Below are 57,671 nucleotides of genomic sequence, written 5' to 3' on the forward strand. Positions count from 1 at the left end.
CCGAATCAGAGACCTTATGGACTCACGATAATCGACGCGCCGGAAGCCATCCCTCCATCACTTTCGATTCAACTCAGTCGCCGGATGCTCTAGAATTCACGAAGTGAGGGCGATGAGGATTGAGTGCTGCGGGGAGGGCAGTTGCTGCAGCTCTTCAGAATATCTCCTGCTCGGCGTTGCGAGTGCAGCGAAGCACCCAAAATCGTCCTACATAAAGGTCGCTTCGGGAGCACTCCTGAGTTCTTGGAATAGCAGCGCGCGGTCAGCTTAGGGTCCAAAAACGGACCTCAAGCGCGAGTTCCGCAATCGCGTTGAGCTAGTCCAATTGGCTGACGTAAGCTGCCACTGCCCTGATCTGGACTTCCGTGAGGTCATGGGCAATCGGCTGCATGATCGTCGAACTGTCAGGGTTTGCTTTGTCTTGCCCTCGCTCCTTGTCCCAGTTCGTCAACTTCCTGATCACGTAGTCATTGAGCTGTCCCGCGAGGCGGGGGAACTGGCCATCTCCCTTGGCCTCGGGCCCGTGGCAGGACGCGCAGGGCGGCACGTTAGCACTGGCAATACCGTCCTCGTAGATCTTCTTGCCTTCGATAAGGTTCGCTTTCGTCGCACTGCCGAGTGGCTTTGGATCGAGGTTCTTGAATTCCGAGGTCAACGCGACCAGCATCGCGGGGGTGAGCACATGCGCGACGTTGAACATCACCGGGTTGTTACGGCGGTGTTCGATGAACGCCTTTAATTGGTTTTCGATATATTCGGGTTGCTGGCCCGCCAATCGCGGCATCGGATACGATCCGCGAAAACCTTGGCCGTCGATGCCGTGGCAAGTTTTGCAATAGTCGGTCTTCGCCTTGAGCTCCTGCGCCGACACATGTGCAGTCTCGTCGTGTGCAGCTTTGTCTTGGGCGAGCGCAAACGTCGACACCGACGCGACGACGACAATGACCGCGGTCCGCATTGACGATTGCAGAATCATGACCGTCCCCGCTTTCACCCGCGCAAGCTACGCGGAGCGGCAAGCTTCGGTCCAGACGATTCTCGTCGAGCTTCGGTAGTCCCTCGCGAAAAATCACGAGGCGGTAATTTAATGCCGCGCTCGACGGTAGGTTGTTGCCTCATGCAATCGCTTCCTATTCGCGCTTGCATTTAACGTTGCGAAAATATCTCGGAGGATTTGAAAACGGATCGCGCGACGTGAATCTCACTTGGCGAAACGTTCGCGTGCTGCCCTACTTCGAAATGAAAGCGGTTTGCAATATCCCAAGTTAATGCAGCGCGACGGGACAGGCGCGATGTGGGACTATCGCTACAGTGTTATTGCGAGGAATGGCAGGCGGCTTATCGCCGCACTAACCTTGGTGGTGATCTCGGCTGCTTCTGTGACGATCGGCCTGACCGTGCCGGCGCAAGCGTTGCCCAGCTTCGCGCGTCAGACAGGACAGCCGTGCGGAACCTGCCATACCGACTTTCCTGCACTCACGCCCTACGGACGCCGGTTCAAGCTGCTCGGCTATACCGCCGGTGGCGGCCAGTTCAAGACGACACCGTTCTCATCGGAAGGTGGGCGCGCGGCTCGCGCCGAACTGGACAAGCTGCGCGGTTACGTCAAGGCGTTGCCCCAGGAGTCTCAGGCCGAGGCCGACCGCAAGGAGTGGGTGCCGCCGATCTCGTTCATGGCGGTCGAAGGGTTCACGCATACCCAGGGACCGACCATTCCGGAGCCGTCAGATCCGTTCAAGACAAACGACAATTTCGTCGCCTCGCCGGTCAGTGTGTTCTGGGGCGGCGCAATAACGGATAATATCGGCGCGTTTGCTCAATATACGTATGCCGGCGCGACACCACTGTCGTCGTTTTCGGGCACTCCGGCGGATCAGTTCATCCACAGCTGGGGCTGGGACAATACCGACGTTCGCTATGCCAATACCGCGAGCGCCGGTCTATTCGATCTCGTCTACGGCATCACGGCCAACAACAATCCATCCGTTCAGGACTTGTGGAATACCACACCGGCCTGGGGTTTCCCCTACGCATCGTCGACGCTGGCGGCCGGCCCTCCCGGCACGATGCTGGAAGGGACCTTTGCGGCGCATGTCGGCGGCGTCGGTCTCTACACGATGATCAATGACCTGCTTTACCTCGAAATCACCGGATACAAGTCGATCGGCTTCCACGCGCTGAATGCGCTCGGAGCGAATCCGTTCGATACTCCGGGGCAGCTCGGGAACGTGGCACCCTATTGGCGCGCGGCGATCGAGCCGCATTGGGGCCGGCATTCGCTGATGGTCGGCACGTTCGGGATGCTCTTCGACGTGCATCCGTGGTTCGACACGACGTTCGCCTCGGGATCGACCGCGGTGCTGCCGGTATCGGACAAATTCACCGACCTCGGCTTCGACGCGCAATATCAGTATCAGGGCGACAATTATTGGTTGACCTTGCGTGGCAGCTACATCCGCGAGTTCCAGCGCCTGGATGCGAGCTTCGCCGCCCTTGCCGTCGCGTCCAATCCGACCAATCAGCTCAACAGCATGAAGCTGCAGGCCTCGCTGGCGCTGGGTGCCGACAATCGCGTTGTTCTAACCGGGCAGTATTTCAACGTCTGGGGTACATCCGACGCCGGTCTTTTCGGCACCGACCCGCTCACCGGCATGGCATTGACCCCCGACACCAACGGCTGGACGGCCGAGATCGCCTACATCCCGTTTGGCGCCGGCAAGATGATCGGCTGGCCGTGGTTCAACGCGCGTATCGGCCTGCAATACACCTATTACAACAAGTTCAACGGCACCACTGTCGGCGCTCACGACAACAACACCCTGTTCCTGCACGCCTGGGTCGCCATGTAGGCCGACCGCATAAGGAGATCGTCAGATGAAAAAGCTGCTTGCCGCGCATCTCGCAGCCTTCGCAGTGACCCTGGCGGGACCGGCGGCTGCCGCCGATCTGGCTGTCAAAGCTCCGGTCCCGGTCGCGCCCTTCAACTGGACGGGCTGCTATATCGGCGTCCATGTGGGTGCGGGGTTCGCCAAGAAAGACATCACGGATCCCGTGCAACTCGTGCAGGATTCCTTCCTTGGTCCAGGCTCTACCGTTGGCGCAACCACCGTAAGCGCGTCACCGAGTGGTGCCGTCATCGGGGGGCAAGGCGGCTGTGATTATCAGTTTGCTTCCTCTTCGATCGTTGTCGGCATCCAGGGCGATGTCGCCGGCTTGACCCTGAGGAACAACAAGACTGTTGCTCTCCCCCTCGGCAATCCCGGCGAGACTGCGATCGTGGATGCCAAGACCGAATTTCTGACCAGTGTGACCGGTCGCATCGGTTACGCCTTCGACGACGTCATGCTCTACGCCAAGGCCGGCGCCGCGATGGCCGGCGACAAATACGAAGTCAGCGGCACGTTCACTGGTCTGCCCTTCGATTTCAGGGGGCTGGAGGATCGCTGGGGCTGGACGGCCGGTGCGGGCGTCGACTGGGCCTTCACACGTCATTGGTCCGCCAATCTCGAATATGACTATTACGGATTCGGCACCCGGACCTCGACCTTTGCCGATCAAGACAACGCCTTCCTGGGTCTGGTCAATGTCAGGCAGTCGATCCAGGTCGTGAAGGTCGGGGTGAACTTCCACATGTGGGCGGGTCAGTAGATGCGCGCGCCTTCCGGACCAGGGCGCTCATCATCGCGGCGCGCGAATAGCCCGCGTGCGGTCCTGTACGCCTTAGTGCTGACCGTGGCTTGCTCAGTGACGTCTCACGCGCAGGACAGGGGCGGCTTCGAAGCGAAGATCGAATATTGCAAGACCTGCCACGGCTTGTCGGCGCAAGGCTATCGCGGATGGTTTCCCATGCCACGACTTGCGGGACAGCAGCCGCAATATCTCGAGAACCAGCTTCGCGCCTTCATCGAGCGCCGACGCACCAATCCGGTGATGGCGAATGTCGCTCACGTGCTGAGCCCGGCGATGATCGCCTCGCTTGCGGCACACCTAAGGTCTCTCGATCCGAAGCCGATCGGCGGCGCGCCACGAGCGTCGTTGGGCCTCGGCAAGCGCATCTACGAGGAAGGCCTTCCCGAATCCAACGTGCCGGCCTGCGCCGCCTGCCACGGCAGCGAGGGCAAGGGTCAAAATGAAATTCCGCGACTTGCCGGCCAACTCTACGAGTACACGGTCGGGCAGCTCACCGGTTGGGCGAAGGTGCGCGGCCAGGGATCGGCGGTCGATACCTCCGCGATCATGGCGCCGACCGCGCATAATCTGACGCGATCACAGGTCGAAGCGGTGGCTGCCTATGTGAGCTATCTGCAATGAGAGGTGTGGCCGACATGCGATGCGGGTCAGCCAGATTGCGCGGGGGTGGGATGTCATGAAGCGCATCGGGTTCAGGATCGTGCTGCTGGCGATGGTGGCCTGCATCGGCCCGGCCATGGCATGGGACGGCGCCAATGTCCGCAACTGCACCTGGTGCCACGGGACATCGGCGCAGGGATACATGGTCGCGCCGCGACTGGCCGGGCAGCGGCCAACCTATCTTGAAGGCCAGATGCGCAGCTTCCGCGACCACACGCGGGACAATCCGTTCTCGAAGCAGTACATGTGGGGAGCGGTGGCGGCGCTCGATCCCAGCGCCGCGCGTGATCTCGCGGCGTATTTCGCCGCCATCCCTCCCAGGCCCGCGAACGATGGCGATGCCAATCTGATCGCGAAGGGTAAGGCGATTTACATGGAGGGCATCCCAGAGGCCAATGTCGCATCGTGCTACGCCTGCCACGGCCCGAACGCCGAAGGCATACGGGAAATTCCGCGCGTTGGCGGCCTTGCCTATTTCTACGTCAAGGCTCGCCTCGAACAGTGGGGAGAGGGCTATCATTCAGGCATAGGCACGCCGATGCCGGTTGTTGCCCGCTCCTTGGGACCGGCTGAGATTGAAGCGTTGGCTTCTTATCTCAGCTTTGTGAAGTAGTTACCGCTCTCAGCGTACTTCGCGCGAAGCTGCCGAATGAAAATTGAATCTAAATTGATCTCGATCAAGGCGTTGTCGTCTGGATTGTAGTCATAAACTGATAGTTTTCTACATGGTCGATCGCTAAGCACCGGCTTCGCGATCAAGAGCGATCCGCGAGGTCCAGGTTCGATGCGCATCGATGCGCAGAGACAAGGGAGATCTCGTCATGATCAGCACGCGTGCCCCCCCCAAAACAGGCAGTCTCCTCGGTACATTTGTTTGCCGTTCGCCGTTTGCATCGAGCGGACGCTCTCGGGTCATCTGGCTGGCGGCCTTCGCAGCTGTAGCACCGGCTTTGGCTGCAGCTCAAACCGAATCACCAGCGCCACCACCATACTCACAACAGGGTGAAAAGCTGGTCGGCAGTCTCGTGGTTGGACCGGCCGAGCAAGGTTGGTCCGTCGCGCTATCTGCTGATGGCAACACCGCAATCGTCGGAGGACTCGTCGACAACAAGCTCAACGGAGCGGCGTGGATCTATACGCGCAATCGTGACGTCTGGACCCAGCAAGGCCATAAGCTGGTTGGCAGCGGTGTGGCGGGACAATCTGGACAAGGCATATCTGTCGCGCTGTCCGCTGATGGCCAGACCGCCGTGGTGGGCGGCCCATACGACAACAGAACAACGGGGGCCGTGTGGATCTACATGCGCGCTGAGGGCGACTGGACTCAAGTGGGCAGTAAACTGGTCGGCACCGGGGCGATCGGACGCTCCGCTCAGGGATCCGCGGTTGCGCTATCTGCCGACGGCAACACCGCAATTGTTGGAGGGCCTTATGACAATGGGAGCGTCGGCGCGACATGGATCTATGTTCGCGGCCGCGATGCGTGGACCCAGCAGGGCAACAAGCTGATCGGCACAGGTGCAGTTGGATCTGCCAGACAGGGCGTGTCGGTAGCGTTGTCAGCCGATGGCAATACCGCGATCGTTGGCGGCGTTGCGGATAACCATCTCGTCGGAGCGGCGTGGGTCTATACCCGCCGCGGCGGCGTATGGAGCCAACAGGGCACCAAGCTGGTCGGCACAGGAGCTCTCGGAAATGCCGCACAAGGTGTCTCCGTCGCACTCTCGGCCGATGGCAACACCGCCATCGTCGGTGGGGTGGCCGATAACAACGATGCGGGAGCCGCATGGATCTACGCGCGCAACAACGGCGTGTGGACGCAGCAAGGCGCCAAGCTTGTTGCCAGCGATGCGATTGGAAAGGCTGCGCAAGGCCACTCCGTCGCGCTATCGGCGGACGGCAATACTGCGTTCGTGAGCGGGCCTCACGAGAACGATGGTACCGGCGCGGCCTGGATCTATGCCCGCAGCGGGACCGGATGGATTCAACAAGGCACCAAGCTGGTCGGTACTGGTGCAACTGGGAGCGCAAGACAAGGGTCCTCGGTCGCACTCTCCGCAGATGGCAACACCGCCATCATGGGCGGGATTGCCGATAACAGGCTCACTGGCGCGGCTTGGGTTCATGTTCGTCGCGGCGGCGCTTGGAGCGAACCAGCCGCACATCTCGGATATTAGATCTACCGGTTGGCAGCGCCTCCACGGAGGTGCTGCCGCTTTGCTTGTCAATATTCTGGTCCGACATGCTGTCCAACCAACCTGCAAGAGTCCCCGGACCGCAATCGATAAAGATGCCATACGCGCGGCTTCCGGATTGTCGGATGGACGACGGTTGGTGATGGCACTCTTTGCTCGGACACGAAAAACCCGCGACGGATGGCTCCGCGCGGGTTCCTAAGAATTTTCGATGATACCATTCTGCCAGTGTTTTGCCCGACGAGTCAAAGCGGAAAAATGGGGCTGGCAGGGGATGCGTCGACCCTGCAAGCGCCCGCTTTGGCGCGAGGTCGAAATTGCCAATCGCGTCAACACCTCCGCTACTGTGCATGGGGTTGTTTTCGCGGGCTTGGCTTTGAGGCCATCTCAACGCCCGTGCGTCAGCGCCGGCCGCGCGGCGCCTCGGCCTTGGCCGGTCCTTCGGTCTGCGGCGCACAGGTCGCGGCGGCGAGCGAGCCTTGCGCCTGCGGCATCAGGCCGGGCTCGGCGGCGAGCGCCTTCATCAGGATCAGGCCGGTCGTGCTGGGGGAATCGATGATCAGGCGGTCGGCCGCGGTGATCTCTTCGTCCTCGGGCAGGGCGTCGTGCTGCGCTTCCGTCATCAGGTCGAGCTCGATCACCTTCTTGCCGGCCGAGCGGTCGTTGATGGCGTAATAGGCGATCTCGTTGCGGGTGTAGAACGACACCGACGTATAGGCCTGGCTGACCGGTACGGTGAGCTTGATCGGGCCGCCCGTGAGGTCATAGCGGCAGATCGCGAGCGCGAAGGCCGGGTCCATGAAAGGCATCGGCGACGTGTTGGGATCGGCCAGAGGCAGCGGCGTCACGGCGTTGAGCTTGGTCATCGGGGTCAGCCGCGAATAGGCGTCTTGCGTTGCAATGCGCGGCAGGGCCAGCACGCTGACGAGATGGACCACGAGGCCCAGCGCCACGCCGGCAAGGATGGTGAATGCCAGGCGGATCATGAGCAGCCTGCCGTCGCGATGGTGGGCATCGGCGCATCGCGCTGGGTGCGCGTCGCAACCCCGACCGGCGTATCGTAGAGGCGGAACATCAGCGTATAGCGCTCGATGCCGCCGGTCGGCAGCCAGTTGCCGGCGCGCGAGCGCGCGGCGATGTGGATCTCGAACGAGCCGTCGGAGGCGCGCACGATCTCCTGGCTGGTGAAGCCGTAGCGCTGCAGCGAGTTGGCGACGAGATGGCCCTTGCGGTCGTACAGCGTCAGTGTCCAGAACCGCGCCGGCGGCGTCACGCCTGACACCACGACGTCGCAGCGGCCGTCGAGCGCCCTCTTCTTGTCGTCCGTCGTTGCGGTGAAGGCGACGCCGTCACCGGTGCCGATCGGCAACTCGCCGTTGCGTACGATGGTGGCGCGCGAATAGGGGTCGACGTCGGCGGTGCCGGTGCGCGGTCGCGCGGTCCACGCGCCGATGGTGAGCGTGCCGATCTCGGTGCCGCGCGTCGTCGTCATCCAGGTGGCGCCGACGCCGACCACGGTCGCGAGCAGGAGGGCCGTCAATGTGATCAGGATCAGCCGCACGGGTCTCGATCAGTTCTTGCGCGGGGCGGATGTGTTCGCATTCTCTTCCGCATAGTTCTGCGGGAAGGCGAGCGCGCTCGTCGACGATGCGGGCTTGACCGGCGCGCTGTCGTCGGAAGCCGATTTGTTCGCAGCTCTGCCAGCCTCGTCGAGCAGCTTCTCGACGCGGACCAGGATGTCGGCGCCGCGCTTGGTCAGCACCGGCGGCGGGCCGGGCTTGGTCTCCAGCACCTTCGGCGCCGCATTGGCCTGGGCGTTGGCGATCTGCTCGCGCGGCAGTTTCTGACCCATGCCGACGCCGGGAATCTCCCTGATCTCGACGCCCTGATGCGCGGCGGCCATGATGTCGTGCCAGGTCTGAGCCGGCAGCGAGCCGCCGGTCATGCGGTTGGTCGGCGAGTAGTCGTCATTGCCGTACCAGACCGCGCAAGTGAAATTGCCGGTGTAGCCGACGAACCAGGCGTCGCGATACGCATTCGTCGTGCCGGTCTTGCCCGCGGTCGGAATGCCGTCCAGCGCCGCGCGCCGCGCGGTGCCCTCGCTGACGACGTGGCTCATCATGCCGGCCATGTCGGCGGCGATATTCGGCGGAATCGCCTGCCTCGGCTTCGGGCCGTCGCGGTCCCAGCGCCAGACCAGGTCACCTGCGCCGGTGCGCACTTCGAGGATTGCGTGCGGCGTCACGGCCTTGCCGCGGTTCGGGAAGGTCGCATACGCCACGGCATGCTCGAGCACGGTGACTTCGTCGGAGCCGATCGGCAGCGACGGTGTGTCGGGCAGGGGGGCCTTGATGCCGAAGCGGCGGGCGACCTCGACGATCTTGGCGCGGCCGATCTTGGCCGGGTTCGGCGCCTTCGGCTGCTCCTTCTGGCCGATCGCGATCGACAGCTTGACCGGCACGACGTTGATCGAGCGCGTGATCGCCTGCGTCAGCGTCACGGAACCGGAATAAGAGTGGCCATAATTCTGCGGACACCAATTGCCGATGCAGACCGGGCCGTCGACCACGATCGAGTTCGGCGTGAAGCCGTTCAGCAGCGCGGTCGTGTAGACGTAAGGCTTGAACGACGAGCCGGGCTGGCGATAGGCGTCTGTGGCGCGGTTGAACTGGCTCGCGCCGTAATCGCGTCCGCCGACCATGGCGCGGATGCCGCCGTCGAGATCGGCGACGACAGTTGCGGCCTGCGTCGCGTGATAGTCGCGGCCGAACTGGCGCAGCTGGTTCTCGATCGCGTCTTCGGCAGCCTTCTGCACGTTGGTGTCGATCGCGAGGCGAACGACGAAGACGCGCTCGGTGTAGGATTTCGGGAAGGTGTCGACGAGCTTGCGCATCTCGTCGAAGGCGTAATCGAGATAGTAATTCGGCGATGCCTCGTCGCGGCGATCGACCGCGAAGGCGGGGTTGCGGCGGGCGCCGAACACCTGGCCCTCGGTCATGAAGCCGGCGTCGACGAGGTTGTCGAGCACGACGTTGGCGCGGGCGCGCGCGGCAGGCAGGTTGATGTGCGGGGCGTATTTCGTCGGCGCCTTGAACAGGCCGGCAAGCATCGCGGCCTCGGCGAGGTTGACGTCGCGCGCCGACTTGTTGAAGTAGAAATGCGCTGCGCCGTCGACGCCGAAGGTGCCGCCGCCCATGTAGGCGCGGTCGAGATAGAGCTTCAGGATCTCGTTCTTGGTCAGGCGCCATTCCAGCCAGACCGCGAGGAACGCCTCGTTGATCTTGCGCTCGATGGTGCGCTCGTTGCTCAGGAACAGGTTCTTGGCGAGCTGCTGGGTGATCGAGGAGCCGCCCTGGCGCACGCCGCCGGCCTGGGCGTTGGTGACGAGCGCGCGTGCGGTGCCGGCGATGTCGATGCCGAAATGGTCGTAGAAGCGGCGGTCCTCGGTCGCGAGCGTCGCCTTGATCAGGACGTCAGGAAAATCTTCCAGCGGGATCGAGTCGTTATGCTTGATGCCGCGGCTGCCGATCGGGTTGCCATAGCGGTCGAGGAACGTCACCGCGAGGTCGGACTTCTTCAGCCAGTCCTCGTCCGCGGTCTCGCGGAAGGCGGGGATGGCGAGGATCAGCATCAGCACCATGCCGCCAAGACCGATGGTCGCGGCTTCCGACAGCGGCTCGATGAATACCCAGCGCTTCCACCGCCCGACATAGAAACGGTCCATGAAGGTCGAGTAGCGCTCGTGGAGCTCGCGGATGCCCTTGGCCGAGGAGAACAGCGAGGAGTCGATGCGCGCATCGAGGTCCAGGAAGAAGTTCCTGACGCGTGTCTTCCAGTTGGATGGCGTGTTCTGGACCACCTAGAACCCTTGAGGCTCGGTTCGAAAGCGTTCAAGCACCCGGCCGGGGCGGCATCGAGACGTCTTGCGGGATTGTTGCGGCAAACCCAAGGCGCCCGTTTCGCGCACCAAAGGGGACTTGCTGTTCTTCTAGCCGAGCAGGGCCTATAAACCAATGGTCAGGCTCGCAATTTTGAACAACAGGCCTAATTGAACCCCGGTTCATTACGGGCCTTTTGGGCGCATTGCTTGCAGCTTTGCGGCCGCACCCCCTAGATGGGCAACCCGCAGCTCTTTGGATCAGTATCAGGCGCATGACCGCAGCTCGCAAACGACCTTCAGACCAGGATGGATTCTTCTGGAAAACCAAGAAGATGGAGGAAATGTCGACGGCCGAATGGGAGAGCCTGTGCGACGGCTGCGGCCGCTGCTGCCTGAGCAAGCTCGAAGATGAGGATACCGGCCAGATCTATTTCACCGATGTCAGCTGCAAGATGCTCGATTCCTGCACGGCCGGCTGCAAGGACTACTCGAATCGCTTCGACCACGTTCCGGACTGCGTTGTCATGACCCCCGAGAGCGTCCGCGCCCTGAAATGGCTGCCGCCGAGCTGCGGCTACAAGCTGGTCGCGGAAGGACGCGATCTCTATTGGTGGCATCCGCTGGTTTCCGGCGATCCCAATACCGTGCATGAGGCTGGCGTCTCCGTGCGGGGGCGGGTCGCGGGCACTGAAGACGAAATCCCGGACGACGAGCTCGAGAACAACCTCGTACAATGGCCGGGTCAGCTGCCGAAACGGGCACGCCTGAAGCGACGTCCCCAGGACTGATTCCGGACTAATCCGCCTGCCGTTTCAGATCACTTGTTCGGGATGACCGCAGTGCGGGATGCACCCATGCGCCACGGTGCCTGCCGGAGAAGAGCTTTGCTGTCTAGATTGGCCTCATAGAACGAATCCTTCGCGGCTTTGCGCCGCAACACGCTCGATCCGACAGCCCGAGATGAACCAGTTCACACGGCAGAGCAGCCAGCCTGCCGACATCCAGACATTGCCCGACGATCTCGCTGAGGAACTGGCCCGCCTTCCGGGGGAGGTCATGAGCGTCAGCGACGCGCCGCCGATTTCGCCGCCGGCGCCGCTGACCTCGGACGAGGTCCGTACCATCGTCATGAGCCTGATGCTGACGATGTTCCTGGCTGCCCTCGACCAGACCATCGTTGCCACCGCGCTGCCGACCATCGGCCGCCAGTTCCAGGACGTCTCGAACCTGTCCTGGGTCATCACCTCCTATCTGCTCGCCTCGACCGCCGTTGCGCCCGTATTCGGGACGCTGAGCGACATCTACGGCCGCAAGGCGATGCTCATCACCTCGCTCAGCCTGTTCATTGCCGGCTCGATCCAGTGCGCGATCGCGCCGAGCATGTCGATGCTGATCCTGGCGCGCGGCCTTCAGGGGCTCGGCGGCGGCGGCATCATGCCTGTCGTTCAGACCGTGATCTCCGACGTCGTCTCCCCGCGCGAGCGCGGCCAGTACCAGGCCTATTTCTCCAGCGTCTGGATGGTCGGCGGCATCCTTGGACCCGTCATTGGCGGCGTGTTCGCCGAGCATCTGCACTGGTCGATGATATTCTGGATCAACCTGCCGCTCGCCGCCGCGGCGCTCGCGCTGCTGCTGCCGAAGATGAAGAAGATCCCGGTGTTCCACCGCAAGCGCAAGGTCGACTGGCTCGGCGGCGTGCTGCTGATGGCCTCCGCCGTCGTCTTCATGCTGGTGCTGACCTGGGGTGGCACGCGCTATCCCTGGCTCTCGCCGACCGTGCTGTCGATGGTGGGCGGCGCCGTCGCGCTCGCGCTCACCTTCGTCTGGCACGCGCGCCGCACTGATGAGCCGTTCCTGCCGTTGCCGTTGCTCGGCGGATCGGTCGCGCCGTTCGCGCTGACCGCCGGCGGCTGCGGCCTCGGCGCCATCACCGGCCTCACCGTGCAGCTGCCGCTCTATTACGAACAGGTCTACCACCTCAGCGCCAGCGAGGCGGGACTTGCGTTGATTCCGCTTGCGGCGGTCTCGACCTGTGGTGCCGCGATCGCCGGACGCACCATGGCGCGTGCCAAGCATTACAAGCGGGTCGCGATCATCGGCACCTCGTGGGCCGCGATCTGCGGCCTCGGCCTCACGGTCACCACGTTGCCGCTGTGGGGCCTTTTGACGCTAATGGCCGCGTTCGCGCTCGGCCTCGGCACGACCTTCCCGGTCTGCGTGGTCTCGCTGCAGAATTCGGTGGCGCGTCCGCAGGTCGGCACCATCACCGGCGCCATGAACTTCTTCCGCGCGCTGATGTCCTCCTTCACGGTTGCTGCGTTCGCGGCGATCCTGCTGATCGCGCTCGGCGCCGACATTCCGCTGGCCGGCGAGCATCATGCCGCCGGCGGCATCCCCGTGATCCCCACTGAGGACATGCGGCATGCCTTCCGCTACGTCTTTGCGGCCGCGACCGCGCTGATGACCACCGCCTCGCTCTGCCTGATCATGATGGAGGAGCGCCCGCTGGCCGGTCCTTCCACGACGCGACCGGTCGAGATGGCGGAGTAGGGGCTAGCCGCCGCTTCCATCCGCAGAGCCGCTCTTTCGCGGCAGCAGAATCGTGAACTCCGTGAACTGGCCGGGCTCGGTCGCAACGTCGATCGTGCCCCCATGCTGCTTGACCACGATGTCGTGACTCATCGACAGCCCGAGCCCAGTGCCTTCGCCGGCCGGCTTGGTGGTGAAGAACGGATTGAACATCTTCGTCTTCACATCGTCCGGGATGCCGGTGCCGTTGTCGCGGATGCGGATCTCGATGGTGTCGCCGCGGTCGCGGGTCGTGGCGGTTACGGTCGGCTCGAAAGTACCGGCGTCGCTCTCAGCCTGGCGTTTTGCCGCCGCATAAAATCCGTTCGAGACGAGATTCAGGAGCACCCGCGTGATCTCCTGGGGGAACAGTTCGGCGCAGCCTGCCGCCGGATCGAACGCCCGTTTCAGCGTGACGTCGAACTGGGGCTGCTCGGCGCATGCGCCGTGATAGGCGAGGTTGAGGCTCTCCTCGACCAGGGCGTTGATGTCGCTCAACCGATACTCGCCGCCGCCCTCGCGGGAATGCAGCAGCATGTTCTTGACGATGGAATCGGCGCGCTTGCCGTGCTGTGCGATCTTCTGCAGATTGTCCTTCAGCATCCCCGTCAGTTCGTCGACCTCGCTGCGAACTTCGCCGGGGAGTGAAACCGGCGCAAGCACCTCGTTCAGTTCGTTCGCCAGCTCAGTCGACAGCGCGGCGAAATTGTTGACGAAGTTGAGCGGATTCTTGATCTCGTGTGCGATGCCGGCGGTGAGCTGGCCGAGCGAGGCCAGCTTCTCGGTCTGGATCAGCCGGTCCTGCGCCGCGCGCAACTCGTCGAGAGATTGGGCGAGCTCGATGGTGCGGGTCTGAACCTGGTTGAAGAGGCTGACGTTCTTGACCGCGATCACCGCCTGGTCGGCGAAGGTTTGCAGCAGCCGCACGTGGTGCTCGGCGAAGCTCCCTGCCGTGCGCCGCGTGGCGATGATGACGCCTTTGGCTTCGCCTTCGCTCATCAGCGGCGTGAACAGCATGCTGCGAAAGCCACGGGCCCGCGCGATGTCGCGTGCGGCCGGCTCGAGCTCGGTATCGGGCAGCTGCGCCGATTGACCACTGGCCGTGAGCTGGTAGGCCGGGAACTGCGCGAACGGCACCGGGAACGACGCCTGCAGCACACGGTCGCCCTCGGGGTCGCCCGGCGTGAAGGCAGCCAGATGCGCTTCGCCCTCGATATAGCGCAGCACCGCCGTGGAGAAACCGCCGATCAGCCGGTTGGCGTTGGTGGCGATGGCCTCGAACACCGGCTGCACGTCGGAGGGGGAAGCCGCCATCACTTTTAGAATGTCGGCGGTCGCGGTCTGGCGTTCCAGCGTCTCGCGCGTCTCGTTGAACAGCCGCGCGTTCTCGATGGCGATCACGGCCTGGTCGGCAAAAGTCTGCAGCAATTGCACGAGGTCGGGTGCGAACGCGCCGGGCTCGGCGCGCGTGACGCTGATCATGCCGACCGCCGCACCCCTCGTCATCAGCGGCATGAACAGCACGCTGCGGAAGCCGCGCAGCCGTGCGAGGTCGCGGTTCAGCTCGGGGACACCGGCGGCTTCGCTGTCGGGAAACTGAATCGTCTCGCCGCCGCGCACCAGCGCAAAAGTCGGGAAGTCCGCGATCTTGCGCGGGAACGAAGCCTTCAACCCTTCGTCCGCCTCCGGGCCGGTCGGCGTAAACGCGACGAGGTGCAGTTCGTCGCCGATGAACTGCAGCACGGTGGCGGAGAAGCCTCCAAGCAGACGCTTGGAACTTGACGCGATCGCCTCGAACACCGGCCGGGCATCTGAAGGCGACGCGGCAATGGTCCGCAAAATCTCGGCGGTGGCGTTTTGCCGATCGTGCAGCCGCTCGTTCTCGGCAACGGCCGCCCGCAATTGCTGTTCGCGTTGGTTCAAGGGGACGGTCATTCGCAATCCGGCTTGATGCCGCGGCATGCGCGGCACCGGCCCGGATTATCACATCTCCTGCGGCGGGAGCCAGCGCCCGCGGTCCAGCAGGCTGCCTCATGTGCCCGGCCGCGACACCTCCGTCTCCTTGCTGGTGATGAATTCGAGCAGCACCGGCACGCCTTCCCTTGTCTTCTGGATGCCGCGCTTGATCGCCGGGATGATGTCCTCCGGCCTGGTCACCCGCTCGCCATAGCCGCCGAAGGCGCGCGCCATCGCGGCGTAGTCGCCGGAGATGTCGGTCGAGCGATATTTCTCGGTCGAGATCGGCATTACCTTCAACTCGATCGCCATCGAGAAATTATTGAGCAGGATCGACATGATCGGGATGCGCTCGCGCACGGCGGTTTCGAAATCCATGCCCGTGAAGCCGATCGCTGCATCGCCCCAGACATTGATGCAGAGCTTGTCCGGTTTTGCCAGCTTGGCACCCATGGCAAGGCCAAGGCCGTAACCGAGCTGCGTCGTCTTGCCCCAGCCGAGATAGGAGAGGGGTGTGATTGCCTTCCAGAACGGCGAGAGCTGGTCGCGCGGGCTGCCGGCATCGTGGGTGATGACAGTGTTGTCGATGTCGACGGTATGCTGGAGATCCCACAGCACGCGATAGGGGTTGAGCGGCGCATCATTGCTGGTGAGCTTGGGCATCCATTTCGCCAGCCATTCCTCGTGCGAGGCCGCGATCTCGGCCGCCACCGCCGATGCATCGCGATCCGTGGTGACGCTCTTGTTGATCTCCTCCAGCAGTGCATCCAGCACGAGCCCGGCATCGCCGACGAGGCCGATCTTCGCCTCGACATCCTTGTTGAGGTGGTTGGGATCGAGCGTGGAGTGAATGATCGTCTTGCCTTTCGGCATCGCGATGCCGAAGCTCGTCTCGGTGAAGGAGCAGCCGATACCGAAGATGACATCGGCTTCGCCGAGGAATTGCGGCACCGCGCGCGGCACGGCGAGGCCGCCGGAGCCGAGCGAGAGCGGGTGCGTCTCGGGGAATGACGATTTGCCGCCCAAGCTGGTGGTGACAGGGATTGCCAGCCGTTCGGCAAGCCGCTTCAGCTGTGGCCACGCCTGCGCGTAATGCACGCCCTGGCCGGCATGGATCACCGGGCGTTTGGCGTTGACGAGCAGGCTAGCTGCCTCCTTCACATGCACGGGATCCGCGCCGTAGCGGGTGCGCAGCACCGGCGTGTAGCTCAGCGGTTCCGGCACCTCCTCGTTCCACATGTCGGCGGGGATTTCGACGATGACCGGCCCGCCGCGTCCGTTCTTCAGCTTGGTGAAGGCGCGGCGGAAGATGTTGGCGACCTCGGCCGCCAGGATGATCGGCTCGGACGATTTCGCAAACGGCTTCATTGCCTCGCTGGAATTGAAGTTCGGCTCGATATGCGCCAGCCGGCGCTGATAGCCCATCGGCAACACCAGCACCGGAACGGATTCGCCAAAGCACTGCGCGACGCCGCCCATCGCGTTCTCCGCGCCGGGTCCATGCTGCATGCAGAAGGCGCCGATCGTGCGCCCCGACGTCACCCGCGAGATCGCGTCGGCCATGTGCATGCCGACGCGCTCCTGCCGCACCATCACGGGCCGGATCTCGGCCTTTGCCGCATGCTCGATCAGATGATTGACGGGATAACCGCAGAGGATCTCGATCCCCTCGCGCCGCATGATTTCTGCAATGGCGGTGCCGAGCTTCATGGCGTCTCTCTCCCTGAGGCAGGCCGGTTGGTCCGGCCGATTGGGGAGAGAGGATCAGGAAATCGAGGGAGGGTAAAGCGGAGGTAGCACGCGCTGCGGTAGGTCAGCCATGCAGCGAGATACCAACCTCCTATTTGCAGTTCTTGCAGATCGTCAGCTTGCGCTTCAACGCTTCGTCTTCCTGATCGATCGATGACTGTGCGTCGAGGCCGTCCTTCTTGGAGCTCTTCGCTGCGCGTGATCTCACGGGCGGCGTCACCTGGCTGGGCGCGTCATTGTCCTCGGTGCCGGCGCTGAAGCCGTCGTAATCGGCCGCTGGGTTCGGCGATGCCGGAGGGCCGCCGATGACAGGTGGCGAAGGCTCTGGACCGGGCGCGGTTGGCGCGCGAGGATCGTTCGCCACCACGGCCGGCTCCCTCCTGGGCTTGGCGCTTCTGGCGCTCGCATGCGGCGGCGATGCCTTGGGCGGGGCGAGCGAGACCGGCGGGGCGGCCGAACTCTGAGCTCTGGCGCTTTCCTCGGACCATGCGCCGACGAACATCAGGCTGAGCGCAAACAGCGTCGCGCGTTTCATGGACATTCTTCACTGGCCTCGGTTTGGCGGTAGACGGCATCAAGCCGCGCCAGGAAGATATCAGCACTGACATGGCCGTCAAAGCCGGCGAAAATGGGCGTGAGCCGAGCGGGATGTCGCTTTGCCGCGTGGCACGTTTGACCCACGTCAAGCCGACAGCCGGCTGCGGCATGGCATGATAATTCCTAGTGATGAGATAACGCGCGCTCATCGTAGAACGGCTCTTGGGAACCTCCATGAAATCGACGGCGATGCAGGGGCTGACCGCTTCCGAAGTACAGGCGCGGCTGCAGGCCGAAGGCTTCAACGAGCTGCCTCGCACAAGCCGGCGGACGATCCTGCGCCTCATCGTCGAGGTGCTGCGCGAGCCCATGCTGCTGCTCTTGCTGGCGGGCGGCCTGATCTATTTCGTCCTGGGTGATGTCGGCGAGGCGCTGCTGCTTCTGGTGCTCGCAACGCTTTCTCTCGTCATCACAATCGTGCAGGAGGCCCGCACCGAGCGTGTGCTCGACTCCCTTCGCAATCTGACCAGCCCACGCGCGCTGGTGATCCGCGGCGGCGAGCGCATCCGTATTCCCGGTCGCGAGGTCGTTCGCGGCGACCTGATGATCCTCTCCGAGGGGGATCGCGTGGCCGCCGACGCTGTGGTGCTTCGATCCGTCGACCTCCTGCTGGATGAGTCCCTGCTGACGGGGGAATCGGTTCCGGTCAGAAAGCAGGCTCGCGCGGCACACGAAAAAGCCGTGGCGCCGCATGCCGGCGGCGAGGACCAGCCGTTCGTGTTCTCCGGCACGCTGGTGGTTCGCGGCAGCGGGATGGCCGAGGTGACCTCGACCGGCCTATCGAGCGAGATCGGCAAGATCGGACAGACGCTGCATTCGCTGGTAACGGAAGCGCCTCGCCTGCAACAGCAGACGACGCGGCTGGTGGCGACCCTCGCAATCGCAGGTGCCTTTGTGATCGCGTTGACCGTTCTGCTGTATGGGCTCTATCGCGGCGGCTGGCTCGAGGGCGTGCTCGCCGGCATCGCCCTCGGCATGTCGATGCTTCCGGAGGAATTCCCGGTCGTCCTCACCGTGTTCCTCGCCATGGGCGCCTGGCGCATCTCACAGGCGCGGGTGTTGACGCGGCGCGCTTCCGCCATTGAATCGCTGGGTGCCGCGACCGTGCTCTGCACCGACAAGACCGGCACGCTGACAGAAAATCGCATGACGGTCGCGCGCCTGATGCTGCCCGACGGCACGCAACATACGCCGGACGCCGCAAGCCCCATGAAGCCCGTGTTCAACTCGTTGATCGAAACGGGCGTGCTGGCCTGTGCCCGCGAGCCGTTCGATCCCATGGAGAGGGCGTTGCATGCGCTCGGCCCCGATGCTGGTGGCGAGTTGCGGCTGGTGCAGAGCTATGGCCTGCGTCCCGACCTCCTCGCCATGTCGAACGTATGGCGCGGCAGCGGCAATGATTGCGTCATCGCGGCAAAGGGGGCTCCCGAGACGATCGGCATGCTTTGCGGAATGAGCCCGGACGAACTGGCCGAATTGCGGGCGCGGGTTGATGCGCTCGCACGCGAAGGGCTCCGTGTGCTCGGTGTCGCGCGGGCGAATTGGGGGGAGACGAATTGTCCCGAGACGCAACGCGGTTTTCCCTTTCGCTTTTGCGGCCTGACCGGCTTTGCCGATCCGTTGCGGCCTGAAGTCGAGGACGCAATTGCCGAATGCCGCTCCGCAGGCATCCACGTGGTCATGATCACGGGCGACTATCCGGCGACTGCGTCGGCGATCGCGCTGCAGGCGGGCCTCGATCCCGAACGCGTCCTGACGGGAACGGATGTCGAAGGCATGGCCGATGCCGAACTCGCCCGCGCGGCGCGGGGACGGGCCGTCTTCGCGCGAATTGCGCCGGCCCAGAAACTGCGCATCGTCAACGCGCTCAAGGGGGCGGGCGAGATCGTCGCCATGACGGGCGACGGTGTCAACGATTCACCTTCGTTGAAGGCCGCCCATATCGGCATCGCCATGGGTGGTCGGGGTACCGACGTGGCGCGCGAGGCGTCCTCGATCGTCCTGCTCGACGACGATTTCGGTTCGATCGTGAAGGCGATCCGGCTCGGCCGCCGGATCTACGACAATCTGCGCAAGGCGATGAGCTTCATCCTCGCGGTCCACATCCCGATCGCCGGACTTGCGCTGTTGCCGCTGCTCACAGGGATGCCGCTGCTGTTCGGCCCGGTTCACATCGCCTTTCTCGAGATGATCATCGATCCCGTCTGCTCGCTGGTCTTCGAAGCGGAAACCGAGGAGAGCGATGTGATGCAGCGTCCGCCGCGTCCACCGGACGAGCCGTTACTGCCAAGAGCCCTGCTGGTCTGGTCTGCGCTGCAGGGCGGCCTGGCGCTGGTCCTGACCGGTGGCGTGATGGTGATGTCAAACCGATATGGCATGCCGGCGAACGAGGTGCGCGCGCTGACATTCTTTTCGCTCGTGCTGGTGATCGTGAGCCTGATCTTCGTCAACCGCTCGTTCTCGACGTCGCTGGTCGAAGCTTTCACCCGGCCGAACCGGACGCTGGCCATCATCGTCGCGTTCGTGACCTCAGTCCTTGCCCTGAGCCTGGTGTGGCCGGCCGCGGCGGATCTGTTCCGTTTCGGACCCCTGCATGCGGACGATCTCGCCGCTACGGCGGTGGTCGCGTTGATCTCCCTGGTGTTGCTGGAAGTGTCGAAATATCCGTTGCGTCGTCGCGTGCGGGCCTCAGGGGCGGCTTGAGACGGGTGGCCTGGCGCAACCCGGGCCGTTAAGTCCGTGGCGGCACACCGTTACGGCCACGATCTCTTGCGCTGCCCGACAGGCAAAACACGCCAGCGCTGGGTCAATCGCCGTTCGTCAAAAGATTCGTATTTACAGAAATTCTGTTTTGACGTAGAAGTCGAAACATCCCGCCCGCCACAAGGGCGTTTCGCGATCGTCACGAGACGGGGAAGGGATGCGGTGGCCGCGACGGCGTCGGCACGCGATGTTGGCTGCAGGGCGGTGATCCCGTGAGCGGCAGGCACGCGTGGTACGACACGGCGCTGACAGCGTCTTCGCAGGGCCTCGACGGTGAGCGCACGCCAGCCATCGGGGATGTCCACGAAGATGTGCGCGGACGGAGAAGTCGTGTGGTCCTGACGCCCGAGATCTGTGCGTCAAGTCATGCGGTGATGTGGCGGCCCGACCGGACCGCGCGCATCAGCCATCTGCATGGCGACGGGGGCAATAGTGTATCGCTCCCCGGGGAGAGCACGAAGGAAGCCGTTAAAACCAGCCGCGCAGGGAAGGCCGGGCTGTTCCGGCGTCACCTGTGATTCACCCGTGCGCGTTGAATCCGCACACGGGATTGCGGGTGCCAGCCGGCGCCCGGCCTTCCCTGCGCCCTTCGTTCAGAGAGGGCGACGCGACCAGGCAAAGCTCGGGCGAAGTCCGCCGCGAGAGCGCGAAAGCATGTCAGAAGATGAATGCGAGTTGCGATGCTGTCCGCCTCATGCGACGTCATTGCGAGCGTAGCAAGACGCAATTCATGCTGCCGCTTTCTCGAGAGGGGGGCGCGTTTTTCGGAGGCGACGTCGAAGAACAACGACTATGGGGGCAGGGTGGCCCTTCGGTCGTCCCGGCAGCGCCTGCGAAACAGGATGGCATCGTCGGCAAAGCTTGCCACGCAGTCGTGGCTCTTTGCAAAACCACGCAAACGCCCGAGAGCCGCATCATTCTCACCGAACAGCCGCTCGTAGTCGCCGCGCAACATGCGATGGATCGCGCCTTCACGGAGATTGGTCAGCTCTTGCTCAAGCTCGGGTAGCGTGAAATTTCGTCGCATCGGCCGGCCCATTGAAAATCGAAAGACTATATCGGGCAGGAGAAGCACCGGCTTGACCTGGGTCAAGGGAGCTCAGGAGGCCCCGCTGGGGGCCTGGTCTCGGACGCAGACATCGTCAGAGGTGGCTCGCAACCACGATCGAGGAGGAGTTCGTGGCTCAGAGCAACATCGAGCGCCCCTTTATCCGTTCTCCTGCAGTGCCCGCCGCAGTCTTCGGATGATCACGCCGCGGGCGCGGTCGTCGGCGGCGGCGCCGACCCTGTCGTTGATGTCGAGCATCAGCTCCGACATCTCGTTGTGCCAGTCGAGATGGGTCACGGCCTCGGGCGCGAGGCGCCGGCGATGGTCGGCGTCGATCAGGCGCGGTTCGGTCGCAGCGAGTTCGTAGACGTCGTCCAGCAACGGTTGGTAGACCTTGGCCGCGGGAATGATGCGTTCGGCGACGCGTTCCGCCAGCCCGGAGATGGCGCCTTCTTCGCCATGGACCAGGAACAGACCCCGGGCGATGGGACGGCGTGCCGCGATCCAGCCGGCCATGCCGGCAGCGTCGGCGTGTCCGGAATATTCGTCGATCACGCGGATCCGCGCTGCCACCCGGATTTCCTCACCCTGGATCCGCACGGCCTTGGCGCCGTTCTGGAGGAAGCGGCCGAGCGTGCCGTTGGCCTGGAAGCCGGCGAGCAGGACGGTCGCGCGCTCGTTCCAGAGCCAGCGCTTCAGATGATGGCGGATGCGGCCGGCATCGCACATGCCGCTGGCCGCGATGATGATGTGAAATCCGCTGAGACGCATGATCGCCTTGCTCTCGTCGGCGGTCTCGGTGAATTTGAGGTGCGGCGAGTTGAGCAGGCGTTCGGCATCGACGGCAGGGTCGAGGCTCGCGGCGTTCCGGCGGAACACTTCGGTGGCGCGGATCGCCAGCGGCGAGTCGAGGAAGATCGGCGCGGTCGGGATCTCGCCGTGCTCCATCAGGTCGACGAGATCGACGATCAGCTCCTGGGTTCGCTCGACCGCGAAAGCGGGTATCAGCAGCGCGCCTCCGGCTGCCGCGGCCTCGCGCACCTCGGCGGCGAGGTGCTGCCGGCGCAGAGCGGGCGTCGTGGCGGCGCGCACGCGATCGCCATAGGTGGATTCGGAGATCACATAATCGAGGTCGCTTGGCGCTTCGGGATCGGGCTGGAGCAGCTTTGCCTCCGGGCCGACATCGCCGGAGAGCAGCACGCGAAGTGGACGCGGCGAACCCTGCTCGGCGATCTCGAGCTGGATCGAGGCGGAGCCGAGCAGATGGCCGGCGTTCCAGTAGCGCGCGCGGACGCCCGGGATCACATCGGTCCAGCGTTCATAGTCGACCGCGCGAAACGATTGCATCGATGCCACCGCGTCGGCCTGCGTATAGATCGGCTGCACCTCCTTGCGGCCGCGCGAGGCGTTGCGCCGGTTGAGCTGCGCGACCTCGGACTCCTGGATGCTGCCGGCGTCCGGCAGCATGTAGGAGCAGAGGTCGATCGTGCCCCGCGTCGCCAGGATGGGTCCTGCAAATCCTTCGCGCGCGAGCTTTGGCAGCAAGCCGCTGTGGTCGATATGGGCGTGCGTGAGCAGGACCGCTCGGACAGTCGCAGGATGGAAAGGGAAAGCGCCGTAATTGAGCTCCTTGAGCGTCTTCGGCCCCTGGAACAGGCCGCAATCGACCAGGAAGGCGCCGGCGGCAGTCTGGAACAGATAGCTGGCGCCGGTCACGGTGCGGGCGGCGCCGCAGAAGCGAACGGTGATGCTCATCTTGTCGTCTCCAGGGAATATGCCGTGCTGAATTCGGGCCACAAGGCAGCCGCGAGCGTCTCCTCGAGCGTAATCGCGTTGGTCGGATGCGGTACGCTGTCGGTCGAACGGATCGACCGGATGCCGGCGTCGGTGAATGCGGCAACCATCGCGGCTGGAAACAGCGCGTGGGTCACGACCGCATCGACGGCCGTTGCACCGATGGCCCGCAGTGCCCTCGCTGCGACCATCAGCGTCGACCCCGACGACACGATGTCGTCGACCATCAGCGCCGGGCGCCCCGAGAGCAGGGCGGGATCGGCAAAATCGATGTCCACGGAGCGATCGCCATGCCGGCTCTTGCGCGCGATGGTGTGCCGCAGGCCCAGGCGCGCCGCGAGATCCTTGACCCAGGGCTCGGACTCGGCGTCGGGACCGATCACGACGGTGGCGGGATCGACGCCGCCAGCGGCAAGCGCATCCGCGATTGCAGGCATCGCGGACAGGTTCTCCGCCTCGATGCCCGGAAATACGGACTTGATGTCGTGGGTACGGTGCAAGTGAGCGTCCACCGTGACGATGCGGTCCACGAGCCTTGTCAGCAGCGTGCCCATGGCGCGCTGGCTGATCGCTTCGCCCGGTCGAAACGCGATGTCCTGCCGCATGTAACAGAGATAGGGAGCAACCAGCACCAGCCGCTTGGCGCCGCCGCGGCGCAGCGCCTCCGCGGCGAAGAGCAGGGCGATCAGCTTGTCGTTGGGTTGATCGAGCGGCGCATGAAGGATGGTAGTGTCGGCCGCAGCCGCGACCGTGACGCGCAGCTCGCCGTCCGGAAAGCGGTGCACGGCGATCTCGTCACAGCCAAGTTCAAGCCGCGCCGCGAGGCGCCTCGCCGCGCCGGCAGCCGAGGGCAGGGTTTGAAGCGCGATTGTTTTCACGATGACGTCCTGCTCTGGGGAGCCTCATGGCCGTTGATGACGTAGCCGGTTCCCTGCTGGGCGGCGGAGGCGGCCAGATCACGCTCGGGCCCCTCGAACGTGTAGACCCGATAGAGCGGCTCACCCTGCTCGACGCGATCGCCGATCTTCTTGAAAAGCCGGATGCCGGCGCCCTTGTCGAGCGGCGCGCCGGCGGTACGGGCGAGGCGGTTGAGGCGCAGGCAGTCGATCCCGGACACCACGCCGTCATGGGCCGCCTTGACCTCGAAGCTGCTGGGGCCGAGTTCGGTGCAGCATTTCGACGGCCCCTGGGCGTCGATGATCTTCTGCATCTGCTTCAGGGCGGCGCCGCTCTCGAGCAGTTCGCGCGCGCGTGCATAGCCGGCGCCGCCGCGCAGCTTCGGATCATATTCCAGCAAATGAGCGGCGAGCCGCAGCGATTTCTCGCGAAGATCGCGCGGCGCATCCTTATCGTTGCCGAGCACCGCCATCACGTCGTTGGCCTCGAGCACCGGCCCGATGCCGTTGCCGATCGGCTGGCGACCGTCGGTCGTGATCACCTCGACCGCGCGGCCAAACCGGTCGCCGACGAATTCGAACAGCTTTCGCAAGCGCATCGCCTCGATGGCGTTGGTGACTTTCGCGGTCGGACCGACCGGAATGTCGATCAACAGGTGGGTCGATCCCGCCGCGATCTTCTTGGACATGATGGAGGCGACCATCTGCTCGCGGGTGTCGAGGCTGAGCGGCCGCTCGACGGAGATCAGCACGTCGTCGGCCGGCGACAGATTGACGTGGCCGCCCCAGATCAGGCACCCGTTGCAGGACGAGACGATCGACTTCATCTCCTCGACGCCGACATTCACCCGCGCCAGCACCTCCATTGTGTCGGCCGTGCCGGCCGGCGAGGTGATGGCGCGCGAGGAGGTTTTTGGGATCGGCAGGCCGTGGGCAGCGACGATCGGGACCACGACCATCGAGGTGCGGTTGCCGGGAATGCCGCCGATACAGTGCTTGTCGACCACGATCGGGTCCGGCCACACCAGCTGCGTGCCGGCCTGCGCCATGGCACCCGTGAGCGCCAGCAGCTCATCACTGGTGATGAAGCTCGCCGATCCGATCAGGAACGCGGCGATCTCCATGTCGGAATAGCGAAAATGCGCGAGGTCGTTGATGATCGCGCCGATCTCGGCCTTATCGAGCGTTTGACCGCGAATCTTGGCGCGGACTGCTTCGAGGCTTTCGGGGGGCGTGGCCGGCGCGACCGTGACCAGGGTGCCGACCGGCTTGGCGAAGCGGTGGAATGCCGGCTCGGAAAGGCCGATCTCGTCCTGGGCTGCCAACGCATCGTCATCGGTGATCAGGAGCGTTGCGAGCAGCGTCTTGTCGTCGAGACGCAGCTCGACCCGGCTGAAGCCGCGGAAGATGTCCGCACGCAACGCGTTCGAGCGTCTGGAAATGACGACGACGTTCTCGCGACCCGTATCGAGGTGGACGCGGCGTATCTTGAGCTGGGACCGTGAGGGATCTGGATGCATGGCGCGGACCGCAGAAAGCTGGGTCCGTCATGCTTAGCTGTCGCTGGTTCGACAGGCTTGACTCAGATCATGGTGCGCGAGATCGACGGCCCGTCCCTCGCAATTTCGAGAGGGACCTACTTTGCGGCCGCGCTGATCGAGTTGAACTTGTTGCTGAGGAGGACGCTGCCCGTGTTGGTCACGATGGTCACGATGGCGAGTGCGATTCCGGCGGCGATCAGGCCATACTCGATCGCGGTGGCGGCACTCTCATCGGCAAGAAAAGACCTGAGCAAAACCATCGCCAACTCCTCTTCATTCGGTCCAGTGTAGGCGTGCGGCGTTATCAAAGTGGTAAAGTGATCGACGAGACGCTTGCGCGCATCAATAAAAGTGGGCCCTGCCGAGTTGGCCTGATGTGTCTTAAGGTGACAGCTGTTAAGCGATGGTTTCGTTATCCATTCAAATGAATGGAAGCGGGCCGCCGCAGCCCCTGGTCGTGAAAATGACCAGGCCGCTTAAGGGATTGTTGAGGCAGTTCGTCAACCGATCGGCAAGCATGCCGATCTGGGGCTCAGCGAGCCCTGGCATCCGAGTTCAAGGCGCGCAGCATGCCGATGCGGGCGAACATCAGCCAGCCGCCGCCGGTCTCCGCTGCGTTGATCAGCATCTCGATCGCGATCTGCCAGCGCGGCTCCTGCTGCTCGGGCTGGGGCAGCTTCATGATGAAATCGGCAGCCTCCTGCAGCGTGTGCAGCTTGCGGCCGCCGCGCAGGCCGATCGGTTCGTCGAACGGCGTCGCCCACGGCATGTCAGGCCGCCCGATCGGTGAGGGGAGATGTCACGGCGCGACCGGTGATGAGGTGCCGTCAGCCGGCCTTTTTCGTTCGTGTCGTCGCGCGCACCGGCTTGTCGGCCTTCCTGGCGGCGGCTTCCTTGGCCGCAGCCTCCTTGCCGCCCTTGCCGGAAATCGGCAGCAGCATCTCGCGCTGGCCCTCGACGCGCTTCCTGGGCTTCTTGGCCTTTGCGGTTTCCTTGACGGTCTCTTTGGCGCCCTTGGCCGCAGGAGCTGTTTCCTTCTCGCTGGCGAGGCTCTTCTTCAGCGCGTCCATCAGGTTGATGACGTTGCCGCCGCTCTTCGGCGTAGACTTGGCCGCGATCGGGGTGCCCGCGCGCTTCTTGTTGATGAGATCGATCAGTGCGGTCTCGTAATGGTCCTCGAACAGCTCGGGCTCGAAGGCGCCGGACTTCTTCTCGACGATATGCTTGGCGAGGTCGAGCATGTCCTTGGTCAGCTTCACGTCCTGGATGTCGTCGAAATACTCCTTCTCGCTGCGGACCTCGTAGGGGTAGCGCAGCAGCGTGCCCATCAGCCCGCTCTCGAGCGGCTCCAGCGCGATGATGTGCTCGCGATTGGTCAGCACCACGCGGCCGATCGCGACCTTGTCCATGCTGCGGATGGTCTCGCGGATCACCGCATAGGCGTCGTGGCCGACCTTGCCGTCGGGCACGAGATAATAGGGGCGGATCAGATAGCGGTTGTCGATGTCGGCTTTCGGCACGAATTCGTCGATTTCGATCGTATGGGTGGAGTCGAGCGCGATGTCCTCGAGCTCGTCCTTGGTGACCTCGATATACGTGTCGGTGTCGACCTTGTAGCCCTTGACGATGTCCTCGGACGTCACCTCGTCACCGGTCTCGGCGTCGACTTTGAGATACTTGATCCGGTGGCCGGTCTTGCGGTTGATCTGGTTGAACGAGACCTTCTCGGTATCCGATGTGGCGGGATACAGCGCGACCGGACAGGTCACGAGCGAGAGGCGCAAAAAACCCTTCCAATTGGCACGGGGGGCCATGGGTTACTCCAAACGCAACAGGGACAGCAGACAAGGATACCATCGGGGAACAGCGAATCATAGCAAGGCGTCGTGCTGAATCTTGCAACTGCGTTAACCGGTCGCGGACCCCTGCGGGGGCGGCTCCGATGCCATCGCAAAGCCGGAACATCAAATCGGATCGGGCGTTGGCTCAGGACAGGAGGCCGTGAGGGGGCGCGGCCAGTGGAGGCGACATCCGGAGATTGAGGTCACCCATGGCAACCACGCGCGAGGACCGTCACATCGTCGAAACTGCGACCGAGGCGCGCCAGGGCGAACCTGGGCCGTCGGTGGCTGCGCTGCTCGCCATCTCGACCGGGCTTGCGATTTTGATCCTAGCCGTCATCTGGTTCGTGTTCTTCCGGACCTGACGGCCGAATCGACGGGAAGGCCGGACCTTCCTGTTCGCCGCATAGCGCGGCGCATTACGCCCGTCATGCCGCCGGCTGGTCCGGTGGTGTGGCGGGCGCAGTCGCTTCCAGCGCCAACACATTGTATATGACCAAAAAGTAACGCGGCGGGGTTCCCCGCGTTCATATTCAGTTCACGCCGGAATTGCTCATCTGGTGGTGTTCATGCGGCCTATTTCTGGAGAGAAGCGTGCGCCTGCTCGTTGTTGAGGACGACCCCGATCTCAATCGCCAGCTCACCAAGGCGCTGACCGACGCCGGCTATGTCGTCGACCGCGCCTTCGACGGAGAGGAGGGACATTATCTCGGCGACAACGAGCCCTACGACGCCGTGGTGCTCGATATCGGCCTGCCGAAGAAGGATGGCATCTCGGTGCTGGAGGCCTGGCGCCGCAACGGCCGCACCATGCCGGTGCTGATCCTCACTGCGCGCGATCGCTGGAGCGACAAGGTGCAGGGTTTTGATGCCGGCGCCGACGACTACGTGCCCAAGCCGTTTCATCTGGAGGAAGTGCTGGCGCGCATCCGCGCGCTGCTGCGCCGCTCGACCGGCCATGCCCAGAGTGAACTCAGCTGCGGCCCCGTTACGCTCGACACCCGCACCGGCCGGGTCAGCGTCTCCGGCAACCCCATCAAGATGACCTCGCATGAATATCGGCTTCTGGCTTATCTGATGCACCATTCAGGGCGCGTCGTGTCGCGCACCGAACTGGTCGAGCATCTCTACGACCAGGACTTTGACCGCGACTCCAACACGATCGAAGTGTTCGTCGGCCGCATCCGCAAGAAGCTCGACGTCGACATCATCCAGACCGTCCGCGGTCTCGGTTATCTCCTGACCCCGCCAGCCCCTGACGCCTGAGGGAGCCCTTCAAGGATCTTGGCTCGCAAGGATCTTGGCTTGACGGACGGCGCGACACGGGCCTTGGTCCGGTCATGACTGCCGACGCCATGCCACCCCCTCGCGCCCCCGGGATCGTTCCGATGCCCGCCAGCTCGCTCGCGAACCGCCTGTTTCTGTCGGCGACCGCCTGGCTCGTGGTGATCCTGGCCATCACCGGCGTGGTGCTGTCGTCGGTCTACAAGAATGCCACCGAACGCGCCTTCGACCGCCGGCTCAACCTCTATCTCCGCACCCTCATCGCCGAGGTTGCCACCCCCGACGAGCCGCCGGATCGCCAGTTTCAGTCGCTCGGTGAGCCCCTGTTCGAGCTGCCGCTGTCCGGCTGGTATTGGCAGATCACACGCACTGACACCGAGAAGCCGGAGGTGCGCTCTTCGCGCTCACTCTGGGACAAGAAGCTGCCGAAACTGGAAGACCAGGGCGCCGAGCTCACAGCCGCCGGCATTCGTCTCGCTTACGTCGACGGGCCGGAAGGACAGAATCTCCGCATGGTCGAGCGTCCCGTCGACCTAGGCGCCGACGGCAAATACCTGGTCAGCGTCGCCGGCGACGACACCGAGATTTTCGATGAGACGCGCAGCTTCGACTATTATCTCGGCGGCACCTTCACGGCGCTCGGGATCGTGCTGCTGCTGACGACCGTGTTCCAGGTCCGCTTCGGTCTTGCGCCGCTCAAGCGCATCTCGGAAGCCATCGCCGACATCCGCTCCGGGCGGGCGGAGCGGCTCGAGGGCGAGTTCCCGGTCGAAATCGCCCCGCTGGCGCGGGAGACCAACGCGCTGATCGATGCCAACAGGGAGATCGTCGAGCGCGCCCGCACCCATGTCGGCAATCTCGCCCATGCGATCAAGACGCCGCTGTCGGTGATCGTGAATGAGGCCGGCTCGCACGCGGCCGATCCGTTCGCGGCCAAGGTGATGGAGCAGGCCGACGTGATGCGTAACCAGCTCGCCCATCACCTGGAGCGCGCCCGTATTGCGGCAAGGGTCTCGATCGTCGGCACGGTGACGGAGGTTGCGCCCGCCATCGAAGCGCTGCGCCGGACCATGGAGAAGATCCACCGCGACCGCGGCATTGCGGTGGAAGCCAAGGCCGATCCGTCGGCGAAATTCCGCGGCGAGCGGCAGGATCTGGAGGAGATGGTCGGCAATCTGGTCGATAATGCCTGTAAATGGGCCGCTTCGCGGGTCTTTATCGAGGTTTTGGTTGAGGGCCCGCAGCAGGCGGGCGCGGGCCCCCGGCTGCGGCTCATCGTCGATGATGATGGGCGCGGCCTCTCGGAGGCCGAGCGCGCCCAGGTCTCGCGGCGCGGTCAGCGGCTCGACGAATCAAAGCCGGGCTCGGGCCTTGGCCTGTCGATCGTAACGGACCTCGCCGCGCTCTATGGTGGCAGCCTCTCGCTTGGCCGTGCGCCGATCGGGGGGCTCCGGGCCGAGCTGATGCTGCCGGGAGTATAATTCTCTGATCCCAAAGGATTATTCTGGTTCCCGCGTGAAGCCGGGGGGATTTGGCGCAACGTCCTCAACGGCTTCTTAAGGCGCCTTCACTTAGGATCAGAGAGGACGCATCCCACGTCCGCCATTTTACCGTGCATTACCCGGGCGCATGAGCCAGACATCGATCGAGCGGCTGAGGGAATATCTCGCGCAGCTCCCGCCGCAGGCGCAGGCGCTGCTGATGCGGGAGTTCGAGCGCGCGCTCGAGCGCGGCCAGGACACGGCGGTGGCCACCCTCGTGCTCGAGCAGTTGCGCAAGATCGTGCGCAAGAGCGAGGCCGACGAGGCCCCGCCGCCCCGCACCGACGATCTGTCGCGATTGCTGTTCCAGGTACTCGAACCGTTCCTGGTCGAGACTGGCGCCCCGATTCGAGTGGGCCAGATCCGCCGCTCCTCGCTGCATCCGATCTGGCAATGGCTCGGCCGCGACGGTGCCCCGGACAAGATCGCTGAATTCGAGGCGGCGCTGGCACGCATGCCGGCTTCAGACAGTGCGGGACAGGTCGAGGCGCTGGCCCTCAAGCTGCAGGCGGCGGCTGCGGATGCCATCTTCGGGCTCACGGGACCGGGCGGCGGCGACAAGTCGCGCGCGCTCGCCCGTGTCGGTCCGCCCAGCGTGATCGAGGACCTCTATTCGATCGGCGCGGTGCTGTCCGTTCGCGAGGCCCTCGGCACGCTCAATGAAAAGCTGCCGCGCTTCCTGCGACAGTTCGGCGATCCCCAGATCGCTTCGGTGACATCGGCACTCAACATTCCCGTGCTCCGGACCCCGCAGATGCTGCCTTTTGCGCTGTCGGCGGTGGTCCAGCGCATGACCGCGCCGTGGCAGATCATTCGCCTTGCCATCAAGATCGCCGCGTCCGACGACGAGATCCGCGTTGCGGCGACGCCTTATGGCGTTGCCGTCACGATAGCGCTTCACGACCTGTCCCGCGTCGCTGCTATTTTGCGCATGGACATCAAGCGCGGTCATTTCGATGCGGTTGCCGATAATCTCAAGGCGCTGCATGACGGCGTCCGCGGGCTGCGCACGGAACTTGACCTGCGCAACGATTCCGCCTGGGGCAAGCAGCTGACATCGATCCGGGCCGACATCTCCAATGCGCTGCAATCGGAGATCGACAGTGTTCCCGGCCGCGTCCGTCGCATTCTGCGTCAGCGACCGGAGAAGGATATTCCGCCGGGAGCGCGGATCGACAGCACCGAGGTCGAGGAAACCGTTGCTCTCATCGACTTCGTCGCGACCTGCCGCAATTACGCCAGCGAACTCGCGATCAACGAGGTGACGCTGCGCACCTATTCCGACCTGCAGCAATATGTCGAACGCTCGACCGAGCAGCTGGTGCAGTCGCTGCGGGCCGCCGATCACAAGGTCCGCGCCTACCGGCAACAGCAGGTGCAGGCCGCGATCCGCTTCTGCCAGGTGCTGTTCGGGGACGATTATGCATCGCTGATGAGTCGCGCGGCGGAGAACGCGGCGACGGGCGAGCGTAAATCGACGCGCGCGAGCTGATTGAGCGCACTTTTTCCCAATCACAATTTATAGTTGACCCGGCCGGTTGTGGGCTCTACGGTCCCGTGCAAGTTTTTGGAATTTCTATCTGTGGGCGCATGAAACCCGTTATCAGCTCCATTGAAATCGAAAACCGCGTCATTGTTGCCAAATATCGGAGGCTGATGGTCGGTGCCAAGGTGGTGCTGGTTGAGAAGGCAAGCGGTCGGCAATTATCGGAGACCGTCACCAGGGTTGCCTCGCCTGTTCCCGTTGGGGCATTGCGCATCAGATTGCCCGAGGCCATCGAGCCGGGAACATATTTCTTGAGGGCCCTCAACGGGCGCGGCGAGGACGCCGCTCAAAGCGCAGACTTCGAGATCGGCTAAGCCTTTGGATTTTCACCGTTTCGGGATTATGCGCGCTCGCGCCAAATTGACAATTGTCAATTGCCGCATCGTCCGGCCGTGGTGTAAAGCCACCCATGGGCGCGGCTCACGCGCTGCCGGAAGCTTGCCAGATGACGCTATGGTTCGTGTTCGCGCTGATGACGGTCGCGGCGATATTCGCCGTGCTCTGGCCGCTCGGCCGTGGTGGGCGCGATCAAAATCAAGGCAGCGAGGTCACGGTCTACAAGGACCAGCTGGTCGAGATCGAGCATGATCTCGCCGCAGGACTGATCGCGCGACCGGAAGCCGAGGCGGCGCGCGTCGAGATCAGCCGCAGGCTGCTCGCCGCTGATAGCAGCGAGTCCGCCCTTGCGCCGACATCCAATCTCAAATGGCGCCGTGCAGCGGCGGTGCTGGCGCTGGTCGGTCTGCCGCTGCTCGCGGCCGCGATCTATGTTCCGCTCGGCTCGCCCGCGCTTCGCGACTTTCCGCTGGCGCAGCGCGAACGCGGGTCCGGGCCCGGCATGGCGCAGTCGCTCGAGAACCTCGTCGCGCAGGTTGAGCAGCACCTGGAGAAAAATCCGACCGATGGCCGCGGCTGGAACGTGCTTGCACCGGTGCTGGAGCGGCTCGGCCGCTTCGACGAGGCCGTGCGCGCCTATCGCAATTCGATCACCTACAACGGCGAGAGCGCGGAGCGCCGCTCCGATCTCGGCGAAGCCATTGCGGCCGCTGCCGGCGGCGTGGTGACGGCGGACGCCAAGACCGAGTTCGAGCGCGCGCACGCGCTCGACGCCGACGATCCCAAGGCGAATTACTTCCTCGGGCTTGCTGCCGAGCAGGACGGCCGCAAGGATGACGCGGCCAACATCTGGCGTGCGTTGCTGGCGAAAGCACCCGCGGATGCGCCTTGGCGGCCGCTTGTGCAGGCCTCGCTCGCGCGGGTCGGTGGTGGCGGCACGATGCCGGCGCTGTCGAACGAGACGATCGCGGCCTCCAAGGATATGAATGAGGGCGATCGCAACGCGATGGTTCGCAGCATGGTCGAACGTCTCGCCACGCGGCTCAAGCAGAACGGCGATGATGTCGACGGTTGGCTGCGCCTTGTGCGTGCCTATCTGGTGATGGGCGATCGTGACAAGGCGCGTGGCGCCTCGACCGATGCCCGCCAGGCGGTGGCCAACGATTCCGAGCGCCTGCGCCAGCTCAACGAAGGCCTCAAGAACCTCGGGCTCGACGGATGACATTTGCAGAACGGGACGAGCGGAGAATGGACACGCCATGACGCGCAAGCAGCGACGGATGACCATCATCGGCGGCTCGCTCGCCGTTCTCGCGCTCGCGGCTGCGCTTGTGCTCAATGCCTTGCGCGACTCGATCGTGTTCTTCTCCACCCCGACCATGGTAGCCGAAAAGCACGTTCAGCCCGGCAAGCGCTTTCGCCTTGGCGGCCTGGTGCAGCCGGGCTCGCTCCGGCGCGGCGACAATCTCGCCGTGACGTTTGAAGTTGCCGACGGCAGCGCGAAGCTGCCCGTCGCGTACAAGGGTATCCTGCCCGACCTGTTCCGCGAAGGGCAGGGCGTCGTCGCCGAAGGCGCGCTCGATGCCAACGGCGTTTTCAAGGCCGACACGGTGCTCGCCAAGCACGACGAGACCTACATGCCCAAGGACGTCGCCGACGCCCTGAAGAAGCAGGGGCATTGGAAGGACAATTACGGCGCCCAGGCCTCGGGTGGCGCCAAGCCCTCTGGTGATGCAACGCCTGTGGCGACGACGGCACAGGGCAATTCGCAGGGAGCGGTGCGGTGATCGCGGAAGCCGGACATTATGCGCTGGTGCTGGCGCTCGCGCTGGCGCTGATCCAGTCCTTCGTGCCGCTGATCGGCGCGCGCTTGCGCGATCCCGCGCTGATGAACGTGGCGCGCTCCACCGCGCTGGCGCAGCTCCTCTTCGTCGGCGCATCGTTCATTGCGCTCGTGACGCTGCACGTGAGCTCGGACTTCTCCGTCGCCAATGTCTACGAGAACTCCCACTCCATGAAGCCGCTGATCTACAAGATCACCGGCGTGTGGGGAAACCATGAAGGCTCGATGCTGCTGTGGGTATCGATCCTGGCGCTGTTCGGCGGGCTGGTCGCGGCCTTCGGCAACAATCTGCCGCTTTCGCTGCGTGCGCATGTGTTGAGCGTCCAGGCCTGGATCGCGAGTGCCTTCTATCTCTTCATCCTGATCACCTCGAACCCATTCCTGCGCATCGCCAATCCGCCGATCGAGGGGCGCGATCTCAATCCGGTACTGCAGGACATTGGGCTCGCCGTGCATCCGCCGATGCTCTATCTCGGCTATGTTGGCTTCTCGATCTCGTTCTCCTTCGCCATCGCGGCGCTGATCGAGGGGCGGATCGACGCGGCCTGGGCGCGTTGGGTGCGGCCGTGGACGCTGGTCGCCTGGATCTTCCTGACGCTGGGCATCGCGATGGGCTCCTACTGGGCCTATTACGAGCTCGGCTGGGGCGGCTGGTGGTTCTGGGATCCGGTCGAGAATGCCTCGCTGATGCCGTGGCTCGCCGGCACCGCGCTGTTGCATTCGGCGCTGGTGATGGAGAAGCGCAACGCGCTGAAGGTCTGGACCATTCTTCTGTCGATCCTGACTTTCTCGCTGTCGCTGCTCGGCACCTTCCTGGTTCGCTCGGGTGTCATTACCTCCGTGCACGCCTTTGCCAACGATCCGACCCGCGGCGTGTTCATCCTCTTGATCCTCTGCCTGTTCATCGGGGGCAGCCTGTCGCTGTTCGCAGGACGCGCGACCTCGCTCAAGCAGGGTGGCCTGTTCGCGCCGATCTCGCGCGAGGGCGCGCTGGTGCTGAACAATCTGCTGCTCACCGTCGCCTGTGCGGTCGTGCTGTTCGGGACGCTCTATCCGCTGGCGATGGAAGTGCTTGCCGACTTCAAGATGTCGGTCGGCGCTCCCTTCTACAATCTCACTTTCGTCCCTCTGTTCGCGCTGCTGCTGCTCGCCGTGCCGTTCGGACCTATGCTGGCGTGGAAGCGGGGCGATCTGCTCGGTGTCACTCAGCGCCTGCTTGCGGCCGGTGTCGCGGGCCTCGTCGTGGTCGCCATCGTCTGGGCCTGGACCCGCGGCGGCAGCGCGCTGGCGCCGTTGGCGATCGGGCTTGGCGTCTTCGTCATCGCGGGAGTCGTGACGGATCTAGTTGAACGGACCGGCCTGTTTCGCCTGCCGTTCGCGACCACGCTGCACCGCGCCCGCGGCCTGCCGCGGTCGGCTTGGGGTACGGCGTTTGCCCATGCCGGTCTCGGGATCGCGCTGATCGGGATCGTCTGCGAGACCACCTGGAACAGCGAATATATCGCGACCATGAAGCCGAACGACGTGGCGCAGGTCGCCGGATATGATCTGAAGCTCGACGGTCTACTCGAGCGTCAGGGGCCGAACTACCGCGAGATGGTCGCCCAGTTCCAGGTTAGCAAAGGCGGCGAACCGCTCAGCGTCATGACACCGTCGAAGCGCAGCTTCACCACGCGCGGCGCCTCCACCACGGAAGCTGCGCTTTTGACCCGCGGCGCGAGCCAGCTCTACATCTCGCTCGGCGACGTCACCGCCGAAGGCGCGATCGCCGTACGCATCTATCACAAGCCCTTCGTGCTCCTGATCTGGTGGGGGCCGGTGCTGATGGCGTTCGGCGGTGTGCTGTCGCTGTCCGACCGCCGCCTGCGGGTCGGCGCGCCGAAGCCGGCGCGGGCCAAGCAACGCCTGCAGCCGGCGGAGTGATCCGATGCGTCGGATGATGGCCGCGATTGTCGCGCTGATGCTGCTGGCCGTGCCTGCGGTGCACGCCGTGCAGCCGGACGAGATCATGTCGGACCCGGTGAAGGAGGCGCGCGCGCGCGAATTGTCGCGTGAGCTGCGCTGCATGGTCTGTCAGAACCAGTCGATCGACGATTCCGACGCGCCGCTTGCGCGCGATCTGCGGCTTCTCGTCCGCGAGCGGATCGCGGCCGGCGACAGCAATTCGCAAGTGATCGACTTCCTGGTGGCGCGCTACGGCGAGTTTGTGCTGCTGAAGCCGCGCTTCGAGCGGCAGACCATATTGTTGTGGCTGCTCGCGCCGCTGCTGCTGGCTGGTGGCGGCTTTGCACTCTGGCGGCAAAATCGGCGCCGCTCGCGAAGCGGTGCAGATGTACCCGCGTCGCCACTGACTCCGGAGGAGGAGGCCCGGCTCGCCGCGTTGATGTCGGACGAAGCCAAGTCCTCCTAGCTGCATCGGATCGTCCTGGTTACGTAGTGCTACCTAGACCGCAAGCTGGCGCCGCGCGGTTCATGCTATTTTGACCTTTGTCTGGAAGCTTGTCGCAAGATTTGAATCCAGGCTCTGAGTCCCCCCATGTTCACGAACAGCAATCTGACGATCCGCTTTCTGGTCGGCGCCGTCGTCGCTGCATTATTGTTCCTGCTGGGCATCGGGGGCGGTACCGGCTTCGTTGCCGTGCTCTATCTCAACAACGAGATCACCAGCCTGTCCTCCGACTTCGCCGCGCTGAGCGGTCCGGCGCGCGACCACGCGATGCAGATCTACCAGCAGGCCCAGGCCGCCTTCTCCTGGTTTCTGGTCGCTTGCGGCATCATCGCGGTTGTCGCCTTCGCGATCTGCCTCACCACCTGGTTCGCCGTGCGCAACGGCATCCTCAGTCCGCTCGCGGCGATCGTGCATGCGATGCGCGAGGTCGCCGATCAGAAGTTCGAGACGTCAGTTCCGGGCCTCGGCAGCACCAACGAGATCGGCCTGCTCGCCGGTGCGCTGGAGGTCTTCAAGACCAGCGGCATCGAGCGCCGACATCTGACAGAGCAGCAGCTGCATGAAGCGCAGCACCAGGCCGAGCGATCAAGATATCTCGATGCCCGGATCAAGAGCTTTAACAATCTCGTCGCCAGCGTCGTCGACAGCGTGGCGTCATCGGCCGAGCATCTGAAGCGCAATGCCGAGACGCTGTCGCAGACCGCGAACGACACCAGCACCAAGGCCAATGCCGTTGCGAGCGCCGCGAGCCAGGCCAGCGCCAGCGTGCAGACGGTCGCGGGCTCGGCCGAGGAGATGACGAATTCGATCGGCACGATCAGCCGCCGCGTCACCGACGCGACACAGCGTGCCGAAGGCGCGGCGACGCAGGCCGAGAAGAGCCGCGACACCATCCACGCGCTCTCGGATGCTGCCGACAAGATCGGCGAGGTCGTGCAACTCGTCCAGGCGATCGCATCGCAGACGAACCTTCTGGCGCTCAACGCCACCATCGAGGCGGCGCGGGCCGGGGAGGCCGGCAAGGGTTTTGCCGTGGTCGCTTCCGAGGTGAAAAGCCTCGCGCATCAAACCAGCAAGGCGACGGAGGAAATCACCTCCCATGTGGCCAGCATCCAGGGCATCACCGCGGAGACGCGCGAGGCGATCGACGCCATCTCGAAGACGCTGTCGGAGATCTCGTCGATCATGTCCGGCATCGAGGTCGACACCGCCCAGCAGCGCAACGCCACGCAGGACATCAGCCGCAGCGTCCAGGACGCCGCGCGCGGCACGCTCGACGTTTCCAACCACATCGTCCAGATCACCTCGACCTCGGCCGAGACCGGCCGGATGGCTGCCGAAGCCCGCGATTCCGCCGTTGACCTGTCCCAACAGGCCGAGACCCTAAAGCGCGAAGTCGACGATTTCATCGTCAGCGTCAGGGCGAACTGACGGACCGAAAGGTCGCTTCGCCGTCCGTCGGTGGAACTGTCTTAAGTTCCTGTAAAGCCGTGACTTTTTGGCCTGCGGTAAACTGCCGCATTGGCGGCCATCCTTTATTACAAAAGTTTAACCCTGCAGCCAGCGCACGGTAAGGCGGAAGTCCCCATCTTCAGCTTCGTAACATGCCGCAATCAGGCACCGCATGGATTTCAAGGCGCTGGAGACCTCTGCATGACCGACCGTCCCGATCTCACGAACCTTCCCTCCTATCGGCAGCCCCGCCGGTCGGTGTTGTCCGCCCGCAGGATTGCGCTGATGGCCTCGGTGGTCGCCGGCCTCGGCATTGCCGTCCACGGCTTCAGCCCGTCGACGTCGCCCGCGGACCTGTTCTCGAGCCCGGCCCACGCGCAGGTCAACAACGAGGTCAAGAAGGTCGAGCGTCCGATCGGTTTTGCCGACATCGTCGAGCGCGTGAAGCCCTCGGTGATCTCGGTCAAGGTCAACATCAAGGAGAAGACCGCGAGCAACGATGACGGCGATGATTCCTCGCCGTTCCAGCCGGGTTCGCCGATGGAGCGCTTCTTCCGTCGCTTCGGCGGTCCGGATGGCATTCCCGGTCTGAAGGGCGGTGGTCGTGGCCGCGTCGTGCAGGGCCAGGGCTCCGGCTTCTTCATCTCGGCTGACGGCTTTGCGGTGACCAACAACCACGTGGTCGACGGCGCCGACAAGGTCGAGGTCACCACCGATGACGGCAAGACCTACAGCGCCAAGGTGATTGGTACCGACCAGCGTACCGACCTCGCTCTCATCAAGGTCGAGGGCGGCTCCAACTTCCCGTTCGCCAAGCTCGCCGACGGCAAGCCGCGGATCGGTGATTGGGTGCTCGCGGTCGGCAACCCCTTCGGCCTCGGTGGTACCGTGACGGCCGGCATTGTCTCGGCCAGTGGCCGCGACATCGGCAACGGTCCCTATGACGATTTCATCCAGATCGACGCGCCCGTGAACAAGGGCAATTCCGGTGGTCCGGCCTTCAACACCGATGGTGAGGTGATGGGCGTCAACACCGCCATTTACTCGCCCTCCGGCGGCAGCGTCGGCATCGCGTTCTCGATCCCCGCCGCAACGGTGAAGAGCGTCGTGGCACAGCTCAAGGACAAGGGATCGGTGAGCCGCGGCTGGATCGGCGTGCAGATCCAACCGGTGACGTCCGATATCGCCGATAGCCTCGGCATGAAGAAGCCCGAAGGTGCGCTGGTTGCGGAGCCGCAGGCGAACGGTCCGGCTGCCAAGGCCGGCATCGAGTCCGGCGACGTCATCACCGGGGTCAACGGCGACCCCGTCAAGGACGCCCGCGAACTCGCCCGCACCATTGGCGGCATGGCGCCCGGCGCCTCCGTGAAGCTCAACGTGCTGCACAAGGGCCAGGACAAGGTCATCAACCTCACCCTCGGCCAGTTGCCGAACACGGTCGAGGCCAAGGCTGACACCGATAACGACAGCGGCAAGGGCGCGAGCAAGGGCACCGATGTACCGAAGCTCGGCATGACGGTCGCGCCCGCCAATTCCGTGGCCGGCGCCGGCAAGGACGGCGTCGTGGTCACCGAAGTGGATCCGAAGAGCGCCGCGGCCGATCGCGGCTTCAAGGAAGGCGATGTGATTCTCGAAGTCGGCGGCAAGAGCGTGAGCACCGCCGGCGATGTCCGCGACGCCATCAACACGGCGCGCTCCGACAACAAGAACAGCGTCCTGATGCGGGTGAAGAGCGGCGGCCAGTCGCGCTTCGTCGCCGTCCCTATCGCCAAGGGATGACAAGGGCTGAGCCTCTAGGAGGCTGCCAAGATGAAGGGTGTCGGCGGCATCAGTCGCCCCCGCCGCCGACACTCTTCCGGGGAGCAGCGCAAGGCTCGCTCCCCACGCCTACCTTCCGGTGGAAACACGCCCCCCTCCGTCGGAAGGCCTAGGGCGGTGAGGTCCCCCCAGCTTCACCGCCCGCCTTTTTGCCTAGCCAAGTCTGGTTCGCTTGGCTTGCATGCGATTGCCGCTCGCGCCATGTTTAGAGAAGGTTGACCTCCTTGACCGCCGCCGAACGCACGATGCGCCTCCTCATCATCGAAGACGACCGCGAATCCGCCGACTATCTCGTGAAGGCGTTTCGCGAGGTCGGACATATTGCCGACCACGCCGGTGACGGCGAGGAGGGCCTCGCCATGGCCGAGAACGGCGATTACGACGTGCTGGTGATCGATCGCATGCTGCCCAAGCGGGACGGCCTGTCGCTGATCGGCGCGCTGCGCGACAAGGGCGATACCACGCCGGTGCTGATTCTCTCCGCGCTCGGTCAGGTCGACGACCGCATCAAGGGCCTGCGCGCCGGCGGTGACGACTATCTGCCAAAACCCTATTCGTTTGCCGAGCTGCTCGCCCGCGTCGAGGTGCTGTCACGCCGCCGCGGGGGACCTGCCGAGGATACGCTCTATCGTGTCGGCGACCTCGAGCTCGACCGGCTCTCTCACCGCGTCGCGCGCGGCAAGGACGAGCTGACGCTCCAGCCCCGTGAATTCCGCCTGCTCGAATATTTGATGAAACATGCCGGCCAAGTGGTGACTCGCACCATGCTGCTGGAGAACGTCTGGGACTATCATTTCGATCCGCAGACCAACGTGATCGACGTGCACATTTCGCGGCTGCGCTCCAAGATCGACAAGGGTTTCGAGCGGCCGCTGCTGCACACGATCCGCGGCGCCGGGTACATGATCCGTGACGGGATCAGATGAGACAATGGGTATCTGTGGTTTCGGCTTACGGCTTGACGTAGGTCCAGCCTTTCTCCTGTAGCTCCATCACGCGCACGACGCCCGACTTGACGACCTCCGCCTGCGGTACGATCGGGATAGCCTTGCTCTCGGCCTTCTGCATCTTCTCCTGGGTGTTGCCGCAGGCCTTGAACGACACCTCGGGGGTGCTCAGGGCCATTTCCTCGATGCGTGCCTTTACCGGCGAGGTGTCCTCGCGCAGCATGTGCAGGCCGGGTCCGAACGTGACCACCTCGATCTTCACCTTCTCGCCTGCGTCCTTGTAGTACTGGGCCACGTTGGACGCGTTGTTGAGCGCGAGATTCATCGCTGCGGGGTCGTTGGTATTCACCTGCAGGATCAAGTGATGTTCCTTCTTCCTCGTTGCAGCCGGATCCTCCATGCGGGCAAGCGCGGATTGCGTCCGTGTCGACGTTGTCGGCTTCGTGATATGGTGACTCACCGGCCTCGCCTTGTGCGCGACAGGCGGCCCATCCGCCGGTGTCCAGTATTTTCCGCCCTGCTCAGCGGCCGCAAACGATGCGGATACAAGAACGGCGCTCGCTCCCATTGCGAGGGCTCTGGCAATACGATGAAACCTGATCATTCTGCGTCTCCATCGAAGGATCTTCAGCCATCAATGATTCGGTGTCGCGATCGCGCGCGGCCATCTGCACGTCGCGGCAATTTTTGTGCGCGCGGTGTCCAGGCCCACGAGTGAAAACGTGCCGTCGCGGGAAGCGCCGCTTCGCGATGAGAGGAGGACAATCAGGTCCCCGTTGTCGGGAAGCGATTGCACCAGGCGCACAACATCGCCGGCGAACGCGACGCCGGGACCGAATACCGGTGACGTTGCTGCGACCTGCACCGCCGGATTGTCGTTGATGCGGTAGGAAATCGCATCGTCACCGCCGCTACGGGAGATGCCGGGTCCGGAGAGCGCCAGCTCCGTCCGGCCGCCTCGACAGCGTATCGACAATTGCATCGCGGACTCGCCGGTCCCGCTGCTTGACGATGTCGTCGCGGTCGCGATCGGTGAGTAGTCGACAGGCGAGGTCGTCTGGCTGACGATCCACTCGTCTTCGGGAGCCGGGCGATGCTGAGGTGTAGTGCGCGTCAATCCATTCAGACAGCCCAGGCGCTCCGCGCGCCCTTCCTGAAGGCAGGAGCGGAGCTCGGCCATCGGATCCTCAGCCAATGCGGCGCCGCCCGTACTCCCGAGGGCAACAAGAAGCAGGATTGCGGCGCGTCTCATTGTGATGCTTGCGTTGCGCGGGGTTGACGATCCAGCCACGCCTGCGCCGCAGGGATACGCGCGAGACCCGGAACCGTCGCGGCGAGGTTGATGGACTTCCACTTCGGATCGAAACCGGGCGCCTGCAATCTGTCGATCCGGGAGAACAGGTGATCGATGAAGCGCGCGACGCGCTCAGACCGATTTGACCCGGCCGGCCAATTGAAGGCGACCAGAGCGGTCGGCACGGCGATCGTCGAAATTCGTTCGCCCTGCTTGATCAGATTGGGATAGTCGGTCGCATCGAGGGCGGCGGGGAGATAGTAGTCCTCGAACTTGCTCTCGTATGGGACGGGCAGGAATTTGAAGCCTGGCTCCCACCGGCCCTTCACGAAAGCATCCACCGGCTTCGATGTAATGAAGACGACGGCCGCTATCTCGCCCTTGCGCATCTGCTCAAGCGCGACCTGGTGCGGAATAAACGTCTCCTCGACCTCGAGATTGAGGCGGCTGAAGATCAGTGGCCCCGAATACGCTGCGGCGGTGCCCTGCGTATTGAAATTGACCTTCTTGCCGGCGAGATCGTTCAGGCTCCGAATCTCCGGCCGAACGAAGATGTGCAGCTCGGACGGGAACAGATTCAGGACATACACAATTCGTCGCTGAATGTCCGGTACCTGGCTCTTATATTCCTCGAGCGCGTCGGAATTGATGATCGCCGCATCGATGCCGCGCAGATAGAGCAGGGAGTTCAGGTTTTCCGCGGCTCCGCGTGTGACGACCGGAAGAACGTGCAAATTATCCCCATCGTCGACCACACGGGCGATCTCCGCGGCGAGGCGGATCGGCGCGCCCTCGAGAAGGCCGCCGGCCAGGCCGACCGTCCAGGCGTTCATAGCCATTACTTCCGGCCTTTGCTGCGCCGGTGCGGGCCGAACCGGGTGAGGTTTTTGGGAATGCAAATTCAGGGGGCGCGCATCCGCCGAAGGCTGCATCGCCAGCAGCAACGGTGCGAACGCGGTAAGCAAGAGCAGTCGACGCCATCCTGTAAATCTTTTCATCGACCCATCCTCTACAAATTCTGCATCCGGTTTCGGCGCTTTCGATCCTCGATTGCGCATTGCTGGCTCGGAACATCGCCGCACAGGACGGTGCTATCGACGCAGCGCCTCGAATCGCGCCTTCGCCTCCTTGATTCCCCCAGCCTCAGCCCGCGCGTAAAGAGTTTGCGCTTTAGTGAGATCGCCTTGCGTTCCATACGTTCCGAACTTTGGAAGGATCAACGGATCGTAGGTTTCAGCAAGCACGAAGCTTGCTTGCGCGCTGCCCATCTCCAGGGCGCGCTCCAGCACGATCCGGGCCGCGCCGATGTCTCCCTGACCAAGCAATACTCTCGCGCGTGCGATCAATTTCGCCGCCTGCACCTCTTCGTTGGGATTGGCCGGAGCATCGCCCTGGCTGCGCGTCGCTATGGCTTGGTCTTGGACGGGCTGGTCTTGGGTTGGCCGCGCCGGTGCTGACTGCGGCTGCTCGCGCCCGACCTTACCAGTGGTGGCCAGCGGAGACGCAGCGGGGGGAGTTCTTGCCACAGGCGCGCCTTTGTCTTGACGCGCCAGCGCGAGATCCTTCTCCAGTCCCTCGGCTCGCTCGCGCTCACGCTGCAACAAACTGCGTAGCTCGGCCGAGTCTCGCTCTCCGGCCTGCTTGATCCGTATAACTTCCTCGCCTGCCTTGGACGCGCGCTCCGTCTGTGCATCCAGATCACGGCTCGCCTTTGCGAGATCCAGGGCCAGTTGCTCGGCCCGCTCGCGCTCGCGTTGCTCGGATTGCCTCAGGTCGGCGGTGCTGCTTGCCTCGGCCTTTTTGAGCTGTGCCGCTTCCTCGCTCGCTTTGGCCGCTTGAGCCTCGTAAGCGTAGATCTTGGTGCGTGCCATCGAGAGATCCTGCGCCAGGATATCGGCTCTCTCGTGCTCCTTCTGGATCGATTGCCTCTGTTCCGCGGCACTGGCTTGTGCTGCCCGCATCACCCTGGCGACCTCGTCACTCGCCTTTGTCGCCAACGCCGTCTGAACATCGATATCGCGTCGCGCGGCCGTCAGCGCCAGCTCCAACTGGCCAGACCGAGACCGCTCCTGTTGCAGGGATTTCTGCAGCTCCGCCGCGCCGCTCTCCCCCGCCGCTTTCCAAAGGGACGCGTCTACGTTGGCTTTTGCCACCAGTGCCGTTTGCGCCTCGTATGCATGAATGGCGCTTCGCATCAGGGAGAGATCCTGCGTATCCGTCTTTTCGCGCTCCTTCTGCATCGATTGGCTCAAGTCTGCGGCATTGGCCTCCGCCGCCCGACTTCGATGCGAAACTTCCTCGTTTGCCTTTGCGTTTGCCTTTGCCGCCAGCGCAGACTGGGTTTCAACATCGCGCCGCGCGGCTGCGAGATCCTGCTCCAGCCGCGCCGATCGTTCACGCTCGTGCTGCAGCGTCTTCTGCTGCTCCGCGGCGCCGGTCTCGCTCGCCTGTTTCAGCCGTGACGCTTCCTCAGCTGCTTTCGTCGCCAGCGCAGACTGGGTTTCGACATCGCGCCGCGCGGCTGCGAGATCCTGCTCCAGCCGCGCCGATCGTTCACGCTCCTGCTGCAGCGTCTTCTGCTGCTCCGCGGCGCCGTTCTCGCTCGCCTGTTTCAGCCGGAGCGTTTCCTCACCTGCTTTCGTCGCCAGCGCAGTCTGGGTTTCGACATCGTGCTGCGCGCCTGCCAGATTCTGCTCCAGCCACACCGATCGTTCACGCTCCTGTACCAACGTCTTCTGCAGCTCCGCGACGACGCTTTCTTGCGCCTGTTTTAGCCGGGACGTTTCCTCGCCCGCTGTCGTCGCCAGCGCTGTCTGGGTTTCGACATCGCGACGGGCGGCCGCGAGATCGTGCTCCAGCCGCTCCGATCGTTCACGCTCCTCCTGCAGAGATGCCTGCAGCTCCGCGGCGCCGCTCTCGCTCGCTTGATTCGGCCGGGAAGCGTCCTTCAGTCGAGAAGCTTCCTCGACGGCTTTCGCTGCCAACGCCTTTTGGGTTTCGACCTCGCGCCGCGCGGCGTCGAGACGCTGCGCCAGCCACTCGGCCCGGTCGTGCTCTTGCTCGAAATGTTGCAGCAATTCGATGTCGCGCCGTGCAAGGGCAAGTTCGCAAGACAGTGACTCTGCCCACCCGTGTTGCTGTTCCGGAGTATGCTGTGGGACTCCTGTGTCGCTGGTGGTCGTTTGTGCAACCTGTATCGATTTGTCGCTGCTGGCTAGACCCGGAATTGAGGTCTCGAACTCGTCAGAACCGAGATTGCGGGCAATCGTCGCCTGTTGTGCGTCTACGAGGTGCCGCGCCTGATCCGGGGAAGCCTCCGTTTCCGACGCCCATGCCATAGTGAGCATGATCGCTGCCATCCACAGGGGGGTACATCGTCCCCGCGTGAGGGAGATCTTCGCCTCCTCGGTGAGCATGACCGTGCGATCCATCTTCAACCACCTGTTTGCGTGGCGATACGACTTCCTTCCGATGCCTTCAGATGGCTCATTATGCCCTCCATGTTTATGCGAGTCATATAGCTCGCATGGAGGACCCTCCCCACCACTTTTGGGTTAGGCTAGGGATTGTGCCCGATCATCGAAGCTGTGAACTGCTCAAAGTGCCTTCCCGTGTATTTCGCGACTACAGGGTTGCAGTAGGTCTCATCCCGATGATTTCCCGGGTGAGCGCGTCACTAGAGCCAGGCGCATGGGTACGGATCGTTTCCCGGTCTGCTGAGACTTTCGTCGGCGTTCCGTCGAGGTCTAGCCAGCCGCTTACCAGCCGCTACTTGAAATTGTATGTCGAGCGCCCAATGATGTTTCGCACCGATTCGGCCGTGTGCCGATCCAGAGCAGGCGCATAAGCCCGCAGCGTCGAGCCGTTGCAGGAAGGCCACATCCGGGTTTTGGCTAAGTGTCCGATCCTTTTGGAGTACTCTCCTTTCGTCCACGCACATCAGGAATTCTGCACTCATGCGGCTGGAGCGGGTGGTAACCATTGACCTGGTTTTCCACCGCTCAGGTGCCGCATGAATTTCGTCGAGGGTTTCCATAGCAGGACATCGGGATTGCCCCAGAGCAGCCAGCCGCCCTCAGCGTGACTCAAGCCGGGAGCGCTGCAGCCGACTGGCTCGATCAAAGTTCGCCTCGGCGCGGCGAGAATAGTTGCTGAAGGCTGACGTTGACGTTTGCGCTGAGTAGAGGGAACATGCGCTTGAAATCGAGCCTCAGAAATGAAGAGCCCCGGCTGGGGCTAGCAGTCGAGGCGCTTTAGTGGTTATTACCGTTCTTCTTCGGCTTGTCGCGTGGCTGCTCGCGGCTGCTGTCACTTTCCTAACGCTCGGACCTGCGGACGTTCGACCTCACCCCGTTCTCGGACAGTACGGCGATCACGCGCTGGCCTTCTTTCTGGTCGGGATCTTCTTCGGCCTCGCCTATCCGCAGCGGCGCTGGACTGTTTCAGCCCTCGCCGTTGCCCTGATTGGCCTACTTGAGATCATGCAACTATGGGTGCCGGGACGGCACGCGAGGCTGGAGGATTTTGTGGTCGATGCGCTCTCGGCCTGCGTCGGCTTCGCGCTCTCGGCAGCCGCCAACTGGATGATGGCGCAATTTGGCGAAGATCCCGACGCGGTGACGCGCCAACGTCCTTAGTGAGCAGGATCTGAATCGCCCCGAGGCTTCTTGCGAGTCACATGCCTTGCGCGGGTCGAGGACCCGATCAGTTCGGTCTCGACAACGACAGGCGGTGGTGCCGTTGATCTAGTCGTCGTCGAGTGCGTCGCCTGCGCCGGCCCTTCGCCGCTTTCTCCCGTGGCGCACTTGGAGTTTCGGTCGCTCTCGACGCCGATGGCAGCATGGAAGATCTGGTCTGCCTCTAGCGGGTCGCTGAGGGCAGGGGCGCGAGCTGTCCGCGAGATGAAGCGGCACTATCAATCGGGCCTAGTGCATCGGGGCGCTGGCGCGCCGCCGTCGCTTGGGTCGCTGCCGCGGGTCACCAAATTTGAGCTCGGCCACAAGCCGCCAGAGCTGCACCTCGTGACCATCCGCCAACCGCCCGGCCCGCTCTGTTGCGGACGCATCGTCAGGGCAGTGAAGGTTGACCACGCCCCCAAGCTGGCCGTGTTCGTCCAGAACAAATGCACGATAATGTGGCATCGCAAATCCCCACGCGAATGCATCTTACCTGTCAGCCTCGTCCTGCGGCGTGGCGATTTTGGGTCATTACGAGCTACCTCTGATGGGCGGGTATGCTTGCCGCCGCGGCTCGCTCATGCTGTGAGACCCTTCTCTTCGCGTTCGAGTATCTGGAGCGCAGATGCTCAGGCATGACGACCGCGATGCCCGGATCGCGCCTGAACCTTTGCAGGCGCGCTGTCCTGATAGCCATCGGGGTTCTGCAACTGCCAGCGCCAATGGTCCGCGCACATTTGCTCCAACGACCGCGTCGATCTCCAACCCATCGCGTCCTGCGCAAAGGTCGGATCGGCAAAGCAGACCGCGACATCGCCGGCCCGCCGCTCCCTGAATTCATACGGAACCGATCGCCCGCTTGCTGCTTCAAACGCGCGAACGACGTCCAGAACGCTGCTGCCGTTGCCCGTTCCAAGATTGACCGTGGTCAGGCCGGGCCGTTCGAGTTGGCGCAAGGCGCTCAAATGCCCGGATGCGAGATCGACCACATGGATGAAGTCACGGATGCCGGTGCCATCCGGCGTGTCATAGTCGTTTCCCCAGATCCGCAGCTTCTCCCGCCGTCCGATCGCGACCTGCGCCACGAACGGCAGCAAGTTGCTGGGAACGCCGAGCGGGTCTTCTCCGACCAGTCCGCTTTCGTGTGCCCCCACGGGATTGAAGTAGCGCAGATTGCTGATCCGCCAACCGTCATCGGACCTGCAGAGATCCTTCAGCATTTCTTCAATGATAAGCTTTGTGCGGCCGTACGGATTGGTCGGACCGAGGGGGTGCTTCTCGTCGAGTGGCAGATACTTGGGTATCCCGTAAACGGTCGCCGACGAACTGAACACGAGCGTCATTACGTTTGCTCGCTTCATGGCCGATACGAGCCGCATCGTTCCCAGGACGTTGTTCTCGTAATACGCCATCGGTCGCACGTTGGAATCGCCAACTGCCTTCAACCCTGCAAGGTGAATGACCGCCGTCACCCCGTAGCCACGAAGTAAGTCGCAGATCACGTCTTCATTCCGGATATCGGTGTAGCGGAAGACGAGCGAACGCCCGCAAATGGATTGCACCCGCTGAAGTGACGTCCTGTTGCTGTTGGAAAGATTGTCGACGGCGACGACGTCGAGCCCGGCGTCCAGCAACGCGATGCAGACATGGGATCCGATATAGCCGGCCCCTCCGGTCACCAAGATCATCTCTGACACGTCAGCTTCCGCTCAACTTCGGTGCAAGTCGAAACCATACTACCTGCAACTCGCACCCGTGAGGCGTGGGGATTGTGGGCTTTACGAGCTACCTCCGATGGATTGCATCGCGGATGGCGCGACCTGACGGCGGGCGGCCCGTCGCGGGCTCACGATTGTCGCATCATCCATTTCCAGACGCCGCGGATCTGAACCTCCAGGTCTGATAGCTCCGGCCTCCAGCCGAGCAGGGTTCGTGCCTCTTCCAGGGCCGATCAGGATTGCGGGATCGTCCGGCCGCCTCGGCACCAGCTCGACGCGGATAACGCGTTCAGCCGTCGCGACGACTTCCAGCACCGAGTAGCCTCGCTCGTTGGCCACGTTGATCGCGCAAGTGGAGCCGCCGTCGATGAGATATCTGAGCGCGCTCACATGCGTATCGGCGATACCGATACCGAGCACATGGACGTAATCGCGGATGCTGGTCCCGTCAGCCGTGTCGTAGTCATTTCCGAGCACATCGATCGCCGTGCCCTCACGAGCGGCGGCGATGACTAATGGGATCAAATGGGTCTCCGGTTCGTGCGCCTCACCGATTTCTGCTTCGGGGTCGGCGCCCGCCGCATTGAAGTAACGCAGCGAGACGAAACGAAGGCCGTGGGCCGCATCCAGATCCCTCAATACCCGTTCGACAACCAGCTTCGAGTAGCCGTAAGGATTGATCGGTCGCTGTGGATGATCCTCCGAAATTGGAATCCGATGGGGCATGCCATAGGTCGCGCAGCTCGAGGAAAACACCAGCGGGGTTGGCCCGAAATCGATCAAGGTCTGGAGCAGCGAGGCGGTTTCGCCAATGTTGCTGCGATAATAAAGCAGGGGTTGGCGACGGATTCGCCAAGGTCAGCGTAGGCGGCGAAATGTATCAGAGCTGACGGCTGGTATCTTTCCAGCACCAACTCGAACATGCCGAATTGCGCGACCCAACGGTTGCCGCGTGAAAGGTTGTCGTGGACAACCGGCTCGAATCCGCGGTGCGCCAATACTTTGCAGGTGTGGCTTCCGATATAGCCGGCGCCACCCCTTACCAGAAGCCCTACCACGCCCTGTGGATCGCCTCGAAATCGCCACTGCGATGCCGAGAGCGACTCGATTTAACCAGTGCCTCCGATTAACGATTCACCTCGTTGGGCATCTTCCGCGTGCGCAACGATGGGCGGGAAGACGCGGCAGCTTCCCGCTTCGGAATTGCGTCGGCCATTGTTGTCATCTCTGTCCGACGCGCACCGAGCCGACAGGGGTCGAATCGGTCTGGCCTGTCCCTGATGGACCATCTGAACTGCCTAGCCTACGGGGAGGGGCGGGGGCGGGGCCCTCCTGGTATTGGAGGCTGATCTCGACGGCGTCACCCGGCTGCAGCTCGGTATCTTCGCTTGCGATGATCCGTTCCTGCCCCTTACCGCCCTTCCTGATGATGACAATCTCCGGGTTGTTGCCGGCTCCTCGCACGAGTTGCGATCGAACCATCGCAGTGTACTGAAGCTTCTCGCCGACGCTCTGCAGCTTCTCGCGAACTTGATTGAGCTTTACGCTGGTATCTTGCAGCTCGCGGAGCAGGTCAAGCCTTCGCTGATCATCCAGCTTTGCCAGCCTTCTGACGAACTCGTCCTGCTGCTTCTTGACCTGCAGCAGTTGCGCAGAGGTTTGCAGCTTCCGGGTTGATGACAGCAGCACCGCTCGACGCGCATCCGTAACGCGGGGGCTAATCAAGGACCCCTTGCTGAAGAGATCGGTTGTTTTCTGCAGGTCTTCAACATCTGCCTGAAGACCTTCTTCATCCTTCTTCTGCTGCTCTGACAGAACGCGGACCTCATCGTCTGCTTGTCGAATGCCGCGCTGCAGGTACGTCTTTTCCTGCTGATAATCACTCTGCTTGGTCTTCAGATATTCCGTTTCCGCACCAACAATGTCCGAGATCGCCGATCGAGCTAAGGGTGCGTCCATCAAAGCGCCTGGACTGATCTGGGCTCCCTCCCCAAGTTCAGTCTTGATGCGCCACATACGAGCCTGTTCTTTGGCCAGCTCTGTCCAAAGCGAACCGTACTCGCTTCTCAGGTCTGCTGATTCGAGATACGGGTTGTTCATTCTGATGCGCATGATGTCGTAGCCGCCTGCGACGGCGACGAGCTGGCGTGCGGTGATAGTTGGACGGTAAGGGTACTCACCCGGCTTCGATACATCCCCGTTTATGTATATGGGCTTGTATTCCGCGATGACCGTTGTGACCTCGTCTGCGTCGATCACGACGACCGTCTCACGACCATCCGGCGTCCTCTGTCGAAATACCTTGCTCGCCAGTGCGGCGCCGATTTTGGCTTGGATCTGCGGCAAGGGCAGGCCGGCCACTGGAAGCGTTCCGACCAGCGGCAACGAAACGTTCCCGTCCATTTGAACAGCAGTACGATGCCGCAGCTCAGGCGCGCCCGCCACCGCAACCTCCAGCACATCTCCAATGTTTACCAGATATTCCGCTTTTGCTTGGTTGATCGAAATTGTCAGGCCAACGGCCACCAAGCCCCATTTGATGCAACGACCCAGGTCGCTGCCAGAGACGTCGACATGGAAGCTATTGCGCAGTCTGGAGTTCGGCATGGTGTCATTCCCTGTACGAACGTGGTCACCGAAGCGAAAGTCTTTCAAATTTGTTCGCGAAAGGCATCATTCCCACTGAACTCATTGGGACGGGCGCTTCGATGGCTGCCCGAATCTAATCCCGCGCCGTCGCGGCTCAATCGACCATCGTAGTTACCCACTTGTTGCCCGTCCCATCCAGTTATTGCCCTCCATCCAGTGACCCGACTCTGCTGATTTAGGCCAGGTGGCGAGTGATCGGGTGGCTGGCCGCTATGAGTTGTGCGACCTTTATCAATTTTCGGAAGTTCAATGGGCTTCAGGTACAATCGGTCGGGCGGCGGGGCGATCGGATGAGCCGTGGGGAGGGGCAGATCGACTGCTCTATTGGCACTGGCGGCAGACCGTCGAGCCGAGATGGTGTCGCTCGAATTGTCAGTCGCGGATCTCACGGCGTAGACTCTGACTGGGCACGGCATCGCGCCCGGGCATTGGGTGTCTGGAGAATGTGATCGCTCGCGGGGGCGTCGGGCTGATGCGTGCGCGAAGCAGGAAGCCGTCGGGGTAATCCGTAAGGGTCTGCAGCTCGAACCAATTTTACCATGGAAAACGGGCCTGCCTGTGGAACAATGCCATCGTAGCTTCCGCACACTGTTTGCGCGGTCGCTGCGTTCGTCTGATGCTGCGCCAGAGATTTCGATTTGGGGGGACGATGGCTAGTCCGTCGGATCTGCCGGTAGCGATCGTTGGGGCAGGGCCCTTCGGTCTTTCCGTGGCGGCGCATTTGCGGTCCAGTGGCGTGCCGTTTCGGATCTTTGGCACGCCGATGGATCGATGGCAGAAGCAAATGCCGGTGGGCATGTTTCTGAAGTCTGAATGGGACGCCTCCAGCCTTGCAGATCCGGCCGGGCGCCGCACTCTACAGCAATTCTGCGCAGAGGCGGGATTATCCTACGGGACTGCTCCAATTCCACTCGACACGTTCACCAGATACGCGTTGTCATTTCAGCGGCGTCTGGTCCCGATGGTCGAGGATGTGTTGGTGACGGCGCTCGATAGGACTCCAGATGGATTTGAACTAAGGCTGGCGAACGGGGACGGCCTCAGGGCCAAGTCTGTTGTGATCGCGACCGGCTTGTCGCATGCCGAGCATATTCCGCCGGGATTGGCGCAGTTGCCCGGTGAGTTGCTATCTCACAGCAGCGCGCACAATGACCTGAGCCAGTTCAAAGGTCGAGACATCGTCGTCGTCGGCGCAGGACAATCGGCCCTTGAGACTGCAGCCCTGTTGCATGAGACACAGGCAAATGTGGTCCTGGTAGTCCGTGGACCTTCGATCGCTTGGAATGAGACTCCATCACTTGAGCCGCGATCGCACTGGGAGCGGACACGCCGACCTGCGTCGGCACTGGGATGCGGGCTCAAAACGTGGTTCTGCGCAAATGCGCCGATGCAGTTCTATCACCTACCCCAACGAACACGTCTCGAGATGGTACGGGGCGGCAGAGGGCGCGCAGCGCTACTTGGTCCCGCCGGCGCGTGGTGGCTTCGGGAGCGGGTCGTGGGCCGAGTTCCGATCCTACTCGGCCAAACCGTGCGAGGAGCCGGTACGAGAAGCGGGAAAGCAGTTCTCTGCGTCAATGAACGCGATGGAAGGTCACGTGATCTTGTCGCCGAGCACATCATTGCCGCGACGGGCTATCGGTTTGTCGCCCGGTCGCTGCCATTCATAAGTGGATCGTTGCTGCGTGATCTGCGCTGCGTCGACGACGTGCCCGAGCTCTCTCCCAGCTTCGAGTCCTCAATTCCGGGCCTCTATTTCACTGGGCTCGCGAGCGCTTACAATTTTGGTCCGGTAATGCGTTTCCTGTGCGGTAGTCAATACACGGCCGAGCGCATCAGCCGCCATATTGGCAAAACGCAAGTACCGTTCCGCTCGACTTTGGCGGCGCTCATCTCCGAGCGCAACCCGAACACCTCATAAAGCCGCCATGAGCGCGCCTGCCCCCGTCCTCATTTTGAAAACCGGACGCTATGCCATTCATCATGGCCAGCTTGGCATCATCCGAAGCCTGGGAAGGTTGGGCATACCCGTCTACACGGTTGCCGAAGATCGCCTGACTCCGGCGACGACTTCCAGATACTTGACTGGGAGTTTTGTCTGGCACGCGGGCGACCTGCCGAGACCGCAGCAGCTTGAAGCGTTGGCGAAGATTGGCAAGAAATTCAACAGGCCCACAATCCTGATTCCCACCGATGATCTGGGAGCCATCTTGGTCGGCGAAGAATCTGCGACGCTCCGGCAGTGGTTCGTATTTCCCGATATACCAGCCAGCTTGCCGCGGAAACTCGCGAACAAGCAGACGTTATACACGCTCTGCCGTCAAATAGGCGTGGCCTGTCCGAACACGCTATGCCCCACGTCGATCTCGGATGTGCACGAATTTGCGGTATCCGCGAAGCTCCCGATTGTTGTCAAGCCGGCAGCGGCATGGCTCGATCCGAAGCTGAGAGTGTCGATAGTTCACTCGGAACAGGAGCTTGTCGATGTCTGGCATCGGGCGGGGGGCTCGCAGAATCCGAACCTTCTGCTTCAAGAATACATTCCTCCCGGAGCGGACTGGTTCTTCCACGGCTACTGCAATGGCGCATCGGATTGCCTGGCGGGCTTCACGGGGATGAAACTGCGATCCTATCCGCCACACGCTGGAATTACTACGCTGGGCAGATCCATAACCAATGACGTTCTACTGCATCAAGCTCAGACGTTGCTCAAGGCGATATCCTATGCGGGCATAATGGATTTGGACTTTCGGCTGGACGAACGAGATCAAAAGTACAAACTTCTGGACTTCAACCCGCGCATCGGAGCCCAGTTTCGCGTGTTCGTGGACGACGATGGCCTCGACGTCGCGCGAGTGCTCTACCGTGACCTCGCCGGACAGATCGTGCGACGCTCGGGACAGGTCGATGGACGTGTTTTCGTTGTAGAACCGGATGATCTGCGCGCGAGCGTGAACTATGCGAGGCGAAGCGAACTGTCGGCTTATGCCTGGTTACAATCGTTCAAGGGTCGCAAGGAGTTCGCCTGGTTCAGCTGGGACGACCCTCTGCCTTTCCTGACGGTGTGGGCTCGTATTGCGATCCGGGGCGTCGGCAAAATACTCCGGATTAGACCGTTCAAGGCCAACGCCAGTCGTCAGTCGACTGGCGCTGGCCAAGGGCGCAAACCGGATCAGGCGATGCCGATTACGGGATATGGCGCCCGTTTGATCTTGATCATTGAGCCGATATGGCAGTATCTGGCACGGCGCCCGTCGGATTGACGGATCTCGAGCAGAGCTCGCTCACGATGGCGCCTTCCGGTTGCCTGCATGTTCATCCGCGGTGCTCCGCTTCGTCTACCGCTCCCGCAAGGCTTCCTGCTTGTACCTCGCCAGCGGCGAAAGCAGGTAGCTGATGATCGTGCGCTGGCCGGTCTTGATCTCGACCGTCACGGCCATGCCGGGACCGAGCTTGACGAGCTTGTCCTCCACCTGCATGTGCGTGCGATCAAGCGAGATGCGCGCCGCGTATTCCAGTTCCTGGCCTTTCGGCTCGCTGCTTCCTTGCGCCGTGCCCGACGCGCGGTCGTTCGACCCGCCCTGCGGCCTGTCGCGCGTGATGGCATCCGTCGACACGCTCAGCACGTCGCCATGCAGGAGTCCGTAGCGGGTGAAGTTGAACGTGTCGACCTTGATCTCCGCCTTCTGTCCCGGACGGACGAAGCCGACGTCCCGGTTGGAGAGCATGGCCTCGATCTCGAGCTGGCTCTCGCTAGGGACCACGACCGCCAGCGCCTGCGCCGGCGTCACCACGCCTCCCACCGTGTGAACGGCAAGCTGCTGCACTACGCCGTCGACCGGCGCAGTCAACTGCTGGAGCTTCGTGCGCCGTTCCGCCTTGACCACTTCCTGCGCAGCGCTCGCCACTTTCTGCTCGGCCTTGGCAAGCGCGTCATAGGTCGCCCGCCGATACTCCGCGGAGGTCCTGTCCTTCGTTTCCTTCAGCAAGGCGATGGCTGCGTCGGCTTCGCGCATCCGGCTCTGCTGGAGAACGAGATCCTGCTGAAGACCGACCAGTTCCTGATACTCGGAGAGATACACGACCTTCGAAGCCAGGGCCTTGTCGACCAGACCCTTGCGAATATCGACCCGCTCCTGGAGCACCGGGATCGTCGCCTGGAGTTTCGCCACGCTTGCCAACGTGGTCGCCCGCTCGGCTTCCTTCTGACCCTGCTGGCGCTCGATCTCGGCGAGCTTGGCATTCTGCTCGGAGCGCTGGCTGATCAAGAACTGCCGATGCATCTCGATCTCCGCGGCACTTGCGCCCTGCGGTGGTCGGAAGGCGGCAAGCGGATCCGCGGCGAGCGCCGCGCGCAGCCGCGCGGCGTCGAGCTCGGCGGCAACGAGGTCGCTCCTCTGCCGCTCCTGATCGGCTTCCGTCATCGTCGGGTCGAGTTCGATCAGGACGTCACCGGCCTTGACGGTCTGCCCGTCGCGAACGTGGATGGCTCGGACAACGCCCGTCTCGAATGGCTGGATCAGCTTGGTACGGCCGCCCGGCACGATCTTGCCCGTCGCGGTGGCGACGATATCGACCTTGCCCAACGACGCCCATGCCAGCGCGATGCAGAACACAGCAATGATGCTCACGCCGATCGCGCGCCCGACCGGTGATGGCGGCGTTTCGGTGATTTCGAGCGCCGCCGGCAGGAACGCGATCTCATGCTGGCGGCGGCGAGGCTCGCGTCTCGGAAACGGAACTATATTTCGGCTAGCGGACGTCATGGATTCCCGCCTGCAGATAATGGAGGTTTGCGTAACGCCCATTCGAGCGGATCAGTTCGTCATGGTTGCCGTCCTCGACGAGCCGGCCATGCTCGAGCGTGATGATCCGGTTCGCATTGCGCACGGTCGAGAGTCGATGCGCGATCACGAACACGGTCCGTCCAGCGGAAATCTGCCTCATGTTCTGCTGGATGGCGCGCTCGCTTTCATAGTCCAGCGCGCTGGTCGCCTCATCGAGGATGAGGATGCGCGGATCAGTGATGAGCGCGCGGGCGATCGCGACGCGCTGGCGCTGCCCGCCGGAGAGACTAGAGCCCCGCTCGCCGACGATGGTGTCGTAGCCCTCCGGCAGCTCCAGGATGAAGTCATGCGCACCCGCGAGCGAGGCCGCCTCGATGACGCGCTCCATCGGCATGGCCGGGTCGGCAAGCGCGATGTTCTCGCGGATCGAGCGATTGAAGAGCACATTCTCCTGCAAGACCACCCCGATCTGGCGCCTGAGCCAGGTCAGATCGACCATCGCGAGATCGACGCCGTCGACCAGCACACGCCCGCTCTCCGGTACATAGAGACGCTGGATCAGCTTGGTGATGGTGCTCTTGCCCGAGCCCGAAGAGCCCACGATGCCGATCACCTGGCCGGGCTCGACGTCGAAGGACACGTCGTGCAGCACTTCAGGACCGTCGACGCGGTAACGGAAGGTCGCGTGCTCGAACGTGACCTTGCCGCGGATCGGCGGCAGGGCAGCGCGGGCCGGGCTGAAGCTCGGCTCGGGCATGGTGTTGAGGATGTCGCCGAGCCGATCGATCGACAGACGGGCCTGGTGGAAATCCTGCCAGATCTGCGCGAGCCGCAGCACGGGCATGCTCACACGCCCCGCCAGCATGTTGAACGCGATGAGCTCGCCAACGGACAGGTCGCCGCCGATCACCAGCCTGGCGCCGACGTAGAGCGTCGCGGCGGTGACCAGCTTGTTGATCATCTGGACCGCCTGGCTCGCCGTGTTGTTCAGGCTGAGTACGCGGAAGCTCGCGCCCACATAGCCTGCCAGCTGCTCCTCCCAACGTCGCTGCATCTGCGGTTCGACCGCCATCGCCTTCAGCGTCTCGACGCCGGTGACGCTCTCGACCAGGAAGGCCTGGTTCTCCGAACCGCGATTGAATTTCTCGTCAAGGCGCCGGCGAAACAGCGGCGCAACACCAGCGGATATGCCGATGTAGAACGGGAAAGATGCAATCACGATCAGCGTCAGCGATGTCGAGTAGCAGACCATCACCGCAAGGAAGACGACGGTGAACAGGAGATCGATCACCAGCGTGAGCGCTGAGCTCGTCAGGAACTGGCGGATATTCTCCAATTCGCGAACGCGTGCAACCGAATCGCCGACGCGGCGCGTCTGGAAATAGGCAATCGGCAGGGCGATCAGGTGACGGAACAGCCGCGCGCCGAGCTCGACGTCGATGCGGTTGGTCGTGTGCGCGAATAGATAGACGCGTAGCGTGCCGAGAACGGTCTCGAATACGGTCAGCGCGACGAGGCCCATGACCAGAACGTCGAGCGTGCTCATGCTTCGATGCACGAGCACCTTGTCGATCACCACCTGGAAGAACAGCGGCGATACGAGGGCGAAGACCTGTAGGAAGAACGACGCGGCCAGTACTTCGCCGAGCAGGCGACGATATTTGTGGAGCGCACCGATGAACCAGCTGATATCAAATCGCCGGGAGAGATCCGTCAGAGCCGCGCGCCGGGTCATCAGGATGATGTCACCGCCCCAGATGGCCTCGAGCTCAGCCTGTGTGATGGATTCAGGCCGGGGCGACAACGGGCGCTGAACCAGAAGCTTGTCGTCGACGACCTTGCCCAGGATCAGGAAGCCACCGTCGCGCAGCACGGCAATTGCCGGCAGCGGCGTGACCGCGAGCCTTTGCCAGTTCGACCTCTGGGCCCGGGCCTTCAGCCCGAACTCCCGAGCGCAGCGCAGGATTTCAGTCACACCGACCCGCGCGTTGCCCATGCGATGCCGAATTTGCTCCGGATCGGCAGCAATGCCATGGCAACGCAGCAATATCGCCACCGCAATGAGTCCCGACTCATCGCTGCTTTCAGGAGCCGCCTCGTGGACGGGCACATCGCGACGTTCGGCGGCACGCGCAGACACCAGGGCATCGCCG

General features: G+C 63.4%; 45 protein-coding genes and 1 pseudogene (1 of these 46 running past the window's edge). 23 read left to right on the forward strand and 23 right to left on the reverse strand.

Features of this window, described 5'->3' with window-relative positions; translation table 11 throughout:
• Nucleotides 1–316: 316 nt before the first annotated feature.
• Nucleotides 317–976, reverse strand: coding sequence for a c-type cytochrome (locus XH88_RS10625; RefSeq protein ID WP_271615312.1), 660 nt, complete (start codon nt 974–976; stop codon nt 317–319).
• Nucleotides 977–1,292: 316 nt separating this feature from the next.
• On the opposite strand from XH88_RS10625, the gene XH88_RS10630 reads away from it, so the two are divergent.
• From XH88_RS10630 to XH88_RS10650, 5 genes are all read left to right on the forward strand, one after another.
• Complete coding sequence (locus XH88_RS10630; RefSeq protein ID WP_271615313.1) at nt 1,293–2,849, forward strand: cytochrome C; 1,557 nt, start codon at nt 1,293–1,295, stop codon at nt 2,847–2,849.
• A gap of 25 nt (nt 2,850–2,874) precedes the next feature.
• On the forward strand, nt 2,875–3,648 hold the full coding sequence (locus XH88_RS10635; protein WP_271615314.1) for an outer membrane protein: 774 nt from the start codon (nt 2,875–2,877) through the stop codon (nt 3,646–3,648).
• A gap of 198 nt (nt 3,649–3,846) precedes the next feature.
• Complete coding sequence (locus tag XH88_RS10640) at nt 3,847–4,311, forward strand: c-type cytochrome (RefSeq protein ID WP_271615315.1); 465 nt, start codon at nt 3,847–3,849, stop codon at nt 4,309–4,311.
• Nucleotides 4,312–4,330: 19 nt separating this feature from the next.
• Nucleotides 4,331–4,963 (forward strand): c-type cytochrome, encoded by a 633-nt coding sequence (locus XH88_RS10645; RefSeq protein WP_271615316.1) that lies wholly within the window; start codon nt 4,331–4,333, stop codon nt 4,961–4,963.
• Nucleotides 4,964–5,144: 181 nt separating this feature from the next.
• Nucleotides 5,145–6,527, forward strand: a complete 1,383-nt coding sequence (locus tag XH88_RS10650; protein ID WP_271615317.1) for a hypothetical protein — start codon at nt 5,145–5,147, stop codon at nt 6,525–6,527.
• Between the two features lie 419 nt (nt 6,528–6,946).
• Here XH88_RS10650 and XH88_RS10655 read toward each other — a convergent pair whose 3' ends face one another.
• The 3 genes from XH88_RS10655 to XH88_RS10665 are packed head-to-tail and all read right to left on the reverse strand — an operon-like array spanning nt 6,947 to nt 10,404.
• Nucleotides 6,947–7,531, reverse strand: a complete 585-nt coding sequence (locus XH88_RS10655; RefSeq protein ID WP_271615318.1) for a DUF1254 domain-containing protein — start codon at nt 7,529–7,531, stop codon at nt 6,947–6,949.
• Entirely contained in the window at nt 7,528–8,106 is a 579-nt protein-coding gene (locus XH88_RS10660; protein ID WP_271615319.1) for a DUF1214 domain-containing protein, read from the reverse strand. The genes XH88_RS10655 and XH88_RS10660 overlap by 4 nt, the downstream gene beginning before the upstream one ends.
• 9 nt (nt 8,107–8,115) lie before the next feature.
• Nucleotides 8,116–10,404 (reverse strand): transglycosylase domain-containing protein, encoded by a 2,289-nt coding sequence (locus XH88_RS10665; RefSeq protein ID WP_271615320.1) that lies wholly within the window; start codon nt 10,402–10,404, stop codon nt 8,116–8,118.
• A 293-nt stretch (nt 10,405–10,697) separates the two neighbouring features.
• On the opposite strand from XH88_RS10665, the gene XH88_RS10670 reads away from it, so the two are divergent.
• Together XH88_RS10670 and XH88_RS10675 are read left to right on the forward strand one after the other, a co-directional pair.
• A complete protein-coding gene (locus XH88_RS10670) occupies nt 10,698–11,213 on the forward strand; it encodes a YcgN family cysteine cluster protein (protein ID WP_271615321.1) in 516 nt (171 codons plus the stop codon).
• Between the two features lie 172 nt (nt 11,214–11,385).
• Nucleotides 11,386–12,975 (forward strand): MDR family MFS transporter, encoded by a 1,590-nt coding sequence (locus XH88_RS10675; protein ID WP_271615322.1) that lies wholly within the window; start codon nt 11,386–11,388, stop codon nt 12,973–12,975.
• 3 nt (nt 12,976–12,978) lie between these two features.
• On the opposite strand, the gene XH88_RS10680 is transcribed toward XH88_RS10675, so the two are convergent.
• From XH88_RS10680 to XH88_RS10690, 3 genes are all read right to left on the reverse strand, one after another.
• Nucleotides 12,979–14,928, reverse strand: coding sequence for a GAF domain-containing sensor histidine kinase (locus XH88_RS10680; protein ID WP_271615323.1), 1,950 nt, complete (start codon nt 14,926–14,928; stop codon nt 12,979–12,981).
• A gap of 96 nt (nt 14,929–15,024) precedes the next feature.
• On the reverse strand, nt 15,025–16,659 hold the full coding sequence (locus tag XH88_RS10685; RefSeq protein WP_271615324.1) for a thiamine pyrophosphate-requiring protein: 1,635 nt from the start codon (nt 16,657–16,659) through the stop codon (nt 15,025–15,027).
• Between the two features lie 130 nt (nt 16,660–16,789).
• Nucleotides 16,790–17,233, reverse strand: a complete 444-nt coding sequence (locus XH88_RS10690) for a hypothetical protein (protein ID WP_271615325.1) — start codon at nt 17,231–17,233, stop codon at nt 16,790–16,792.
• 236 nt (nt 17,234–17,469) lie between these two features.
• On the opposite strand from XH88_RS10690, the gene XH88_RS10695 reads away from it, so the two are divergent.
• Entirely contained in the window at nt 17,470–19,998 is a 2,529-nt protein-coding gene (locus tag XH88_RS10695) for a cation-translocating P-type ATPase (protein WP_271615326.1), read from the forward strand.
• An 850-nt stretch (nt 19,999–20,848) separates the two neighbouring features.
• On the opposite strand, the gene XH88_RS10700 is transcribed toward XH88_RS10695, so the two are convergent.
• The 7 genes from XH88_RS10700 to ku all read right to left on the reverse strand — a co-directional run bounded on the left by XH88_RS10700 (nt 20,849) and on the right by ku (nt 27,151).
• Nucleotides 20,849–21,151, reverse strand: coding sequence for a hypothetical protein (locus tag XH88_RS10700; protein WP_271615327.1), 303 nt, complete (start codon nt 21,149–21,151; stop codon nt 20,849–20,851).
• Between the two features lie 114 nt (nt 21,152–21,265).
• Nucleotides 21,266–22,861: an MBL fold metallo-hydrolase gene (locus XH88_RS10705; protein ID WP_271615328.1), complete on the reverse strand. Its 1,596-nt coding sequence runs from the start codon at nt 22,859–22,861 to the stop codon at nt 21,266–21,268.
• Complete coding sequence (locus XH88_RS10710; protein WP_271615329.1) at nt 22,858–23,778, reverse strand: ribose-phosphate diphosphokinase; 921 nt, start codon at nt 23,776–23,778, stop codon at nt 22,858–22,860. Before XH88_RS10710 ends, XH88_RS10705 begins: the two co-directional genes overlap by 4 nt.
• Nucleotides 23,775–25,316: a thymidine phosphorylase family protein gene (locus XH88_RS10715; protein WP_271615330.1), complete on the reverse strand. Its 1,542-nt coding sequence runs from the start codon at nt 25,314–25,316 to the stop codon at nt 23,775–23,777. Before XH88_RS10715 ends, XH88_RS10710 begins: the two co-directional genes overlap by 4 nt.
• A gap of 116 nt (nt 25,317–25,432) precedes the next feature.
• Entirely contained in the window at nt 25,433–25,597 is a 165-nt protein-coding gene (locus tag XH88_RS10720) for a Flp family type IVb pilin (protein WP_209965251.1), read from the reverse strand.
• A 272-nt stretch (nt 25,598–25,869) separates the two neighbouring features.
• On the reverse strand, nt 25,870–26,106 hold the full coding sequence (locus XH88_RS10725) for a hypothetical protein (protein ID WP_271615331.1): 237 nt from the start codon (nt 26,104–26,106) through the stop codon (nt 25,870–25,872).
• Between the two features lie 58 nt (nt 26,107–26,164).
• Nucleotides 26,165–27,151, reverse strand: coding sequence for a non-homologous end joining protein Ku (gene ku, locus XH88_RS10730; RefSeq protein WP_271615332.1), 987 nt, complete (start codon nt 27,149–27,151; stop codon nt 26,165–26,167).
• Between the two features lie 236 nt (nt 27,152–27,387).
• Between ku and XH88_RS10735 the strand changes: the two genes are divergently transcribed.
• The 12 genes from XH88_RS10735 to XH88_RS10790 all read left to right on the forward strand — a co-directional run bounded on the left by XH88_RS10735 (nt 27,388) and on the right by XH88_RS10790 (nt 40,373).
• Nucleotides 27,388–27,543 carry a hypothetical protein gene (locus XH88_RS10735; RefSeq protein ID WP_271615333.1) on the forward strand — a complete coding sequence of 52 codons (156 nt, stop codon included), beginning with the start codon at nt 27,388–27,390 and terminating at the stop codon, nt 27,541–27,543.
• Nucleotides 27,544–27,772: 229 nt separating this feature from the next.
• Nucleotides 27,773–28,444: a response regulator transcription factor gene (locus XH88_RS10740; protein WP_271615334.1), complete on the forward strand. Its 672-nt coding sequence runs from the start codon at nt 27,773–27,775 to the stop codon at nt 28,442–28,444.
• A gap of 122 nt (nt 28,445–28,566) precedes the next feature.
• Nucleotides 28,567–29,943 carry a sensor histidine kinase gene (locus XH88_RS10745; protein WP_271615335.1) on the forward strand — a complete coding sequence of 459 codons (1,377 nt, stop codon included), beginning with the start codon at nt 28,567–28,569 and terminating at the stop codon, nt 29,941–29,943.
• 148 nt (nt 29,944–30,091) lie between these two features.
• Nucleotides 30,092–31,495 carry a hypothetical protein gene (locus XH88_RS10750; RefSeq protein ID WP_271615336.1) on the forward strand — a complete coding sequence of 468 codons (1,404 nt, stop codon included), beginning with the start codon at nt 30,092–30,094 and terminating at the stop codon, nt 31,493–31,495.
• Between the two features lie 98 nt (nt 31,496–31,593).
• Entirely contained in the window at nt 31,594–31,863 is a 270-nt protein-coding gene (locus XH88_RS10755) for a hypothetical protein (protein ID WP_271615337.1), read from the forward strand.
• A gap of 131 nt (nt 31,864–31,994) precedes the next feature.
• Complete coding sequence (gene ccmI / locus XH88_RS10760; RefSeq protein ID WP_271615370.1) at nt 31,995–33,107, forward strand: c-type cytochrome biogenesis protein CcmI; 1,113 nt, start codon at nt 31,995–31,997, stop codon at nt 33,105–33,107.
• A 37-nt stretch (nt 33,108–33,144) separates the two neighbouring features.
• On the forward strand, nt 33,145–33,672 hold the full coding sequence (ccmE, locus tag XH88_RS10765) for a cytochrome c maturation protein CcmE (RefSeq protein ID WP_271615338.1): 528 nt from the start codon (nt 33,145–33,147) through the stop codon (nt 33,670–33,672).
• Nucleotides 33,669–35,651: a heme lyase CcmF/NrfE family subunit gene (locus tag XH88_RS10770; protein ID WP_271615339.1), complete on the forward strand. Its 1,983-nt coding sequence runs from the start codon at nt 33,669–33,671 to the stop codon at nt 35,649–35,651. Before ccmE ends, XH88_RS10770 begins: the two co-directional genes overlap by 4 nt.
• Nucleotides 35,652–35,655: 4 nt before the next feature.
• The gene (locus tag XH88_RS10775) at nt 35,656–36,138 is read left to right on the forward strand and encodes a cytochrome c-type biogenesis protein (RefSeq protein ID WP_271615340.1); all 483 of its coding nucleotides are present in this window, start codon (nt 35,656–35,658) and stop codon (nt 36,136–36,138) included.
• 126 nt (nt 36,139–36,264) lie between these two features.
• The gene (locus tag XH88_RS10780; protein WP_271615341.1) at nt 36,265–37,608 is read left to right on the forward strand and encodes a methyl-accepting chemotaxis protein; all 1,344 of its coding nucleotides are present in this window, start codon (nt 36,265–36,267) and stop codon (nt 37,606–37,608) included.
• A gap of 222 nt (nt 37,609–37,830) precedes the next feature.
• Entirely contained in the window at nt 37,831–39,408 is a 1,578-nt protein-coding gene (locus XH88_RS10785) for a Do family serine endopeptidase (protein ID WP_271615342.1), read from the forward strand.
• Nucleotides 39,409–39,692: 284 nt separating this feature from the next.
• Complete coding sequence (locus XH88_RS10790; RefSeq protein ID WP_128967270.1) at nt 39,693–40,373, forward strand: response regulator transcription factor; 681 nt, start codon at nt 39,693–39,695, stop codon at nt 40,371–40,373.
• 25 nt (nt 40,374–40,398) lie between these two features.
• Here the strand turns inward: XH88_RS10790 and XH88_RS10795 are convergent, their stop codons facing one another.
• The 4 genes from XH88_RS10795 to XH88_RS10810 form a co-directional block, all read right to left on the reverse strand.
• Nucleotides 40,399–40,998 (reverse strand): DsrE family protein, encoded by a 600-nt coding sequence (locus tag XH88_RS10795; RefSeq protein ID WP_271615343.1) that lies wholly within the window; start codon nt 40,996–40,998, stop codon nt 40,399–40,401.
• Between the two features lie 30 nt (nt 40,999–41,028).
• On the reverse strand, nt 41,029–41,574 hold the full coding sequence (locus XH88_RS10800; protein ID WP_271615344.1) for a hypothetical protein: 546 nt from the start codon (nt 41,572–41,574) through the stop codon (nt 41,029–41,031).
• A 68-nt stretch (nt 41,575–41,642) separates the two neighbouring features.
• Nucleotides 41,643–42,686 (reverse strand): TAXI family TRAP transporter solute-binding subunit, encoded by a 1,044-nt coding sequence (locus tag XH88_RS10805; protein ID WP_271615371.1) that lies wholly within the window; start codon nt 42,684–42,686, stop codon nt 41,643–41,645.
• 93 nt (nt 42,687–42,779) lie between these two features.
• Nucleotides 42,780–45,119, reverse strand: a complete 2,340-nt coding sequence (locus XH88_RS10810) for a hypothetical protein (RefSeq protein ID WP_271615345.1) — start codon at nt 45,117–45,119, stop codon at nt 42,780–42,782.
• A gap of 831 nt (nt 45,120–45,950) precedes the next feature.
• On the opposite strand from XH88_RS10810, the gene XH88_RS10815 reads away from it, so the two are divergent.
• On the forward strand, nt 45,951–46,325 hold the full coding sequence (locus tag XH88_RS10815) for a VanZ family protein (RefSeq protein WP_271615372.1): 375 nt from the start codon (nt 45,951–45,953) through the stop codon (nt 46,323–46,325).
• 668 nt (nt 46,326–46,993) lie between these two features.
• On the opposite strand, the gene galE (XH88_RS10820) is transcribed toward XH88_RS10815, so the two are convergent.
• The 3 genes and pseudogenes from galE (XH88_RS10820) to XH88_RS10830 form a co-directional block, all read right to left on the reverse strand.
• Nucleotides 46,994–48,052 (reverse strand): UDP-glucose 4-epimerase GalE, encoded by a 1,059-nt coding sequence (gene galE / locus XH88_RS10820; protein ID WP_271615373.1) that lies wholly within the window; start codon nt 48,050–48,052, stop codon nt 46,994–46,996.
• Between the two features lie 158 nt (nt 48,053–48,210).
• Nucleotides 48,211–49,140, reverse strand: a pseudogene (galE, locus tag XH88_RS10825) (UDP-glucose 4-epimerase GalE).
• Between the two features lie 163 nt (nt 49,141–49,303).
• Nucleotides 49,304–50,689: a polysaccharide biosynthesis/export family protein gene (locus XH88_RS10830; RefSeq protein ID WP_271615346.1), complete on the reverse strand. Its 1,386-nt coding sequence runs from the start codon at nt 50,687–50,689 to the stop codon at nt 49,304–49,306.
• A gap of 691 nt (nt 50,690–51,380) precedes the next feature.
• Between XH88_RS10830 and XH88_RS10835 the strand changes: the two genes are divergently transcribed.
• Both XH88_RS10835 and XH88_RS10840 read left to right on the forward strand, forming a co-directional pair.
• Nucleotides 51,381–52,652 (forward strand): NAD(P)-binding domain-containing protein, encoded by a 1,272-nt coding sequence (locus XH88_RS10835; RefSeq protein ID WP_271615347.1) that lies wholly within the window; start codon nt 51,381–51,383, stop codon nt 52,650–52,652.
• Between the two features lie 7 nt (nt 52,653–52,659).
• On the forward strand, nt 52,660–53,994 hold the full coding sequence (locus tag XH88_RS10840; RefSeq protein WP_271615348.1) for a carboxylate--amine ligase: 1,335 nt from the start codon (nt 52,660–52,662) through the stop codon (nt 53,992–53,994).
• A 75-nt stretch (nt 53,995–54,069) separates the two neighbouring features.
• On the opposite strand, the gene XH88_RS10845 is transcribed toward XH88_RS10840, so the two are convergent.
• Nucleotides 54,070–55,497 carry an HlyD family type I secretion periplasmic adaptor subunit gene (locus tag XH88_RS10845; protein ID WP_271615349.1) on the reverse strand — a complete coding sequence of 476 codons (1,428 nt, stop codon included), beginning with the start codon at nt 55,495–55,497 and terminating at the stop codon, nt 54,070–54,072.
• Nucleotides 55,484–57,671, reverse strand: partial view of a type I secretion system permease/ATPase gene (locus XH88_RS10850; protein WP_271615350.1) — the 3' portion only. The gene runs 455 nt beyond the window's last position; the window shows 2,188 of its 2,643 coding nt (coding positions 456–2,643); the start codon falls outside the window, past its right edge — the gene reads right to left on this strand; the stop codon is at nt 55,484–55,486. Before XH88_RS10850 ends, XH88_RS10845 begins: the two co-directional genes overlap by 14 nt.

The organism is Bradyrhizobium sp. CCBAU 51627, assembly GCF_028128765.1.
Taxonomy (GTDB): Bacteria; Pseudomonadota; Alphaproteobacteria; order Rhizobiales; family Xanthobacteraceae; genus Bradyrhizobium.

What these genes read in the sequence shown, in the direction of transcription:
- ku (WP_271615332.1), bottom strand. Translation starts at nt 27,151, where the DNA reads ATGGCCCCCCGTGCCAATTGGAAGGGTTTTTTGCGCCTCTCGCTCGTG.
- XH88_RS10655 (WP_271615318.1), bottom strand. Translation starts at nt 7,531, where the DNA reads ATGATCCGCCTGGCATTCACCATCCTTGCCGGCGTGGCGCTGGGCCTC.
- XH88_RS10845 (WP_271615349.1), bottom strand. Translation starts at nt 55,497, where the DNA reads ATGACGTCCGCTAGCCGAAATATAGTTCCGTTTCCGAGACGCGAGCCT.
- XH88_RS10690 (WP_271615325.1), bottom strand. Translation starts at nt 17,233, where the DNA reads ATGAAACGCGCGACGCTGTTTGCGCTCAGCCTGATGTTCGTCGGCGCA.
- XH88_RS10635 (WP_271615314.1), top strand. Translation starts at nt 2,875, where the DNA reads ATGAAAAAGCTGCTTGCCGCGCATCTCGCAGCCTTCGCAGTGACCCTG.
- XH88_RS10780 (WP_271615341.1), top strand. Translation starts at nt 36,265, where the DNA reads ATGTTCACGAACAGCAATCTGACGATCCGCTTTCTGGTCGGCGCCGTC.
- XH88_RS10725 (WP_271615331.1), bottom strand. Translation starts at nt 26,106, where the DNA reads ATGCCGTGGGCGACGCCGTTCGACGAACCGATCGGCCTGCGCGGCGGC.
- XH88_RS10675 (WP_271615322.1), top strand. Translation starts at nt 11,386, where the DNA reads ATGAACCAGTTCACACGGCAGAGCAGCCAGCCTGCCGACATCCAGACA.
- XH88_RS10645 (WP_271615316.1), top strand. Translation starts at nt 4,331, where the DNA reads ATGCGGGTCAGCCAGATTGCGCGGGGGTGGGATGTCATGAAGCGCATC.
- XH88_RS10670 (WP_271615321.1), top strand. Translation starts at nt 10,698, where the DNA reads ATGACCGCAGCTCGCAAACGACCTTCAGACCAGGATGGATTCTTCTGG.
- XH88_RS10650 (WP_271615317.1), top strand. Translation starts at nt 5,145, where the DNA reads ATGCGCAGAGACAAGGGAGATCTCGTCATGATCAGCACGCGTGCCCCC.
- XH88_RS10755 (WP_271615337.1), top strand. Translation starts at nt 31,594, where the DNA reads ATGAAACCCGTTATCAGCTCCATTGAAATCGAAAACCGCGTCATTGTT.
- XH88_RS10750 (WP_271615336.1), top strand. Translation starts at nt 30,092, where the DNA reads ATGAGCCAGACATCGATCGAGCGGCTGAGGGAATATCTCGCGCAGCTC.
- ccmI (WP_271615370.1), top strand. Translation starts at nt 31,995, where the DNA reads ATGACGCTATGGTTCGTGTTCGCGCTGATGACGGTCGCGGCGATATTC.
- XH88_RS10795 (WP_271615343.1), bottom strand. Translation starts at nt 40,998, where the DNA reads ATGATCAGGTTTCATCGTATTGCCAGAGCCCTCGCAATGGGAGCGAGC.
- XH88_RS10790 (WP_128967270.1), top strand. Translation starts at nt 39,693, where the DNA reads ATGCGCCTCCTCATCATCGAAGACGACCGCGAATCCGCCGACTATCTC.
- XH88_RS10715 (WP_271615330.1), bottom strand. Translation starts at nt 25,316, where the DNA reads ATGCATCCAGATCCCTCACGGTCCCAGCTCAAGATACGCCGCGTCCAC.
- XH88_RS10705 (WP_271615328.1), bottom strand. Translation starts at nt 22,861, where the DNA reads ATGAGCATCACCGTTCGCTTCTGCGGCGCCGCCCGCACCGTGACCGGC.
- XH88_RS10810 (WP_271615345.1), bottom strand. Translation starts at nt 45,119, where the DNA reads ATGGATCGCACGGTCATGCTCACCGAGGAGGCGAAGATCTCCCTCACG.
- XH88_RS10775 (WP_271615340.1), top strand. Translation starts at nt 35,656, where the DNA reads ATGCGTCGGATGATGGCCGCGATTGTCGCGCTGATGCTGCTGGCCGTG.
- XH88_RS10630 (WP_271615313.1), top strand. Translation starts at nt 1,293, where the DNA reads ATGTGGGACTATCGCTACAGTGTTATTGCGAGGAATGGCAGGCGGCTT.
- galE (WP_271615373.1), bottom strand. Translation starts at nt 48,052, where the DNA reads ATGATCTTGGTGACCGGAGGGGCCGGCTATATCGGATCCCATGTCTGC.
- XH88_RS10840 (WP_271615348.1), top strand. Translation starts at nt 52,660, where the DNA reads ATGAGCGCGCCTGCCCCCGTCCTCATTTTGAAAACCGGACGCTATGCC.
- XH88_RS10835 (WP_271615347.1), top strand. Translation starts at nt 51,381, where the DNA reads ATGGCTAGTCCGTCGGATCTGCCGGTAGCGATCGTTGGGGCAGGGCCC.
- ccmE (WP_271615338.1), top strand. Translation starts at nt 33,145, where the DNA reads ATGACGCGCAAGCAGCGACGGATGACCATCATCGGCGGCTCGCTCGCC.
- XH88_RS10720 (WP_209965251.1), bottom strand. Translation starts at nt 25,597, where the DNA reads ATGGTTTTGCTCAGGTCTTTTCTTGCCGATGAGAGTGCCGCCACCGCG.
- XH88_RS10785 (WP_271615342.1), top strand. Translation starts at nt 37,831, where the DNA reads ATGACCGACCGTCCCGATCTCACGAACCTTCCCTCCTATCGGCAGCCC.
- XH88_RS10800 (WP_271615344.1), bottom strand. Translation starts at nt 41,574, where the DNA reads ATGGCCGAGCTCCGCTCCTGCCTTCAGGAAGGGCGCGCGGAGCGCCTG.
- XH88_RS10680 (WP_271615323.1), bottom strand. Translation starts at nt 14,928, where the DNA reads ATGACCGTCCCCTTGAACCAACGCGAACAGCAATTGCGGGCGGCCGTT.
- XH88_RS10625 (WP_271615312.1), bottom strand. Translation starts at nt 976, where the DNA reads ATGATTCTGCAATCGTCAATGCGGACCGCGGTCATTGTCGTCGTCGCG.
- XH88_RS10805 (WP_271615371.1), bottom strand. Translation starts at nt 42,686, where the DNA reads ATGAAAAGATTTACAGGATGGCGTCGACTGCTCTTGCTTACCGCGTTC.
- XH88_RS10685 (WP_271615324.1), bottom strand. Translation starts at nt 16,659, where the DNA reads ATGAAGCTCGGCACCGCCATTGCAGAAATCATGCGGCGCGAGGGGATC.
- XH88_RS10695 (WP_271615326.1), top strand. Translation starts at nt 17,470, where the DNA reads ATGAAATCGACGGCGATGCAGGGGCTGACCGCTTCCGAAGTACAGGCG.
- XH88_RS10745 (WP_271615335.1), top strand. Translation starts at nt 28,567, where the DNA reads ATGCCCGCCAGCTCGCTCGCGAACCGCCTGTTTCTGTCGGCGACCGCC.
- XH88_RS10830 (WP_271615346.1), bottom strand. Translation starts at nt 50,689, where the DNA reads ATGCCGAACTCCAGACTGCGCAATAGCTTCCATGTCGACGTCTCTGGC.
- XH88_RS10735 (WP_271615333.1), top strand. Translation starts at nt 27,388, where the DNA reads ATGGCAACCACGCGCGAGGACCGTCACATCGTCGAAACTGCGACCGAG.
- XH88_RS10640 (WP_271615315.1), top strand. Translation starts at nt 3,847, where the DNA reads ATGCCACGACTTGCGGGACAGCAGCCGCAATATCTCGAGAACCAGCTT.